We start from the raw sequence: 41,396 nt of genomic DNA on the forward strand, positions 1-41,396 counted from the left end.
CCTGGCGACGGCCAGTGGCGATAACTTTATGCCCTTGTTGAATAAAACGACGTGTAATGCATTCACCAAAACCTGCCGTTGCTCCAGTTACTAAAACGATCATCTCACTGTTCCTCAACGATTTTGTGTGTCAATAACATAGCACGTGATGCTTAAGAGCGGGTAATACTGGTTTGCAAGATTGCACTCCGTTATCAGTAAGCCTACGCTATGGAACACCTCGTTTTCAGGAGTAGAAAATGTCAACGACGAATCCTTTCCTTACGCAGAGCACTCTGCCGTATATGGCTCCTCATTTTGATCAGATTGAAAATCAACACTATCGCCCGGCATTCGATGAGGGGATGCGGCAAAAGCGGATTGAGATAGAGGCGATAGCTTTAAACCCGCAGACGCCCGATTTTACTAACACTATTCTGGCTCTCGAAAAGAGCGGGGAGTTACTCACTCGCGTTACCAGCGTCTTCTTTGCCATGACCTCGGCGCATACTAATGATGAATTACAGCGTCTCGATGAACAGTTCTCGGCGGAACTGGCGGAACTGGCTAATGATATCTACCTGAATGGCGAATTATTCGCGCGGGTAGATGCTGTCTGGCAGCGGCGTGAAACGCTGGGCCTTGATAGTGAATCTGTTCGTTTGGTTGAAGTTATTCATCAGCGTTTTGTTCTTGCCGGTGCCAAACTTGAAGATGCCGATAAAGAAAAATTAAAAGTGCTGAACACAGAAGCCGCTACCCTGACCAGTCAGTTTAACCAGCGGTTATTAGCCGCGAACAAATCCGGAGGGATGGTGGTTGACGATGTTTCGCAACTGGCAGGCATGAGTGAGCAAGAAATTGCGCTGGCGGCAGAGGCGGCTCGCGAGAAAGGTCTGGAAAACAAATGGCTCATCCCATTGCTGAATACCACGCAACAACCGGCGCTTGCGGAACTCAGCGATCGCTCTACACGTGAAAAACTGTTCACTGCGGGCTGGACGCGAGCGGAAAAAAATGATGCCAATGATACTCGTTCCATCATTCAACGGCTGGTGGAGATCCGCGCGCAGCAGGCGAAACTGCTTGGTTTCCCTCATTATGCCGCATGGAAAATCGCCGATCAGATGGCAAAAACGCCAGAAGCAGCACTCAACTTTATGCGGGAAATTGTTCCAGCGGCGCGTCAACGTGCGAGCGATGAATTAGCCTCCATACAGGCGGTTATCGATAAGCAGCAGGGTGAGTTCAGCGCGCAGCCGTGGGACTGGGCATTTTATGCTGAACAGGTGCGGCGGGAGAAATTCTGTCTTGATGAAGCGCAGCTCAAACCTTATTTCGAATTAAACACAGTGTTGAATGAAGGTGTATTCTGGACTGCGAATCAGCTCTTCGGTATTAAGTTTGTCGAACGTTTTGATATTCCTGTTTACCATCCTGATGTCCGCGTATGGGAAATTTTTGATCATAATGGCGTGGGGCTGGCGTTATTTTACGGTGATTTCTTCGCCCGTGACTCAAAAAGCGGCGGCGCATGGATGGGGAGTTTTGTAGAACAATCTACGCTTAATGAAACACGCCCGGTAATCTATAACGTTTGTAACTATCAGAAACCGGCGACAGACGAACCTGCATTGTTGCTGTGGGACGATGTTATTACATTATTCCATGAGTTTGGGCATACGTTGCACGGTTTGTTTGCCTGCCAGCGTTATGCCACGCTTTCTGGCACCAATACACCACGCGATTTTGTCGAATTTCCTTCGCAAATTAACGAGCATTGGGCAATGCATCCGCAGGTATTCGCGCGCTACGCCCGGCATTATCAGAGCGGGAAAGCAATGCCGGAAGAGTTACAACAAAAAATGCGTAATGCCAGCCTGTTCAATAAAGGTTATGAGATGAGCGAATTGCTTAGCGCCGCACTTCTTGATATGCGCTGGCACTGTCTGCAAGAGCATGAAGCGATGCAGGATGTGAATGATTTCGAACTGCGGGCGCTGGTGGCGGAAAATATGGATCTTCCCGCCATACCGCCACGTTATCGCAGCAGTTATTTCGCCCACATTTTTGGTGGCGGATATGCGGCGGGATATTACGCCTATTTGTGGACGCAAATGCTGGCAGACGACGGTTATCAATGGTTTGTCGAGCAGGGCGGCTTAACGCGTGAGAATGGGCAACGTTTTCGCGAGGCGATTCTTTCCAGAGGCAACAGCGAAGATTTAGAACGTTTGTATCGTCAATGGCGCGGTAAGGCACCACAGATTGCGCCGATGTTGCAACATCGTGGACTGAACGTCTAATTTTCTGTAAATATAGCTGGTCTGGCGTAAAGCCAGGCCAGAAAGTCATTCCAGTAATTTCAAAAGCTGCGCCAGTGCAAATCGAACCGCCAATGCTAATACTGTTTCGCAATCACCATCAAAATGCATAACCGCAGTATGCGTATTTCCTTTTATATTCCATGCGAACCAGACTGTGCCTGCGGGCGTACCATCCTGCCCACCTTCAGGCCCACCGTAGCCGGTAATGGCAATACTAATATCGACATCTGCGCGCTCTTTGGCGCCAGTTGCCATTTCTGCCGCTATCTTCTCGCTCACCGCCGTATATTTCTCAAGCGATTGCTGACTGACGCCAAGGATTTTCATTTTGGCTTGATCGGTAAAAGTGACAAAGCCTGCGCCGTAAAACTTTGGTGTGTCTTCAGCAGCACACAGCGCGCAAGCCAACTTACCGCCAGTGCATGATTCGGCAGTAGTTAAGCGTAATTGATCAGCGATAAGTCTTTGGCTCAACGCGGATGTCAGGTTTTCAATAGTATCGCTATCTGCAAGTTGTACAATTTTATTGCTATTAATGTTCATCGTTGTTTGTCCACGTTATTAGCTGCAAAGGTGATTTGCCTTTTTGGTATGTTCTTTCACTATGATAAAAATCAGATTTATAAATCCGATTATTCTGAAAATATATTTAAGACTTAAACACAGCTTTCATTAATCTTTTTATTGTCTTTTTTGAGTTAAATTTGCAGCAAATTTTGTTGCTAGCTGACTGATTTTAATTGTTTTATAACAATCAGTACGATTCTTATTTGTCAATTATAAAAATAGCAACCAGACTTAATAAGTCAAACCAAACGCAATTAAGGAGTTAGTATGAAATTTCAGGCCATTGTATTAGCAGGTTTTCTTGTCATGCCTTATGCGTTGGCAGATGATCAGGGAGGTTTAAAACAGGATGCTGCGCCACCACCGCCACATGCAATAGAAGACGGCTATCGCGGAACTGATGATGCAAAAAAAATGACCGTTGATTTTGCGAAAACTATGCATGATGGTGCCTCAGTTTCATTACGTGGTAATTTGATTTCCCACAAGGGTGAAGACCGTTACGTTTTTCGTGATAAGAGCGATGAGATTAATGTTGTTATTCCTGCTGCCGTCTTTGATGGACGACAAGTTCAGCCTGACCAGATGATCAACATTAGCGGGAGTCTGGATAAGAAAAGCACTCCAGCCGTCGTTCGGGTCACACATCTGCAGAAATAGTCACAAAAATAAATGCGTCTGATGGCCCAATCAATAGGGGCATCAGGCTTTGCTGTTTATGTTATTTGCCTCTGTTTTATGGTGCAAGGAAGAGATAATTTACAGTATTAAACACTTTTTTATCTGCTTATTTTGTTTTAAATCAGAATGTTATCTTTAACGTCGTCTCAGATTAGGATTTCTATTAAAATATTGACGTAATTTTTCTTTTCTCTCGGTAGAATAGCGCGCACAAGGAACTGTGAAAAAGGAGTGGCAATGATCAAGAAGACAACGGAAATCGATGCCATCTTGCTAAATCTCAATAAGGCTATCGACGCCCATTATCAGTGGCTGGTGAGTATGTTTCACAGCGTGGTCGCGAGAGATGCCAGTAAGCCAGAAATTACGGATAACCATTCTTATGGACTGTGCCAGTTTGGTCGCTGGATTGATCATTTGGGGCCACTCGATAACGATGAATTACCTTACGTTCGGCTAATGGATTCTGCCCATCAACATATGCATAACTGTGGTCGGGAATTAATGTTGGCTATTGTCGAAAATCGCTGGCAGGACGCTCATTTTGATGAATTTCAGGAAGGGGTACTTTCTTTTACGGCAGCATTAACAGATTACAAAATTTATTTGCTGACGATTCGTAGCAATATGGATGTTCTGACTGGATTACCTGGTCGTCGGGTTCTTGATGAATCCTTTGATCATCAATGACGTAATGCTGAACCACTGAATCTCTATTTAATGCTGCTGGATATAGACCGATTTAAATTGGTTAATGATACCTACGGGCATTTAATCGGTGATGTGGTATTACGAACCCTGGCAACCTACTTATCTACCTGGACGCGTGATTACGAAACGGTTTATCGCTATGGTGGCGAAGAATTTATCATCATTGTCAAAGCTGCTAATGATGAAGATGCATGTCGTGCCGGAGTACGTATTTGCCAGCGAGTCGATACCCATGCAATCGCATATTCTGAAGGGCATATCAACATAACCGTGACCGCAGGTGTGAGCCGCGCATTTCCTGAAGAACCGCTGGATGTGGTCATCGGAAGAGCAGACCGGGCAATGTATGAGGGTAAGCAAACTGGAAGAAATCGCTGCATGTTTATTGACGAACAAAACGTGATTACCCGAGTTTAAGCACCGTTTAACATTCATTGAGAAAAATAATGCTACTGTGTCAATGATCCGTTACCAGTGCAGAGAAAAGCCTGTTAGCGCAAAAGTAAAAACACAAATCTATCCATGCAAGCATTCACCGCCAGTTTACTGGCGGTTTTTTTTCGCCGTCAGAAAAATCAGGCCCCTTGTACACAACAGTAACAAGGGGCCGGTTAGGTGAGGGATTATCTCCGTTCATTAGTCATCCCATTTGTGGCTGAAATACGCGGCCAGAAAGCCAGAAAATAAAATTATTCCCAGTACAGCTATAAAAACATTCATATTACCCAGCATTATTTGCCTCCGTTTATGGTGTGGTGTGTTTCCTCTCTTACCTTAATTTTCATCTCAATGAGAAAGATATTAGCAGAGGTAACCTAAACGAAGGCTGAATTAGAGGGTTAATGTGATGAGGAACGGCTGTTTTTCCGATATTGTGAAGGGGATAATAAAAAACGCTGGTGAAAATGATGACGCAGTAAGGCTGAATTACCAAACCCTGTCAGCTCGGCAATTTTATCGATGCTAAACGACGAATTTTGCAGATAATCTTCCACTCGTATTAATCGCTCATTGAGAAGCCAGCGGGCGGGTGTCATACCCGTTAAGGCGACAAAGCGTCTTAAAAAAGTACGTTGACTCATATTCACTCGTCCGGCGAGAGAGGCAACGGTATGCGTTTGTGCCAGATTTTGCTGTAAAAAGTCGAATAATGCGCCTAACGTATGGCTTTCACGCGGCGAAGCCATCGGTCGTGTCAGGTTTTGTGGTTGCTCACCGTGGCGATGCGGCTGAATGACTAACCGCCGGGCGACATTATTAGCAATTTCGTGACCATAATCTTTGCGCACGATATGTAAGCACAGATCGATCCCTGCTGCGCTTCCAGCGGAGGTCATCACTTGTCCTTCATCCTGATATAACACATTGTCACTTACGTGAATTGAAGGGTAACGATGCTGGAGTTGTTCCGTGTAGCGCCAGTGGGTGGTCGCTTTTCGCTGGTGAAGAAGGCCAGTGGCGGCAAGGACAAATACGCCCGAGCATATCGAAACCAGGCGAGTACCGCGTTGATGTGCTTCGCACAACGCCTGGCATAGCATTTCTGGTACTGTTGCATCTATACCGCGCCAGCCTGGAATAATAATCATATCGGCTTCAGTCAGTAGCTCCAGCCCGCCATCCGCAACTACGTGGATCCCGCCAGTAGCTTGCAGCGCACCGGGTTCTACCGCAGCAACAGCAAACCGATACCAGTTATCGCCCAGTTCCGGTCGCGGCAGGCCGAAGATTTCAACGGCTACACCAAATTCGAAAGTACAAAGCCCGTCATAGGCCAGTACAGTGACAAGCGGTCGTTGTACTGTTGTCATCATTTTGCTTTTTTCTGGCATATTGGAAGGCGGTCAGTGAAAGGTTGATTGGTTACATTATTGTTAACACAACAACCCAAAAGGAAAAAGCAATATGCGTTATGTCACTGAATTTACCGCAGCGAAACCGGACGTTGCCGAAGCGCATTTTCTCATGCGTTTGAGTGTCGAAACGGATTGCGCAGATGTTCATGACTCGCTGGCCTACATTGGCGATGATTTCGTTTTGCTGCATGTGGTCGGACGTGAAGAGGATTTCGCCCGTCGGCATATCCCAGGCGCAATTCATCTGCCCCATAAGCAAATGACCGAAGAGAGAATGGCTCAATGGCCGGAAGATACTCTGTTTGTGGTGTATTGCGCGGGGCCACATTGTAACGGCGCAGACCGCGCGGCACTCAAACTGGCTCGGTTAGGAAGGCCAGTTAAAATCATGATCGGCGGGGTAACCGGCTGGGAAGATGAAGGCTACGCCTTTGCAACACGAAAATAATGAGTCAAGCCGTGCCGTTAAGGCATGGCAGAGAGTCAACAAAGAACCGGCTGCCCCCAGGGTCTTGCGTGAATGCCTTTTAACATCAGCACCCATGCAGCAATGATCGCCAACGCTAAGATGACAAACAGCGAGGACGGCGGCAGGCGGGTGAGCACGACGCCACTCACTAATGGGTTAATCGCTGCACCAAGCCAGCCTAAAGACTGGGCGGAAAAATAGCTGGCTTTCATCCCTGGCGGTGCAATATGGTCAATCAACATATATTCACCAGGGGCATAAATGATTTCGCCAAGAGTAAACACGGCGGCTGAAATTCCCCAAAGTAGCAGGCTGTTGCCCGAAAAGATAAACCCGACCAGACCGATGACAAAGCAGAGAGTGCCGACCGTCATTAGCACGCGGATGTTGCTCGGATTAATGCGGCGACCCACGGAATATTGCAACGTAACTACCATCGCAGCATTAACCGGAAGAACAACCGCGACCACCTTTTCGGCAAAATCGCCATCAGCAATCACCATCACGTATTGTGAAATGCACGAGGCAAACGCTCCGCTCACGAAAGAGGCCAGAAAGGCTGAGCAGGTGAACCACAGCAGAGCTTTATCCTGTAACAAAACCTTTGGAGACCAGACGCTGCCTGTCTCTGTGGCGATGATTTTCTCGCTGCGTTTCACCCAAATTTGAATGAAAAGCACAGGAAACGCAGAACAGATGGCTGCCAGCCAAAAGGGCAGATTGATACTTTGCATCACCAACAGCGTGCCGAGCGGTGGGCCGATGGTCCAGCCAATGTTGAGCATGGTGTAGTTGATCGAGAAGATCTTCGTTTTACTGGCGGAGGAAAGATTATCGGCAAACCAGGCCTTCAACACGGTAGCAAAAACGGAATACGCGCAGTTGATGAGCGCGAAGAACAGCACCACAAGCGTCACGTTGTCCACCAGGGGAATGGCGATAAAGCCGCTGGCGAAGGCGGTAATTGCCAGTAACATATAACGCTTCTTGTCAAACTTATCCGCCAGAATGCCAAATCCGAGGCTGAAAACGACGCCGATAGTGAGCGCAATTGTCATCGCATAACCAATCAAATCGACACCCAGACCGTACTGGCGACTCAAATAAATAGTCATAAACGGCAGTGTAGCGCCGCGTCCGATGGTTAATAACAACGACGAGGCAAGAAGGGCGCTGGTAGAGCGTCGCAGAGATAAGTTCATTTGGCTGTCCGGCAGTGCGTTTCGTTATGTTTTGTTTTAGAGATGTAAAGAAATAGCATGGCAAAAATCCGAAGTATAGCGACTTATTTGCGCATTAATGCCGTCGTAAACGGTGACTAACGAATCAACTGTTAAAAAAAAGTAAATTCCGCTAAGTTGATTGCTTACAAAAGATGAAAATTCAGGGGCGGTAGAATGTCGCGAAAAGATGGGTTGTTGGCGCTACTGGTAGTGGTTGTGTGGGGGCTTAATTTTGTGGTCATCAAAGTGGGGCTTCATAATATGCCACCGCTGATGTTGGCCGGTTTGCGCTTTATGCTGGTGGCCTTCCCGGCAATCTTTTTTATCGCACGACCGAAAGTACCGCTGAATTTGCTGCTGGGGTATGGTTTAACCATCAGTTTTGCGCAGTTTGCCTTTCTCTTCTGCGCCATTAACTTCGGTATGCCAGCAGGTCTGGCCTCGCTGGTTTTACAGGCACAGGCGTTTTTTACGATTGTCCTCGGCGCGTTTACTTTCGGTGAACGGCTGCATGGCAAGCAACTGGCGGGGATCGCCTTAGCGATATTTGGCGTGCTGGTGTTGATTGAAGATAGCCTGAACGGTCAACATGTGGCGATGCTCGGTTTTATGCTGACCCTGGCGGCAGCATTTAGCTGGGCGTGTGGCAACATCTTCAATAAAAAGATCATGTCGCACTCATCGCGCCCGGCAGTGATGTCGCTGGTAGTGTGGAGCGCATTGATCCCGATTCTCCCGTTCTTTGTCGCCTCGCTCATTCTCGATGGTTCCGCAACAATGATTCACAGCCTGGTCACTATCGACGTGACCACCATTTTGTCTCTGATGTATCTGGCGTTTGTGGCGACGATTGTCGGCTATGGGCTCTGGGGTACGCTGCTTGGGCGTTATGAAACCTGGCGCGTGGCACCGTTATCGTTACTTGTCCCGGTAGTCGGTCTGGCAAGTGCGGCGTTATTGTTAGATGAACGATTAACGGGTCTGCAATTTTTCGGTGCGGTGCTGATAATGGGCGGGCTGTATATCAATGTGTTTGGTTTGCGGTGGCGTAAAGCGGTGAAGGTGAGAAGTTAATAAGCCCCGATATGTCGGGGCCAGAATTAACTACATGGCGTGTTGATTATAATAGGGCACGCCCAGCGCATCCGACTTATCACTGCCTGTACCCATGTGATTTAAATCGAATGGTGGTTGTTCCTGCGATGGGGGAACAATCACTTCATCACCACAGGGAATAACCGTCGGCTGCGTGGTTTGTTCCGCAAAGCCTTGCGCAGAAAAGACAATAAGCGCGGTTATCATTGCGGATAAAAGTGGTTTCATGATTGCCTCAGTGACGTTGTCACGTTTCAACTAGCTATTGTAATGATTTAATGGATGTAAAAAGCGCGATTCGCCCTGAATATTAGCCATCCGGTATTTATGCGGCGGAACATCAAAGTAGTTTTTGAAGGTTCGGGTCAGCGTTTGCTGGGACTCGAAACCATAACGTTCTGCCAGATAGAGTATCGGCTCGTTGCTTTCTTTCAGCTTTTGCGCGATTTCTGTCATCTTACGGCTGCGGATATATTGACCTAATGAATGGCCGGTTTCTTTTTTAAACATCCGTTGCAGGTGCCATTTGGAGTAACCCGAACGCTCTGACACTTTCTCCAGTGACAGTGGCGATTCCAGGTTGTCCTCGATCCAGTCCAAAATGCTATGAATGGTAATAGCGTCAGTGTTGCGTCTGGACATCGTCATACCTCTTTTTTTGTTTACGGCAGGACTTTCTTAAGCAAATGCTCAAGCGTTGCCACTTCGTCCGCCGTCAGGTTTTTTGTTAATTCTTGATGCAGATCCTGGCCAACTAATTGATGGCATTGTTCACATATTGCTGCGCCGCTGGCGGTGAGTTTTACCAGCACGCCGCGCTTGTCATTCGGGTTTGGCAACCGTTCCACCCAGCCTTTACAGACCAGGCGATCCAGCATACGGGTCAGTGCCCCCAGGTCGACCGACAACACTTTTTTCAGTTCAACCGGCGTAATGCACGCTGCGCAGCGGATAGAGCAGAGCACCTTAAACTGTGCCGCAGTGATATCCAGCGGAGACAGATAATCGTTAAGCAGACGGTCTTTCTTCTGATTAACCATATAGATTAAGCGACCCAAGGGGATGATTTCATTGAACAGGTCGCTGGTACTTTTCACATTGGTTGCCCTGGCAAGTAATTAGTTGCAGGGGATAATATTGCCCAGGCAAGTATAAGTCAAATGAATGAATTGTCTGATGCCACGTTTTGCTAAATCGGTTCAAGTTTTGGTCAGTGCTATGCAAGATTAGTTAAAGAGTGAAACTTTCTCTTTGTTTTCCCTTTATACTTTTCGCTGATGACTCAGACACACAGGATAACAACCACCAATGTTAGATTTGTTTAAAGCAATTAGTCTGGGGCTGGTGGTGTTGCTGCCGTTAGCCAACCCATTAACGACAGTCGCGTTATTTCTTGGCCTGGCGGGCAACATGAACAGCGCCGAACGTAACCGCCAGTCGTTGATGGCCTCGGTATACGTATTTGCCATCATGATGGTGGCGTATTACGCCGGGCAACTGGTGATGGATACGTTCGGCATTTCGATTCCCGGTCTACGTATTGCTGGGGGGTTAATTGTTGCATTTATCGGTTTCCGTATGCTCTTTCCCCAGCAAAAGGCAACGGATTCACCGGAAGCAAAAAGCAAATCGGAAGAGCTGGAAGATGAACCCAGCGCCAATATTGCTTTTGTGCCACTGGCAATGCCAAGTACCGCCGGACCGGGAACCATTGCGATGATCATTAGCTCGGCGTCAACGGTGCGTCAGAGTTCAACCTTCGCGGACTGGGTGCTGATGGTTGCGCCGCCGCTGATCTTTTTCCTGGTGGCGGTCATTTTGTGGGGAAGTCTACGTAGCTCTGGTGCCATTATGCGGCTGGTGGGGAAAGGGGGAATTGAAGCGATCTCCCGCTTGATGGGCTTCTTGCTGGTTTGTATGGGCGTGCAATTTATTATTAACGGCATCCTGGAAATTATTAAAACTTACCATTAAAAAAGACCCAAATGGGTCTGAGCAGATGACAAACGCAACATTGCCTATGCGCTACGTTTATCAGGCCTACGTAATCTCTGCAATGTATTGAGTTGTAGGCCGGATAAGGCGTTCCCGCCGCATCCGGCATAAACAAAGCGCACGTTGTCAATAATCTGAAAGGCTCGTTCGTGCATGGAAGCTATTGTGTCTGTTCTTCAAGTGCCACAGGCCAGCGGCGGAATATGACGATTGACCATATCAACGCGGCGAGAGCCGGAACTGCACCCACATAACCAATCATCGACATCGACCAGCGTAGACTTACCTGATTACCCACCAGCGCCCCGGCGCCGATACCAATATTAAATATCCCGGAAAAGAGCGCCATCGCAACGTCGGTGGCATCTGGTGCCAGCGCCAGTACTTTAACCTGCATCCCAAGTCCGATGATCATCATCGCGATCCCCCAGAAAATGCTCAGCACGCCGAGGTGTATCTCGCTACTTGCCGAAGGCAACAGTAGTGCCAGGCACACCAGCAATAGCGCAATCGCCGCACTGACCAGCACCGATGCGTGCTGATTACCCAGCTTACCGAAAATGACGCTACCAATGATGCCCGCACCACCGAGCATCAACAGCAATGCTGTGGCAAAGTTGGCGCTGAACCCCGCAACGTTTTGCACAAAAGGTTCAATATAGCTGTATGCCGTGTAATGGGCGGTGACCACGACTACCGTCAGCAAATAAATGCTCATCAATGCCGGGCGACGAAACAGCAGCGGAAGACTTTTTAACGAACCAGAGTGCTCACTGGGCAGCAATGGAAGTAATTTGATCAGGCACAAAAGGGTGATAAGCGCCCCGATACCAATCGCGAAGAAGGTTGTTCGCCAGCCGAAATACTGCCCCACAATGCGCCCGATAGGTAAACCTAATACCATCGCCAGTGCTGTGCCGGTGGCAATTAAACTCAATGCCTGCGCTCGCTTTCCGGCTGGCGCCATACGGATTGCCAGAGACGCCGTAATCGACCAGAAAATAGCATGGGCGAAAGCCACACCAATGCGACTGATTACCAGAACGGTAAAGCTCCACGATAAAAACGACAGTATGTGGCTGGCGATAAACACCACAAACAGACAGATCAGCAATTTGCGGCGTTCGACCTGACTGGTCATTAGCATAAAAGGCAGTGACAATAGCGCCACTACCCACGCATAAATGGTCAACATGATACCGACTTGTGCGGTTTGCATATGAAAGCTTTGCGCAATATCAGAAAGCAAACCTACAGGCACAAATTCGGTGGTATTGAAGATGAAGGCGGCAACGGCCAGCGTAACGACCCGTAGCCACGCCACTTTGCGGGAAACCATATTTGTTGTCATAACCGATTATCGGATGAGTTGCGAAAAGGTAATGAAATGATCTTAAAACGGTTAATGATCTGAATACAACGGTTTTGTGATCTATGTCGCGTTTCGCCGATTCATGTCATGCTGTATCAACGGCAGCGTGAGTAGCCGGTACAACATTTAGTCTGGTACATCCAGCAGTTCAATAAACGCCTCAAGCGGGCGCGTTTTCGCACCGCGACGCCAGACCAGCCAGGTTGTTAACCAACGCCATTGCTCAGCCAACGGCCATGCTTCAACCTGGTGATGCCCCGGCATACTTTCCAGCATAGAACGAGGGATAAGCGCAATGCCCGCACCCGCGACCACACAGGCCAGCATCCCGTGATACGACTCCATCTCATGAATAGTCCCCGGTGCGGCACCGTCAGCATGATACCAGCTCTCAAAATGACGGCGATACGAACAATTGGCGCGAAAGGCATAGATGTTGTAACCATTAACCTGACTGGCACGGGTAACTGGCACATGTCCTTGCGGCGTGACGATCATCAGCTCCTCACGATACACCGGTATCCCGTCGATGGCGGTATGGTTAATCGGCCCATCAATAAATGCCGCATTCAGCTTTCCTTCCAGTACGCCGTCCAGCATCGTGCCGGAAGGGCCGGTGGAAAGTGAAAACTGAATTTTGGGGTAACGACGGTTAAATTCTGCCAGCGTTGCCGGAATACGCACTGCGGCGGTGCTTTCCAGCGATCCGAGAGAAAACAGACCTTGTGGCTCATCGCCAGCCACGACATTTCTCGCCTCATCCACCAGCGCGAGAATTTGTTGGCTGTAGCGTAAAAAGTTATGCCCGGCGGGAGAGAGACGTAAACGCTGATTTTCGCGGATAAACAGCTCAACACCGAGCTCTGTTTCCAGTTGACGTATACGAGTCGTGAGATTCGACGGCACACGATGTACTTTAGCCGCAGCCTGGGTAATGCTGCCTGCCTCGGCAACTGCGTTGAACATCTCCAGTTGAGTCAGATCCATAGCATTCTCGATTTGTGAATAAGTGGCTTAATATTATTCATTTTCAAACAAGAGTAAATCTACGTATCTTCAAACCATAACTCATAAAGGAGATACCCCAATGACCATCACTCCGGCGACCCATGCCATTTCGATAAATCCAGCCAATGGTGAACAACTGTCTTCACTGCCCTGGACAGGCGCTGACGATATTGAAAACGCTCTTCAGCTTGCAGTGGAAGGTTTTCGCGGCTGGCGCGAGACAAGCGTAGATTACCGGGCGGAAAAACTGCGAGATATCGGTAAAGCTCTGCGTACTCGCAGCGAAGAGATGGCGCAAATGATCACCCGCGAAATGGGTAAACCCATCAAGCAGGCACGTGCCGAAGTGGTGAAATCGGCGAATTTGTGTGACTGGTATGCAGAACATGGCCCGTCAATGCTGAAAGCAGAGCCAACGCTGGTTGAGAATCAGCAGGCGGTTATTGAGTATCGACCAATGGGGACGATTCTGGCAGTAATGCCGTGGAACTTTCCTTTATGGCAGGTGATGCGCGGCGCTGTTCCCATCATTCTTGCAGGTAACGGCTACTTACTTAAGCACGCGCCGAATGTGACGGGCTGTGCTCAGCTCATTGCCCAGGTGTTTAAAGACGCGGGTATCCCTCAGGGCGTATATGGCTGGCTAAATGCTGACAACGATGGTGTCAGTCAGATGATTAGAGATCCACGTATTGCGGCAGTCACCGTGACCGGGAGTGTTCGTGCGGGAGCGGCTATTGGTGCACAGGCTGGTGCGGCACTGAAAAAATGCGTACTGGAGCTGGGCGGTTCAGATCCGTTTATTGTGCTTAACGATGCCGATCTGGAACTGGCGGTTAAAGCGGCGGTTGCCGGGCGTTACCAGAATACCGGACAGGTTTGCGCGGCGGCAAAACGTTTTATCATCGAAGAGGGGATTGCTTCGGCATTTACCGAACGTTTTGTAGCGGCTGCAGCAGCGTTGAAAATGGGCGATCCCCGTGACGAAGAGAACGATCTTGGTCCGATGGCACGTTTTGACTTGCGTGATGAGTTGCATCATCAGGTGGAAAAAACCCTGGCGCAGGGCGCACGTTTGTTACTGGGCGGGGAAAAGATGGCTGGGGCAGGTAACTACTATCCGCCAACGGTTCTGGCAAATGTCACCCCAGAAATGACCGCGTTTCGTGAAGAAATGTTTGGCCCCGTTGCGGCAATCACCGTAGCGAGAGATGCAGAACATGCGCTGGAACTGGCGAATGACAGTGAGTTCGGCCTTTCAGCGACGATCTTTACCGCTGACGAAACACGAGCCAGACAGATGGCGGCACGTCTGGAATGCGGCGGCGTGTTTATCAATGGTTTTTGCGCCAGCGACGCACGGGTCGCTTTTGGCGGTGTGAAGAAGAGCGGTTTTGGGCGTGAACTTTCTCATTTCGGCTTACATGAGTTCTGTAATATCCAGACGGTGTGGAAAGACCGGATCTGACGTCACATATTTAGCTCTGTTATACTCGCAGGTCTTTTCAGACCTGCGAGCAAGGAGCAGAGAGTGGCAGTCGCCATGGATAATGCAATTTTAGAAAATATCTTGCGGCAAGTACGTCCGCTAATTGGTCAGGGTAAAGTCGCTGATTATATTCCGGCACTGGCAACCGTCGATGGTTCCCGTCTGGGGATTGCTATCTGTACCGTTGATGGGCAGCTTTTCCAGGCCGGAGACGCGCAAGAACGATTTTCTATTCAGTCTATTTCCAAAGTACTCAGTCTCGTTGTTGCTATGCGTCATTACTCCGAAGAAGAAATCTGGCAACGCGTCGGCAAAGATCCGTCGGGATCTCCGTTCAATTCCTTAGTGCAACTGGAAATGGAGCAGGGCATTCCGCGTAATCCGTTTATTAATGCCGGTGCGCTGGTGGTCTGCGATATGTTGCAAGGGCGATTAAGCGCACCACGGCAACGTATGCTGGAAGTCGTGCGTGGCTTAAGCGGCGTGTCTGATATTGCCTATGATACGGTGGTTGCCCGCTCCGAGTTTGAACATTCCGCGCGAAATGCGGCTATTGCCTGGCTGATGAAGTCGTTTGGCAATTTCCATCATGATGTGACAACCGTTCTGCAAAACTACTTTCATTACTGTGCACTGAAAATGAGCTGCGTTGAGCTGGCGCGGACGTTTGTTTTTCTGGCAAATCAGGGAAAGGCTATTCATATCGATGAGCCCGTAGTGACGCCGATGCAGGCGCGGCAAATTAACGCGTTGATGGCAACGAGCGGAATGTACCAGAACGCGGGGGAGTTTGCCTGGCGGGTAGGTCTTCCGGCGAAATCTGGTGTTGGCGGCGGTATTGTTGCGATCGTCCCGCATGAAATGGCTATCGCGGTATGGAGCCCGGAACTGGATGATGCAGGTAACTCGCTTGCCGGTATCGCAGTACTTGAACAATTAACGAAACAGTTAGGACGCTCGGTTTATTAATGCAGCCACTTGATCCACTCTTCGCGCGTTTAGCCCGTTCAAAATTTCGCTCTCGCTTTCGTCTGGGCGTCAAGGAGCGTCAGTATTGTCTGGAGAAGGGCGCGCCGGTTATTGAACAACATGCGGCAGATTTTGTCGCTAAGCGTCTTGCGCCGGCATTACCGGCGAACGACGGGAAGCAAACCCCCATGCGCGGGCATCCGGTGTTTATTGCTCAACACGCCACCGCGACCTGCTGCCGTGGCTGTCTGGCTAAGTGGCATAACATTCCGCAGGGTGTTTCATTAAGTGAGGAACAACAACGTTATATCGTGACGGTTATCTATCACTGGCTGGTTATTCAGATGAATCAGCCATAAGAATGGTGGTAAAAGCCAAAAGATCATCTGATTGATATCTTTCTTTGTCGCCGCTGTCAGCGAACATGCTATCCTTTATGAGAATTTACTTATTGCGTTGAGATAATTGCCACTCGCAATTGTATGGACAGATAATTAATGCATGTACACCCCATATCCACTTTCCGTTTGTTCCAGGAAGGTCATCTACTACGTAATAGCATTGCAATTTTTGCGCTAACGACGCTGTTCTATTTTATAGGTGCAGAGCTACGCCTGGTTCACGAACTTTCTCTTTTCTGGCCGCTGAATGGCGTGATGGCAGGGGTATTTGCCCGCTACGTCTGGCTTAATCGTCTGCATTACTATGCCATCTGTTACGTGGCAATGCTGGTTTATGATGCCATGACCACCGAATGGGGGCTGGTTTCACTGGTTATCAATTTGTCCAATATGATGTTTATCGTAACTGTCGCCCTACTGGTTATGCGGGATAAGCGTCTGGGGAAAAATAAGTACGAGCCAGTAAGCGCATTACGGTTATTTAATTATTGTCTGATTGCCGCTTTATTATGTGCCATCGTCGGGGCGATTGGTTCGGTTAGTATTGATAGCCTGGATTTCTGGCCTTTGCTTGCTGACTGGTTTAGTGAACAATTCTCAACAGGCGTGTTGATTGTGCCTTGTATGCTGACGCTGGCAATTCCTGGGGTATTGCCGCGCTTTAAAGCAGAGCAGATGATGCCAGCCATTGCGCTTATTGTGTCGGTTATTGCCTCGGTCGTCATTGGCGGAGCGGGGAGTCTGGCGTTCCCGCTGCCTGCATTAATCTGGTGTGCAGTGCGCTATACGCCACAGGTGACGTGTCTGCTGACTTTTATCACCGGAGCAGTGGAGATCGTACTGGTAGCAAATTCGGTAATTGATATCGCCGTCGGTTCGCCGTTCTTTATTCCGCAGATGTTTTCCGCGCGTCTGGGCATTGCCACGATGGCGATTTGCCCAATTATGGTTTCCTTTAGCGTGGCAGCGATTAATTCGCTAATGAAGCAAGTTGCGCTGCGAGCCGACTTTGATTTTCTGACTCAGGTTTACTCACGATCCGGTCTTTATGAGGCGCTGAAAAGTCCATCTCTGCAACAGACACAACATCTGACCGTCATGTTGCTTGATATCGACTATTTCAAAAGCATTAACGATAACTATGGTCATGAGTGTGGCGATAAAGTGTTAAGCGTGTTTGCCCAGCATATTCAGAAAATTGTCGGCGATAAGGGGCTGGTGGCGAGAATGGGAGGCGAAGAGTTTGCCGTAGCCGTGCCATCAATGAATCCCGTTGATGGTCTGCTGATGGCGGAGAAAATTCGTAAAGGCGTTGAACTACAACCGTTTACCTGGCAACAAAAGACGCTTTATCTGACGGTTAGCATCGGCGTCGGTAGTGGGGATGCTTCATACCGCACACTAACCGATGACTTCAATAAATTGATGGTCGAAGCTGATACGTGTCTCTATCGGTCGAAGAAAGACGGGCGTAACCGCACCAGTACCATGCGTTATGGTGAGGAAGTTGTCTGACAGCTTTGTTATTTTGTCACAGTTTTAGCGTAATGTGTTCTACCACTCTGTCGACTGGAGAAAGAGGAAAATCCTCGATGGAACCATGATCTGTGCCACATTTTTATCTTAAACCTGCTACGAGTTGATCAAAACAAGGGGTTCAATGTATTAAAGTTTGCTAATCTGTCGTACCAATTCAAACAGGTTGTATGACTAATCAAAAGGGAACCCATTGTGAAAACACTAAATCGTCGCGATTTTCCCGGTGCACAGTATCCAGAACGAATCATTCAGTTTGGTGAAGGTAACTTTCTGCGCGCCTTTGTTGACTGGCAAATTGATCTCCTGAATGAACACACCGACCTGAATTCTGGCGTGGTCGTTGTTCGTCCGATTGAAACTTCATTCCCGCCGTCACTGAGCACGCAGGATGGTCTGTATACCACCATTATTCGTGGCCTGAATGAGAAGGGAGAAGCGGTCAGCGATGCGCGTCTGATTCGTTCTGTAAACCGTGAAATCAGCGTCTACGGTGACTACGATGAATTCCTGAAACTTGCACATAATCCGGAAATGCGCTTCGTCTTTTCCAACACCACAGAAGCGGGTATTAGCTATCATGCGGGCGACAAATTTGATGATGCGCCAGCAGTAAGCTATCCGGCAAAACTGACGCGTCTGCTGTTCGAACGTTTCAGCCATTTCAACGGCGCGCTGGATAAAGGTTGGATCATCATTCCGTGTGAGCTGATCGACTACAACGGCGACGCGTTGCGTGAACTTGTGCTGCGCTACGCACAAGAATGGGTACTGCCCGAAGCATTTATTCAATGGCTGGATCAGGCTAACAGTTTCTGTTCTACGCTGGTGGACCGCATCGTTACCGGTTATCCGCGTGATGAAGTGGCTAAACTGGAAGCTGAACTCGGCTATCACGATGGTTTCCTCGACACCGCTGAACACTTTTACCTGTTTGTGATTCAGGGACCGAAATCCTTAGCGACTGAACTGCGTCTGGATAAATATCCGCTTAACGTGCTGATTGTTGACGATATTAAACCGTATAAAGAGCGCAAAGTAGCAATCCTTAATGGCGCACACACCGCGCTGGTGCCGGTGGCGTTCCAGGCAGGGCTGGATACCGTCGGCGAAGCGATGAACGATGCTGAAATTTGCGCATTCGTTGAAAAAGCGATTTACGAAGAGATTATTCCGGTGTTGGATCTGCCACGCGATGAACTGGAATCTTTCGCCAGCGCCGTTACCGGGCGTTTCCGTAACCCGTACATCAAGCATCAGCTTCTGTCTATCGCGCTTAACGGTATGACCAAGTTCCGCACCCGTATCCTGCCGCAGCTGCTGGCAGGGCAGAAGGCAAACGACACACTTCCGGCGCGCCTTACTTTCGCATTAGCGGCATTGATTGCGTTTTATCGCGGTGAGCGTAACGGAGAAACATATCCGGTACAGGACGATGCCCACTGGCTGGAACGTTATCAGCAACTCTGGAGCCAGCATCATGACCGTGTTATCGGCACCCAGGAACTGGTTGCTATTGTGTTGGCAGAAAAAGACCACTGGGAGCAGGACTTGACGCAAGTGCCTGGTCTGGTCGAGCAGGTTGCTAATGACCTGGATGCGATTCTCGAAAAAGGAATGCGCGAAGCTGTACGTCCGTTGTGCTAATACTCTGAACCCGGTTTCGACCGGGTTTCTTATTTGACTATATTAGTTACAACATCCTATGTGCCTTTATCATTAACAGGTGCCACATGCAGCACCTGTTAATGTTGTAAGCTTGTAGGTAATTTGTAAGTAGTGTCTTGAGAATGTGATCGGAATCACGTTTAATAGGGCGACTTTTCCACGCCTGAAGATAATCATGATTGTTCGTCCACAACAACACTGGCTGCGCCGTATTTTTGTCTGGCACGGTTCAGTATTATCCAAGATATCCTCGCGCTTACTACTCAATTTTCTCTTTTCTATCGCTGTTATTTTCATGCTGCCCTGGTACACGCATTTGGGCATCAAATTCACCCTCGCACCGTTCAGCATTCTCGGTGTCGCCATCGCCATTTTTCTTGGTTTTCGTAATAATGCTGGGTACGCCCGTTACGTTGAAGCGCGCAAACTTTGGGGGCAGTTGATGATTGCCTCACGGTCGTTACTGCGCGAGGTAAAAACGACATTGCCGGATTCGGCAAGTGTAAGGGAGTTTGCCCGGCTGCAAATCGCCTTCGCCCACTGTTTACGCATGACATTACGCAAACAGCCACAGGCGGGAGTGCTGGCACATTATCTTAATACTGGAGATCTTCAGCGAGTACTGGCTTCCAACTCTCCAGCTAACCGTATTTTATTGATAATGGGTGAGTGGTTGGCCGTTCAGCGGCGAAACGGGCTACTTTCTGACATTCTGTTTATTAGTCTGAACGATCGTCTTAATGATATTTCTGCGGTACTGGCAGGGTGCGAGCGTATTGCATATACACCAATTCCCTTTGCTTACACCCTGATTTTGCATCGCACCGTTTATCTTTTTTGCATTATGCTACCGTTTGCCCTTGTGGTGGATCTGCATTACATGACGCCTTTTATCTCAGTGCTAATTTCCTACACCTTTATTTCGCTGGATTGTCTGGCGGAAGAGCTGGAAGATCCGTTCGGTACTGAAAACAATGATTTACCGTTGGATGCCATCTGCAACGCTATTGAAATTGACCTGTTACAGATGAACGACGAAACAGAAATTCCGCCGAAGATTCTTCCCGATCGCCATTACCAGCTGACGTAATAATTACTCCGTGCGCCGGGCAACAATAAACAGACGCGGAAATGCCAACAGTATCTGCCCGTTCTCCTGCAGTGGATACTGTTCTTCCAGCATCTGATGGTAGCGCGTAAGAAAATGCTGCTGCTCACTCTCCGTCAGATCCTGCAACCATGGGCGTAATCCGGTGGCTGTCACCCAGTCAATAATCGCCTGGTGCGACGGCATCTGGTGATAGTAGGTGGTGCGCCAGATATCAACCTCACATCCGGCTTCGCTCAGAATATCGTAGTAAGCATGAACGCCTGCCAGCGGTTCGCGTCCACGATCCGGATAATGCTGCTCCCAGGCGACTTCGCGCATTAACACATGCGTCGGCTCCAGCCAGTTGTCCGGCATTTGCACCGCCAGCACGCCATGCGGATTGAGTAACGATACCAGATGCGGAAACAGTTCATAGTGTTCGGGCAGCCATTGCAGCGAGGCATTGGCGAAAATCAGATCGAGTGCATGGTTAGGTTGCCAATTGCGGATGTCTGCTTCCACAAACTGACATTCTGGTAAAATTGCGCGCGCTTCGGCAATCATCGCCGGAGACGAATCAATGCCGGTAATTTTAGCCGTTGGCCAGCGTTGATGTAGCAGGGCGGTGCTATTGCCTGGGCCACAGCCAAGATCGGCTATTTCCCAGGCGTTTTCCAGAGGGACTCTGGCAAGCAGTTCTACTGCCGGTCGTGACCGTTCGGCGTTGAAGTGCAGATATAAAGAGGGATTCCAGTCAGCCATTTTTTTACTCCCGTCAGCGCATTATCCCAAGTGTAGATAAAACTGATGGATTCGCCTCACGTCATCAATCCATTGAACACGCGCTTTGTACGTGGCCTACGTGATTAACTCAAATGTAGCCTGGCGTAAATTTTAATTACAACCACTTTAAAACAAATAAAATCCATATATTAAGCTTTTTGTTGATTTTATATGAATCTATTAACATACAGAATATTCAATATCTAATTTTAATATCTGCCAGCCAAATATCCATGAAGTAAATAATTCCACAGAGGATTTTTTTTGATATCCTTAGGGCAGGAGCCAGATTTGAAGGAGTTTTTTGTGCAATCATGGCATTTTGGACACTAACTCTATCGGATATAGAGATATAAAACATGACGAGAAAATTTGCATTCAACATTTTATACATCATTGATGTTTTAGGTGATGAGGATCTTGATTCCCCGAGTGACATCAAAATCAATAATAAACCAGATGATATAACGCTTAAAAGTAATACCGCCTCAAAACTATTTAAATCCATATCAAGTCTGAAAGTGCCAATTCCTATTGTTTTTGTTAAGATACATAATATCCCCATGCTGAATCCTTTCTTTAAAGAGCTGGAAAAAGGAGTCATAAAAAAAGGGTTAATTCCTATAGTGCATTTTGAGTGTCATGGTTCACCCGAGGAAGGAATGTTTCTCCCTGGAATTAAAAAATATATCTCCTGGGGGGATATGAATGATTTATTTTTAATGATAAACAAGCATACAATGAATAATCTACTGGCCATTGTCGCTGGCTGTGACAGTTTCAAATCAACAGAAAATATAGAGTTTGCAAAAGGAAGCCCTTATGGCTGCTATATTGGCGCAAACAAAGTTACTGACGCAAGTATAATTAGCAGGTTTAAAGATTTTTACCGTTATATCTTTTTATATAATGATTTCGATGGAGCTTGTGATCTTTTAGGTGCCGATTTTTCTATGGTTTTCTCATATGATATCTGTATGCAAAGCTTTTTACTTCCATTGGTCTTGAGTTATTTCGGAAAAGATAAAAAAGAGTTTGTTGAGTATACAATCAACCGACTAATAGACAATGGACAACAGGGCTCTATAGGTGAAATAAGAAAGTTAGCAAAATACAGGTTAAAACATATTGATAAGTATTATGAACGTTCTGGTGTTCAATTCTTACATGGGCAAAAGCCGCTTGCGTTTACGGAATTAAAGCGAATTGCACAGGAACTTAAGGACAAACTTATTGACGAGGCTAAATTCAACCTCGAACTGAGGAATGCAATTAAATTGAAAAGAAATACAATCATGGGGAAGGGGGCTTGACCCTGAAAACACTGGATTTACTACTGTAGAATACCTGGTGTACATCAAGTCAGATGATATACACCAGGTGGCACAACTTACGAAGTGGTTATAATAATCAGCTTGCGCTCGTACTCGAATCCGACATGCAAACCTCGCTGGAGAGTTATTTAACAATGGGCATGTCTGCGAGAAGCTTAACAAAACGCTTCCTCACTTCCTGATAACCGTAGCTTTCATAAAACTTGTGTGCTCTGATTCTACGTTCACTGCTTGAAAGCTCAATTTGAGAACATCCCTTATCCAGTGCGATTTGCTCAGAGGCAATGAGAAGCTTCTTTCCGATACCTGTTCCTCGCGACGATTCATCTATGACCAGAGCTGAAATTAATGCCCACAAACCGTTTTCATGTACAGGGGTGATAAAATTCATCACAATAACCCCGCAGAGTTCCTTTTCTGCTTCAGCAACCAAAATACTAAGACTGGTATGCTTCTGGTTAATATGATTTTCTAAGCGTTCTACATCTGTCTGATAACCCAATTGCAGAAAGAGCTTTTGTAGAGATGGTATATCTTTTAATTCAGGAGTCCTGATTAAGACCATTGCCATAACCTTTGTCAGAAGAGTTAAGTAAAAATATCCCAGTCTCTCTAAAGTTGCCAGGGTTGCTTTTCGCTGTGAATTCAACTGATGGACGCACAATGTTGCTGAATGAGCTCACCAGTACAAGCACGTCGATCCTTGGCTACTGAATTTTGGGGGCGCGAAGCCTGCGTGGAACCAAACACGTCCTGTAAGAGCCTGAGTTGATTAACATCGGTCATTGAGAAAAACTCAGTTCCGAATGCAGTTATGAGTCTCATCCTTTGAAAGCAGTGGTGAGACTGTAGCGCGGGCATGGCTATATTTGCCAGAAATGGACATCTCAATTTAGCCTCTACAATCTATGTCAAAGCTAAGTTCAGATGTCCGGGGCAGGGTAAAGCTGAAATGTCCGCTGTGTGCCAGGAACGGACGTTGTTTTCCAACTATTACCCAGGCCTTCGAATCATCTCATCTTCATCCCTTAAATTCTCAATGTATCGATAACCGCTCGTAGAGCGGGTGACACATTTCTGTGCGGATAATAGATATATGAACCTTCCAGGCGTTGGCTGTAGCATTGCAAAACTCTGATCAGCGCCCCCTGTTCTATATCATCAGACACCAATTCCTCCGGAACATAAGCCAGTCCCAGACCTAGCCTCGCGGCTTTGGCTTCCATATAACTGTCAGCAAAGGCCCATTGTCCCTGAGGCTGATGGGTGATCTTTTTACCGTCCTGATTGAGTTCCCAGGCATACAGGCTGCCGTCGCCGAACTGGTAAGCGATGCAGGGATGACCCACTAAATCGGTGGGGGTTTGCGGAAATCCGTAGCGACGAAAGTGCTCGGGTGTGCCGACAACGGCCATCTCCATATCGGGCGAAATACGCACCGCGACCATACCGCTATCCACTTCCGAGCCCAGACGTATACCGGCATCGAAGCGTTCAGTAATAATATCGACAAACCGGCTTTCACTGATGAGCTCCAGCCGAATATCCGGGTAGCGTTGTTTAAACACCGCCAGCTTCGGCAGCAGTACTTTGTCAATGGCGTGCTGGCTGGCATTAATACGGACCGTACCCGATGGTGTATGGCGATAATGGGCCAGCGTGGCAAGCCCCATATCTAAGGCGTCAAATCCAGATTCGACGTTTTTATAGAGCAACTCGCCAGCATGGGTGAGCGATAGCTTGCGCGTGGTGCGTACCAGAAGCTGCACGCCCAGTCGTTCTTCCAGCTCGCGCACTGCACGGCTAATTCCTGACTGCGCCAGACCAAGCCTCTGTGCGGCGGCGGTAAAACTCCCTTCTCGCACGACCTGCATAAACAGATAGAGATCGTTATAGTTTTCCCTTTTCGCCATCATTCTTCCTCTGCTGCTGCATCACAATTCAGAACAATATGGTATTAATCTTAGCATTATTTACCCTCTAATCAGCACTATTAGTGCTAACTATAATATGCGCGTTGCAACAAAGCACGGCAGCGTTGGCCGTATGAAACCAGTATCTGGCACATTTTATGAAGGGGATTTTGATGACTGCTTTCACCCAAAAATTGACAGCTGCGATACCCGCCATGCTGTTATGCGCATCATTAAGTGGAGTCACAAATATGAGTTACGCTGATACAACCAATCCGAACGCGCCCGTTTCGCTGGTTGAGAAATGGGATAAAACTTTTGCTGAGAGCACGAAAGTTGATCACCGTAAGGTGACCTTTCCGAACCGGTACGGGATCACCTTAGTCGGGGATCTCTACATACCGAAGGATCGTGGAGATCGCAAGCTGGCCGCTATTGCTGTTAGTGGCCCCTTCGGGGCGGTGAAAGAGCAATCCAGCGGCCTGTATGCGCAGACGCTGGCTGAACAGGGATTTGTCACTCTGGCTTTCGACCCTTCATACACGGGTGAAAGCGGCGGCTACCCGCGAAACGTCGCATCTCCGGATATCAACACCGAGGATTTCAGCGCGGCGGTTGATTTCTTAGGCCTGCAAAAAGAGGTGGATCGCAACCGTATCGGGTTGCTCGGTATCTGCGGATGGGGCGGCATGGCTTTAAACGACGCTGCGATGGACACGCGTGTCAAGGCGGTGGCGAGCAGCGTGATGTATGACATGAGCCGTGCAATGGGTCATGGCGTGGGCGATGGCAAAGACCGCTATACCACTGCCGATCGTCGTGCCGTATTGCAGTATCTGAACATGCAGCGCTGGAAGGATGCGGAAAATGGCGCTTTCGCGCCAGGCGGGCATGACATTTACGTTGATGAGAAGGGCAACGTCACCGCTTCCGATCGTATTTTACCGGAAACTCTGCCCACGAATCCTAATCCGGTATTGAAAGAGTTCTTTGATTATTACCGCATGCCGCGTGGTTTCCATGCGCGTTCGGTCAACTCAACCGGTGCCTGGAATGCAACCATGCCGCTGTCATTTATGAATATGCCGCTGCTAAGTTACGCTAATGAAGTTACTATCCCTACACTCATCGTGACCGGCGAAAAAGCCCATTCACGCTATTTTGCTGAAGATGCCTTTAACGCGATCGGCAGCAAAGAGAAAGAGTTAGTGATTGTTCCCGGGGCAAACCATGTTGATCTGTATGACAACGTTGCGGGTAAGATCCCATTTGCCAAATTTGAGCAATTTTTCAAGGCAAACTTAAGATAACCCGAAAGGTTTACCAGGCCACCTGTCGTAAACGGGTGGCTTTTAACTGCCTAGTGTGATGCAGAATATGCCACATCGCCCTCTATTCTCACCCAACTATTATGTCGTTATTCCCTGAATAACTTCTGACCCGACTGCGCCTGAATCTGGCTGGTTCGATATTAAGGGATGCTAATAATGTTCACTATAAGTCTAAAACAATCATACGAAAAAACGCATGCATACTGGAGCGGCGTATTTGCCATGACGCTTTGCGTGTTTGTGCTGATCGCTTCTGAGTTTATGCCAGTCAGCCTGCTTACGCTCATTGCCCATGATTTACACGTTACCGAAGGGCTGGCAGGGCAAGGAATTGCTGTGTCTGGCGCGCTGGCGGTGCTTACCAGTCTGACTATCTCCCGTATTGTCGGAGACCTGAATCGAAAATATCTTCTGCTGGGGCTGACGGTCTTAATGGCCATATCGGGAATAGTTATCACCATAGCGCCTAACTATCCGGTTTATATGCTGGGGAGGGCTCTGATTGGCGTCGTCATCGGAGGATTCTGGTCAATGTCGGCTGCAACCGCCATTCGGCTCGTGCCGCAGCACCAGGTTCCCCGCGCACTGGCAATTTTTAACGGCGGCAACGCGCTGGCCACCGTTGTGGCTGCGCCGCTTGGTAGCTATCTGGGGACAACCATCGGTTGGCGTGGCACCTTTTTATGTCTGGTCCCCCTTGCGATAGCTGCGTTCATCTGGCAATGGATCAGCCTGCCTTCGATGGAAAGCGATAAAACACATAAACCACAGGGGTCTGTGCTTCGTCTGTTCAATGTCGCCATCGTACCAACGGGACTGCTGGCCTGTGGGCTCTTCTTTATGGGACAGTTTGCTTTATTTACCTACGTGCGCCCCTTTCTGGAAAGCGTCACCAGAGTGGGAGCTTCTGATCTTTCTCTGATTTTGCTCGCAATAGGTGTAGCAGGTTTTGTCGGCACAATGCTCGTCTCAACATTCCTGAACACCATATTTTATAAGACATTAATCATGATCCCGTTGCTTATGGCAGCGATTACCGGTGCGTTACTGCTGGTCGGACACCACATCTGGGCTGTTGCCGTTTTACTCAGCCTGTGGGGGCTACTTGCAACGGCTGCGCCAACGGGGTGGTGGACATGGATAGCACGTGCGTTACCCGAAGATGCAGAGACGGGGGGAGGCCTCATGGTTGCGGTGATTCAGCTATCTATTGCACTTGGTTCAACGGCTGGAGGTCTGGTATTCGACAGTCTGGGATGGAGAAGTGCTTTTGGTTTAAGTGGTTTGTTACTTCTGGGAGCGGTGGCGATGACATGGGTCACATCCCGTCAAAGTAGGAATGCGCAGTAGCGCAATCCTTTTATTTCTGGCGTACGTTCTTTAAGGCATACGGCTGAGGGGCTAATGACCGCTCCTCGCTCAAAGCGGACATTAATGTCTCTGGCAATTCAGTTCTGTGAAGGGTGGGATTATGTCTGCCTTCAGAGCTTCGTCATTTCCTTGTACCGAAAATTTCTTCAGAACGGGACTGTAACGTCTTCAACGCATCAAGCATATCGTCACCATTCAGTGAACGTTGCGATTTCTTTTCGCCTGGTTTTCTGGGCCATCACCGGCAGGGAGTGCCTGTGAACGGTTATTATCGCGTTTATCCTGAAACAGTTTGATAAATTCAAGGGTACGTCCGAGTCGTTTGTTTTCCACGATAGCCCCCTGGTCGATTTCCTGGAGCCGATCATAGGTGGAGTAGGGAAGAGCTTCACCGTTAAGGCAGAGTTCTTTACGACCTTCCGGGTAATGCCAGACCTCGATATATTTCCCGATAGCCCTGCGGCTTAACTCATCTCATTATCTTCAATCAGATAAAGTACTGCACCGTTAAAGATTTTGAAACACGTCGCAGTTCCCGCCATGTGAAAGATGCGGCTAGATCATCAGTTTCAAGTGGCCGGTGAACATCAAAGTCATGCCGAGGCGATTTCGCAAAGCGCCGGTTGTAATCATCATTTTCCGCACGGTCTCTTTTGAAATCCGGACACCGTATTCTGTGGTCAGAATCCGCCAGATTGCAGACGGATTCATCCCCCGACCACGTGTGCGAATAAACTGCAGGGTCTGGTCTCTGATGGCAGTGTTTAACTGATGGTTGCCGGGCTTTCCCCTGCGCTGGCTGACCAGACCGGCAGGTTCCAGCTCACGGTAACGTTTATTATCAATGTATTGCTGGGTGGCCATCATGTAGTCGAACGCATTTTCTGAATCACAGAATCGCAGGTGCATCAGACGACCGGTGGCGTCATCCATGAAGAGCTGAAGCAAAGCCCGGTCAAATACTCGCTGAATGATGCCTTAGTTCGCATAATGTATATTATGTTAAATGAGAGATATCAGAATGCCCCTGACCATCGTACCGACCTCATAGCTCTGATGTACATGCTCCCTCCCCATTACCCGACAGGCACTATCAATCGTTTTGCCTCGGGCATTTCTGTTTTGAAATAGCATATCTGGAGGTCTTCAGTATGCACATTTCAATCTCCCTTACCCTTCAGTTATTACGGGAGTTGAAGGAACGACGTTCGCTCCTGCGTTTGTGATGCTTTGAAACTTCAGCATTAAATGACATGACTCCGGCCGAATTAATCCGAAGTCTTCAGAAAGACATTTAACACTGTACTGATTTTAAGATCATAGCCTACATAGGAAAATCAATGGTTGTCCGCCTGCTGGTTACCATATTACCTACTCTATTTTAAGCAGGCTCCAATCAATATGGAGCTAATACAAGATTCTCAACTTTAATCATCCCCTTTTGTTCAATAGAGATAACATCAATTTGTATAACTTCTAGTGAGTATTTTTTACTCAGCAAACTAAGCCATTTCAGCAAATCATCAAAAATGACGGGCTCAATCGCTACCTGAATATTAGCCCCATTTTGTTTTATTTGTCTGATGACAATAGAATGAATCGAAGAAGTAGTGTTGATAATCTGTGAAATCTGCGAAATTGACAAATTGTCAAAGGTTGCTCGTTTTTGTCTGGCGCTGATAATATCAGGCGTTGCTGTTTGAAGGTTTTTGAGCAGAGTGTTTAATTGTTGCAATTCCCTCTCTTGTTGCTCTATACGTATATTCAATGGCTGCCATAATAGCGAATAATATCCTGCGCAAAACATGATTAACAACGCACCGATCAACAGTCCTTTTTCTCTTAGCGAACGACCAACATAGTATTGAGTAACCCAATTTTCTACTGCATTTGACCACCGATCACGGTAGTGATTAAAAAATTGAATGAATTCATGACGTAACACGTTATTTTCTCCGTAACGTTACTGCTCCTGACACATAATTGTCCTCATTTATTAACGCGTCCTGTTGCACAAAAAAATCTACAGCAAGCGCATCTCGCAGTTTGTCGAAGCTGGAGAAGTCTGGAGCACTTAACCTGAAATGCAGTGTCTGATGTTTTTGATCATAAGTGAAACTACGGATTTCTAACTTTGAGAGCGAGGCAGATTTAAGAGCATTAGCAATAACCGACAGATGTTCGAGAAACGTCTTATCAGTTGCTCGAGACCGAGAATTATTGATCGCTGTTATAATCTGTGAGCGCAAATTAACGATTCGCTTTTGCTCCGGAAAAACCGATAAAAATTGTTTCTCAACACGTATACGGCTTTGTATTACCTGCTCATTAATGCTCCATAACGTCACCACACGATCTGCTAATAAACTAACCAGAATCAGGAATACAGGTAAAACTACTGCCCGCCAACGTATCCACTGTTTTTGATAACTGACCCGGGGTTGCCATGGTCCGGTCAGCAAATTCCCTTCAGGTTGACCGTGCTCACAGAGAGAGAGTTCGCTGGTAATTTTCAGTTTTTCACTATCAGTACCAATCCTGGCTGCTACCTCTTGAGCCGATTTCCCGATCACTGTTAGCTGGAGTGGATGGTTTTGAGCACTAATCTGCGCGCGTAATATGTCAGCTATCAGATCTGGGGCACCACTCCATCCCTGGCATATATCGATTCTAGCGATCACTCGGTCAGCATGGAAAATCATATTCCCACAAGGAATGGACATCCAGTCCGGAACGGCAGTTGCATGGTTAATATCATAACATTGCAACCAGTCAACAATATATTTCATATGTTGCTGATGTATTACTGCAACTATTGCCTGTTGTTTTACAGTCCTCAAAATTGCAAAGTGCAATTCATCAATATCTTCACTCAGATTTTCTTCCAGTAATGCCGGGATAATATTCTGCACCTGGTTGTGAGGGACGTCTTGTATTTCAACTTGCCAGACGCTGAGCCATTCACCGGGAATATAGAGTTGAATTATATCTGTTTGGCACCACTGTATAAGCAATTCGTCGGGAGTTGTGGGCCAAATACCTTGTTCCACTTCTTGTGCATGGCGTTGCCAGCGTATTACCCCGGAGGCAGAAAAGGGGAAAAAAAACTTCAGAATAGCTCTCACTCACTGTCCCCTGTATGATGTCGCTGAACCGAGAAATATTGAGGTCCCTGGCGGGTAATCAAAGAATTCATTGTCAGTTCTGTCTCATTCACAGTAATATCTGAGCGCAACCAAAAGTAATTACTCTGTACGACCAGTACGTCTTTTACTTTTCTTTTTGTATACTCATCGACACGAGTTAGTATCGGATTAGAAAGAAACTGATCGACATCTTTCCATCCTTCTGCGGGACGTTGTTGTAGTAATACGCTGGCTTGAACGGATGTTAACCACGGATCGAATAATGCTTCCAAAAGGATACCTTGTGAGATATCTAATGTATTGATATTGATCTGCTGCATGTTCATCGGCAGTACACAGACCAGCGGTTTCATTTTGCGATAAATATCTGCATCCATTCCCTTAACAATTCGCATCTCACTGATGTCCGCCAGTGGCTGATTTGCCGTATAGAAAGGCTCTGTTTGAGCCCCGTATTCTCTGTCCTCTCGCCCCTGCCGAGTATCTGTACCAATAAACTCCCGCAGGTTTTCAGCAATCTTTTCAGCTCGGTTGATTGGAACTTCCAGACGTAAAAGCAGAGCGATGAGTTGTTGAACAGCAAGGAAGTGTGAAGTTGTTGCCGACCTAGAGAAAATATTCAGATTAAAGCAGGCCTGAGCATCTTGCAGGGTAATGACCACTTTCCCCTGCGGTAAATGAAAAAGACGAGAGCCTGAGGCCCATTCCTGCCCCAAATGTACACGCGTTTCTTTTTTCAGACTCCGACTTAATATACTCAGCGCCAGGCTTTCAACACTGGCGCTGTAACTCATTGCCTGCTGATAATCTTGCTGAATATGTGCTCTTTCCTGTTGCTGCCACATCATGGTCGAGAGGCTGGTAACCATCAGCATCATTGTTGCCAGTAACACCAGCACTACGACAAGTGCAATACCTCGTTTTGGCGGTGTTCGTATCATTATATCGTTATTTAATTTGTGGCCCATGAAGTAACCAAACGCGTTCTATCATGCCCCATTTTTGCGTATGCAGTATTATTCGCATAGCAAAGGGTAACTCCTGTGATGACTGCCAACTCGTCTGCCAGACTGAGCCATCATAAAAAAACAGGCTGAATGTATCGGCCTTAATCAATTTTTGTACGACAGGGTTTACATTAATCAATGGCCAGGATAAGCGTTCGAGATAACCGCTGCGGATACGATACCCGACAGTGAGTAAATTACTACGTGGTAGCTGCATTCCCGGATTGATTATCCCACTGCGGACAAAGCGTATTCCCCAGCTTTCTGAGGCCAGTACACCTTCGCCAGCCAGAAATGACGATTCCCACTGACCGTTTTCCCTTCTCATCTGGCGTGGCACAATTTGTGTCAAATCATGACTCATAAAACTCATCGTTTGTTGAAGTGCTTTTAGTTTATGATCATGTTCGGTGACAACGACGTTGACATTTGAGAGGCCGTTAGCTACCTGCTGCGCCATTAAGACCAGTGAGGCAAAAATAGCAATAGCAATCAGCACTTCAGCTAACGTAAAACCAGAGCGAACAATCTTCAAGGTAGTGCTCCTTCATCTGCGCTAAACCATGCGCGTCCAGAATTAACTACACTGGAAAAGTCTTTCTGGCGACTAACGTCAATATCCACTGCTTTTATCAAGGTGTTGTCTGCTTTTAAGGGCACGGTTCGCCAGCACGACCAGACTGGCCAAAATACCCAGAATAACAATGACTACCATCACCTCTAACAAGGTAAATCCAGCCCGGTGTTTATGATGGCGAGGAAATGAATACATTTGATAGCTCCGTAAATTATATTCCAATCATATTGTTAAGCTGCAGCATAGGCTCAAGGACTGCGACAACGATAAATAGCACTACACCGGCCATCAACATCACCAGGGCCGGTTCAAACAGCCCTAACGCTATCCCCACCAGGGAGTCAAATTCTCGTTCCTGGTTTATTGCAGCCTGATCAAGCATTTTTTCCAGTTGGCCGCTTTGTTCTCCTGATGCAATCATATATAGCATCATTGGTGGGAACAGACCTTGTTCCGCAAGCGCGGCACGTAGACTGCTGCCTTCACGTATGCGGCTTGCGGCTTTCAGCAATTGTTGTTCGACATAGCAATTAACCGACACAGCAGCTGCAGTTTGTACCCCTTCCAGCAGTGGGACATTACTGGCCGTGAGAATACTCAACGTACGAGAGAAACGAGCAGTGTAAAGCCCCTTTGCGACCCGCCCTGCCACCGGCAGGCGTAAAAGTGTCTTATCCCAGCACAGGCGAAAGTTGGCTTTTTTTAATAACCGCTGGATGAAAAAAGACAGAAGCAGAAATCCGGCCAGCCAGTAAAGGCCACCTGACAGTAACGCATTGCTCAGAGAGATAAGCATTCGGGTAGAAGCAGGTAAATCGTGTCCCAGATAATCAAACTGCTCAATAATTTTGGGGACCACTGCCGTCAGCAAAATAGAAACCACACTAATAGCGACAACCAGCAGTACTATCGGGTAGAGCATTGCCTGTTGTAAGCGGGATTTCAGGCGCTGGCGCTGTTCCGTGTAATCCGCCAGTCGATTGAGCACCACGCCGAGATGCCCGGATTTTTCTCCGGCAGCCACCATCGAACAAAACAGAGAATCAAAGACGCGGGGATGTTCGCGCAGGCTGTCCGACAGGGTATAACCTTCCTGAATCCGGCTGCGCAATGCCATTCCCAGGCTTTTCACGTGCAGTTTTTCACTTTGCTCACTGACCGCCTATAAGCAGGTTTCCAGCGGCATTGCGGACTGAACTAATGTTGCAAGCTGGCGTGTGAAAAGGGCAAGTTCGGCAGATGCAACACGTCGGCGTGAATGCCACTGGTGCTGTAACATCCCACGTAAGTTCTTGCCAGTAAAATCATGCAATCGTACTTCAACACGTACAGGAATCAGACCTTTTCCTCGTAACAACTGGCGTGCTTGACGTGCAGAGTCCGCTTCAATCAGACCTTTCGCTTTGTGACCATTATGCTGTAGTGCCTGATAGTAGAATAGTGCCATTACTGCTCCTCCTGAGTAACGCGTAGAACTTCCCTGAGCGTCGTTTCACCAGAAAGGACTTTTTCGATACCATTTGTCCGGATCCCGGCGGAGTACTGCCGAATATAACGCTCCATCTCCCTTTCACCTGCCTTACGATGAATCAAATTACGTAGCGTTGCGTCAACAAGAATTAATTCATGAATAGCTGTTCGCCCTCTGTATCCTTTGTGATTACATGCAGAACACCCCACCGGGTGGTACAGGATGACATCACGTGCCTCGGTAAGCCCCATAAGACGTTTTTCTTCATCGTTAGCCTGAACAGCCTGACGGCAATCTGGACATAGGGTGCGAACCAGACGTTGCGCCATCATTCCTATCAAACTGGATGAAAGTAAAAATGGTTCAATCCCCATATCTTGCAGACGGGTTATGGCTCCAATGGCAGTGTTGGTATGTAGGGTGGAAAGGACCAGGTGCCCTGTTAGAGAAGCCTGAACAGCAATTTCCGCCGTTTCGGTGTCTCGAATTTCGCCAACCATCACGACATCAGGGTCCTGGCGTAAAATCGCCCGCAGGCCACGGGCGAAGGTCATCCCAACGCGGTTATTAACTTGCGTCTGGCCTATTCCTTCAATCATATACTCAACAGGATCTTCAACTGTAAGGATGTTGCGCGTGTGGTTGTTCAACTCCTGTAAACCTGCATAGAGCGTAGTGCTTTTGCCGGAACCTGTTGGCCCAGTGACCAGAAATATGCCATGGGGGCGGTGTAAAAGTTGCCGCAGTTGCGCGGTTAGAGTGTGGTTCAGTCCGAGATACTCAAGAGAGAGGCAGGCCTGGCTTTTATCCAGCAGACGAAGCACCGCCCGTTCTCCCCAGGCTGATGGCATTGTGGAGACACGTACATCAATCGCCCGACCGCCCAGTAGCAACGCGATTCGCCCATCCTGTGGAATACGTTTTTCGGCAATATCCAGGCGAGCCATCACTTTAATACGCGATACCAGCAATGAGGCCAATTTTCGTTCGGGACGCAACATTTCATGTAGCGTTCCATCAACACGAAAACGGATTACCAGACTCTTTTCAAACGTCTCAATATGTATATCGGAGGCTCCCACTTTAATTGCCTCTGCCAACATTGCGTTGATTAATTTGATGATGGGGGCATCGTCGTTACTTTCCAGAAGATCTTCGGTTTCAGGTAGTTCCTCTGCGAGGGTAAAGAAATTCCCGGCAGAACTGATATCTTCCATAAGTTGGCGAGCCTCAGAAGAGTCCCGCTGCCATAATGCATTAAGACGCTGTTCAAATTCTGCCTCACCAATTGTCCTTAGTGTGAATGGGACGCTCAATCGACGCTGTAGTTCCTGCAAGACGGAAACTGACAGTGGATAGACATGCAAGATCTCCAGCGATGATTCACACCAGGCTATCAGGTTAAACCGACGACTAAAACTATAGGGTAATCGGACGGTACCTGCGGCCGTTTCCTCTGGCACTGCCACTTTTAACCCGACCTCCCGGCATTTTGAAACGCGCGTACTTCTGCTGGTAATGACATATTCTGGGCAGGGAGTATCGGCTGAGTGGTTTCCGGCATCAGACTTATTCCTTCCTCATCCCGATAGATCTGTTCAGCGCGCATATAATTATATTTACGCTGTGAAACACCGTCTGCTGCCATACCGTCACGTAGAATTGTCGGGCGAATAAACACCATCAGATTGCGTTTTTCTTTTTTATCTGCGGTGGACTTAAACAGATGACCAATCAATGGGATATCGCCCAGAAGAGGAATTTTTGCCACGCTCTCCCCCGCTTGTTCGTCAATTAATCCACCAAGAACTATTAATTCACCATCATTGGCGAGAACGGTGGTTTTTAGTTTACGCTCACCAAACACAACATCCAGACTGGTCTGTCCTTCCACTTTCGAAACTTCCTGCTCAATGAGCATCTGGACTGCATTACCTTCGTTGATCTGTGGTGTCACCTTCAGCATGATCCCCACTTTTTTCCTTTCTACTGTATTGAAAGGATTGCTGTTATCTGACCCCACAGTGGACCCTGTTAATACAGGAACATCCTGTCCCACCATGAAGAAGGCTTCTTGGTTATCCAGGGTAGTAATGCTTGGCGTGGAGAGTACATTTGTGCTGGAATCATTTTTTATTGCCTGCATGAGTGCCATCCAGTCACCCTTTACCACGCCAACCGCAGTGCCGCTAAAACCAGAAAGCAATTGGGAAAGTGTGGAAAGATCTCCTTCAACATCAGGATTAATGGTTGTCGCACCATTTTCACTAATGACGGTTGATCCTTTCTGGGGCTTCGCTTGGGCAATTGCTGCCCCTAACGTACCAATAGAAATTTGTGTCCCATTGGCAAATTGCATTAATCCCGCATCCTTCGACGCCCACTGGACGCCAAAATTGATATTGCTTCCCTCAGCAACTTCAACAATTAACGCCTCAACATGTACCTGAGCACGACGAACATCAAGTTGTTCAATAACCTTCTGTAAAGACTGCATAATATCTTGCGGCGCAGTGACTATCAGTGCATTGCTGTGTTTACTGGCTGCAATAGAGACAATCTCGCGTTCACTGGTAGTTGTCCCTTCGGCTTCTTCTTTAGCGGCAGTCAACGTGCCGCTGACCTGTTTCAGGACATCAACTAAATCTTCCGCTTTGCTATATTTGAGATAGAACACCTGACTATTGCCGCTGCGCTCCATTTCTGAATCCAGTCGGCGTATCAGTCTGCGCATTTTGTCACGTGCGCCAACATCGCCACTAATCACTACGCTGTTAGTGCGTTCATCAGCGACAATCTGCGTTTTAGATGCTGCAGACTGGTGCTCTCCACTATTTCTGTACAGACTTTCAAGCACTCTGGCAATTTCAGACGCTGATGCATTTGTAAGGGGGATAACCTCTTCGGTTCGATTTCCCGCGTGATCTACTCTTTGAATCACCGCAGTCAAACGTTTCACAACCGATGCACGTCCGGTCAGCATAATGACATTAGATGGTTCGTAATTGACGATGTTGCCAGAACCTGCACTATCAAGCATTTGTTGCAAAACAGGGGCTAATTCACGAACAGAAACATTATGTACAGGTACTACTCTGGTAACCATTTCATCACCGCTGTAATCTCTACCGCCTTCATCAATGAGTGGCAGTGGTTCACCTTTTGCGACAACGGATTTGACGACTTTCAGCACATTGTTTTCCATAGGAACGACGGCATATCCTTGAGCTTCAAGCAGGTTAAGAAAGAGTTGGTAGTACTGGTGTTCATTCAGTGGAGTCATGGTTCGTATACTCACTCGCCCTTCAACACCAGGCCCCATCACGATGGTTTTATTAAGATTGGCTCCAATGGTTTCAACGAACGATTTGAGATCCGTATCTTTGAAATTAGCAGTGAAGGTTGTTTCATTTGCACAGACCACTGAACTGAACAATATCATTACCAGCATCAGCAGATGTATTCTTGAATTGCAAACAACTTTCTTTTTTTTACGCCAGGCAAGTGATGTAATATCACATAGAAACACGATGAATAAATCTCCGGGATTAAATAAAAATATTATTAGTGTAGGCTAATCGAAATATCTTCATACGCCCCATTTCTTAAAATCGTAATTTGCATGGATGTCATGGAATAGACTTGCTGTCTCAGTTTATTTAAGGCATCTGGTGTTTTTAAATCCTGCTGATTTAAAGCAACCGCTATATCTCCCTCTTTGAAACCGCTGGCATCAAAAAGAGCACGGTCAACGCCCGGCTTAACTGTATAACCAACAACGCCCGCTTTACGCACGGGAGTAAACTGAATAAAGTTAAAAACTTCCTGCGGATCTTTTGCCAACATTTCACGCACGGTCATTGGGAGCACATTAGTCTTACGGGGAAAAGTTGACTCTGTAACAGGCAGAGTTTGTACTTTATGGACGTCGTCGTTTTCAGTTTTACTTTGATCGGTGGAGTAACTCTCATCGACCAGACGTAGACACTCAATTTTTCCCTGATGGCTTATCATCACATGATCTGGATAGATACCTGTAATAACAGCTTTATTGTTTGTCAGCGACTCACCCAGTAAAAGAACCTGCTGTTTATCCCCATCTTCAATAACAGCACCAGGTCTGGCACCCAAAGCGATACCGCGTAACTTCACATTGAGAGAGGTTTTTGTTACAGAAGCAGATTGAGGTTGATGTACGAATGCTGTTGTCGGTTGATATTTACCAAACCAATTTTGCTGTTGGATAAGCTTTAAAGATTCGGTGTTAACCATTACCGAATCCATCCTTTTTTTTTCGGTAACCGAATTGGAAACCTTCGTGTATTCTGTAGGTAAAGTGATATAACGCCAAAGTGATAGCGACATCTTTAAATAAAGGCTAAAAAGAAGTATCCAAAGCATATAGCGAACAATATTCAGAAAAAAAATTCTGTTCATATAGGAATGTTATACATAGTCTGCGCTTTGATTATTTTATTAATATATTCAATAAAGTTGCGTATAATATTACAATATTTCATTCGTGCAGGCTCAAACTCTTTGATATGATAATTATCATATTCTGCAGGTTGTACGATTCAACTTACTCTGATAGGAAGAACCTGAGGATATATCATTGATCATAATCTCATAAAGAATACCCCTGGAAATCATATTTACCACTGAAGGATCAGCACACATTTGTTGTTGAAAATTCCACAAAAACTTTTCAGGCGTTAAAATAGGTTGTGTCCCTGCTTCGCTGATAACGGTCATTGTTACTGTCGACCCACTACTACGGGCAAACGCTAATGTATAACCAGCGGATTGAACTGGCAGACTCTGACTAATATTCCGCGCCAATTCTTTAGCCAATGAACTGGCATTTTGATTATGACCTGAACATCCTGTTAACAAAATGCAAACGACACTAAAAAGTAAGTATGTTAATCTTTTATGTAATACTTCTTTTACTGACATGTTTTCAGACTCACTGATTCATTATGAAACGAGACTGCCGTCAAGAGATGAACGTTGTCACTGACACATTCTCTGGACATAGAGAGTCGCTAAACCGCCTAAACTGAGACAGGGTCCAAAGGGCAACAGGCCTGATTGGTTTCTCATAATGACGGCATACACTAAGCCACTGAGTGAAGCAATCAGTGCCACATAGGGCAATGATGATGCCCCTACCCAACCACCTAACCCGGCAAACAATAATACATCCCCCATACCCAGCGACTCTTTCCGTAGAACGATTCCAGCCCCCCATCTTAGGGAATAAAAGGAGGCGAATCCCGCAAGCACGCCAGTAACTGCTTCATGTAATGACAACGGACTTTGCTGTGTCCATGCGACAATCAGGCCTGTCCACAATATGCCCTGAGTAAATACGTCGGGTAACCATTGATGCTCAATGTCGATGAAACTCGCAGCGATCAGCAAAGCAGATAAAATCATTACCGCTACACTCCAGATATTGGCTGGCCAGACAAACCACGCAAGTAAAAAGGAGAAAGCGGTTAATAATTCGGTCAACGGATAGCGCAAACCAATTTTCTCATGGCAGTTACGGCAATATCCCTTTAGTATCAACCATGAGAATAAAGGAATAATATCGTAAACCCGCAGAGTCTGACGACAATATGGGCAGTGTGAGCGAGGTCGGGCAAGGCTAATTTTGGGTTGTAAGCTATCAATATCTCCCTGAAATTCTGCCAGTTGCTGTTTGCACATGATTGGATAACGCCAAATTACGACATTCAGAAAACTACCTGTGATAAGTCCAATAAAGAATAAAATAAAGTAAAGTGCCAAAAAAAGTCCTTATGTTAAATTATAAGCCATTAAAGACTGGGGGCTATATTTATAGACCCCACAACCATAATTATAAATTGTGATGACAAGAGAAAACATTGAATGATGAAGTTATTCAACGACAGCTAACTTGTTGCCATGCCGCATTCAATGTAGTCCCCCATGTGGCAAAACAAGTATCTTTCCTTATATTGTTTACTTTGAATATTCTTCGCTGCGGCTCCCAGACTAATCCTGTATTATTTTTAACTTCCAGAGATTCGATTGTAGAGCCTGCAGGCACAAAGTACTCCCAGGAATTACCTGCAAGTAGTTTATCGGAATTGATCGTCTCCTGTTTACCATCCTGTGTATTGTAAATTAAAGAAACAAAAGCCTCATATCCGCCGGATGTCTTTACACGTACATAAATTGGGGATGGCGCAGGTGCCTGCGGCGGTGTAATACTTTGAGAATCCTCAAGATTAACAGTGCTTATTAGTTCAGGTTCATTTGTATTATCTACTCCCTTATATATTTTTGCAGTTTGTTTAACTGTGTCGATTTCCGCTTTGAGGTAGGTACCTAATGCGCTTGAACCAGAAAGGATAAAACCGTTGCGAGTCTCGCCAACTGAATTGTGATAATGACCAGAAAATCGTAGTTTTACCTTATATTTATCAAGGAGGTTTTGTAGATTGCCGGCATCTGCATCATCACGATGCTGGTTAAAGATCACAATCTGTTTTTTCTTGTAAGCTGAATATAATTGACTTTCAAGCCATGAGTACCCCGGATCCTGATATCTCTCAATTATATAACGCATTGCCCCATTACCCCAACCACCAGATGAGTATTGGTTTAAAGATAATGGATTTTTTCGCGATTCAAAATCATTGAGCTGAATAACAAGAATATCCCCAAAATCAATAGAATATGACAAAGAACCTTTAATTGACTCAACAATATCAGGAAATAAATACCCGTAATAGTAGTGTGCGTCAAAGCTCGCTATATTTTCTCTACCATTAATATGGTGAAATAGTTTTGTTATACTCCGTATAAAACAATTGTTTTCATGACAATCATTATAGTTATTATACATGTCGTGGTTGCCTAATCCGAAATAATAAGGAATTTCCAATGTTTTGATAATATTCTCAAAGTCGTTCCATTCACTTCCATGACCATATTCAGTAAGATCACCATTAATCAACACCGCGTCGACATCAGAATGATGTCTATTAAACATCTCATATTGTTTTTTGATATTACCTTTAGAGGTCTCAGCAGAAATATTATTGCAATTGCCCTGACATACTAATTGTGGATCAGATGTTATTAAAAATGAACGTAAAGGGGATATTTTTAAACTAGACACCTTGTCATTTAAACTTGATAATGACCCAATGTTGCCATGAAAACTTATTTTATTCCCCTCAAAGTTAAAATGTTCGAAAAGAGTCCCTGTGGAATTGACTACGCTTATAGAAGATAAAGTGTCATTTTCTTTGACATTGGATATGTCATTATCTGAACACTCGCTAATATTTCTGTAATTTACATCTTTATAGAGGCAAACCTTCGGAATATAAAACGTTTGATTAGATGAAGACTCACAAACTTCAGACGTTACAGCGTTATCTTGTCTCACCGTCAGGCATTCATCTGGCTTATCATAAGGTCTGATGGTGTTTTGACTTATTGTAAACTTTTGGTTATCCTCACCATTACATTCCCAGAGTATAGCTTTGCTATCGTCATTATCTCTATTGATACTGAGACAATAATTTGTCTGAGTGGCAACTTTTATATTTCCATTTGAGTATATAAAATTCTGATTATCTCCATTATGAGGGGGAGAAAAGATGATAGCAGAACCATTAGAGAATTGGCTATCAAATACACTCATCACCAAACCTTCATGTTTAAATGGATGCGCCATCAAAATTTTTGGAAAAATCGCAAGAAACACGATAAAAGAATGTCTAATCATCATCTTTGCACTTTAATAACTATTTTAATGAGGTAAGGGATTACTAACGTTTAAAGATTTATATCTACAATATCACCATTTAACATTATCTGCTTTATTGTATTAGCTGTTAACAATTAACCTTGCCTTTTTGTTCTTGGCCTGTTCGCTTTGATATAGAAAATAAGCATACTACCGTCCATACCGTGATCTGCATACGGCCATAACAGATATGAAACAAAGTAAATTATAATTTACACGAGAGTATCAAAGT

General features: G+C 46.7%; 40 protein-coding genes and 3 pseudogenes (1 of these 43 cut by a window edge). 15 read left to right on the forward strand and 28 right to left on the reverse strand.

Annotation, left to right across the window (positions count from 1 at the left end; translation table 11 throughout):
• Positions 1-103: the 5' end (the start) of a bifunctional NADP-dependent 3-hydroxy acid dehydrogenase/3-hydroxypropionate dehydrogenase YdfG gene (gene ydfG / locus A7098_RS05375; protein WP_105280453.1), read on the reverse strand. Its footprint begins 644 nt before the window's first position; only the first 103 of its 747 coding nucleotides appear in the window; the start codon lies at positions 101-103; the stop codon falls past the left edge of the window.
• A 136-nt stretch (positions 104-239) separates the two neighbouring features.
• On the opposite strand from ydfG, the gene dcp reads away from it, so the two are divergent.
• Entirely contained in the window at positions 240-2,285 is a 2,046-nt protein-coding gene (gene dcp / locus A7098_RS05380; RefSeq protein WP_105280454.1) for a peptidyl-dipeptidase Dcp, read from the forward strand.
• Positions 2,286-2,330: 45 nt separating this feature from the next.
• Here dcp and A7098_RS05385 read toward each other — a convergent pair whose 3' ends face one another.
• Entirely contained in the window at positions 2,331-2,849 is a 519-nt protein-coding gene (locus tag A7098_RS05385) for a 2-oxo-tetronate isomerase (protein WP_001024824.1), read from the reverse strand.
• A 291-nt stretch (positions 2,850-3,140) separates the two neighbouring features.
• Here A7098_RS05385 and ydeI point away from each other — a divergent pair, with 291 nt between their 5' ends.
• Complete coding sequence (gene ydeI, locus A7098_RS05390; protein WP_105280455.1) at positions 3,141-3,533, forward strand: YdeI family stress tolerance OB fold protein; 393 nt, start codon at positions 3,141-3,143, stop codon at positions 3,531-3,533.
• 258 nt (positions 3,534-3,791) lie between these two features.
• Positions 3,792-4,682, forward strand: a pseudogene (gene dgcZ / locus A7098_RS05395) (diguanylate cyclase DgcZ).
• 115 nt (positions 4,683-4,797) lie between these two features.
• Here the strand turns inward: dgcZ and mgtT are convergent.
• The 3 genes from mgtT to ftrA all read right to left on the reverse strand — a co-directional run bounded on the left by mgtT (position 4,798) and on the right by ftrA (position 6,076).
• Positions 4,798-4,902 carry a protein MgtT gene (gene mgtT, locus A7098_RS24145; protein ID WP_301005536.1) on the reverse strand — a complete coding sequence of 35 codons (105 nt, stop codon included), beginning with the start codon at positions 4,900-4,902 and terminating at the stop codon, positions 4,798-4,800.
• Entirely contained in the window at positions 4,902-4,997 is a 96-nt protein-coding gene (mgtS, locus tag A7098_RS05400) for a protein MgtS (protein WP_000901364.1), read from the reverse strand. Before mgtS ends, mgtT begins: the two co-directional genes overlap by 1 nt.
• Before the next feature lie 107 nt (positions 4,998-5,104).
• Positions 5,105-6,076 carry a transcriptional regulator FtrA gene (gene ftrA / locus A7098_RS05405; protein ID WP_123056746.1) on the reverse strand — a complete coding sequence of 324 codons (972 nt, stop codon included), beginning with the start codon at positions 6,074-6,076 and terminating at the stop codon, positions 5,105-5,107.
• 94 nt (positions 6,077-6,170) lie between these two features.
• On the opposite strand from ftrA, the gene A7098_RS05410 reads away from it, so the two are divergent.
• On the forward strand, positions 6,171-6,569 hold the full coding sequence (locus A7098_RS05410) for a rhodanese-like domain-containing protein (RefSeq protein WP_105280457.1): 399 nt from the start codon (positions 6,171-6,173) through the stop codon (positions 6,567-6,569).
• A gap of 35 nt (positions 6,570-6,604) precedes the next feature.
• Here A7098_RS05410 and ydeE read toward each other — a convergent pair whose 3' ends face one another.
• A complete protein-coding gene (gene ydeE / locus A7098_RS05415; protein WP_105280458.1) occupies positions 6,605-7,792 on the reverse strand; it encodes an efflux MFS transporter YdeE in 1,188 nt (395 codons plus the stop codon).
• A gap of 195 nt (positions 7,793-7,987) precedes the next feature.
• Between ydeE and eamA the strand changes: the two genes are divergently transcribed.
• The gene (eamA, locus tag A7098_RS05420) at positions 7,988-8,887 is read left to right on the forward strand and encodes an O-acetylserine/cysteine exporter (RefSeq protein WP_105280459.1); all 900 of its coding nucleotides are present in this window, start codon (positions 7,988-7,990) and stop codon (positions 8,885-8,887) included.
• A gap of 30 nt (positions 8,888-8,917) precedes the next feature.
• Here eamA and marB read toward each other — a convergent pair whose 3' ends face one another.
• The 3 genes from marB to marR are packed head-to-tail and all read right to left on the reverse strand — an operon-like array spanning position 8,918 to position 10,005.
• A complete protein-coding gene (gene marB, locus A7098_RS05425) occupies positions 8,918-9,136 on the reverse strand; it encodes a multiple antibiotic resistance protein MarB (protein ID WP_000803538.1) in 219 nt (72 codons plus the stop codon).
• A 30-nt stretch (positions 9,137-9,166) separates the two neighbouring features.
• On the reverse strand, positions 9,167-9,550 hold the full coding sequence (gene marA, locus A7098_RS05430) for an MDR efflux pump AcrAB transcriptional activator MarA (RefSeq protein WP_000091195.1): 384 nt from the start codon (positions 9,548-9,550) through the stop codon (positions 9,167-9,169).
• 20 nt (positions 9,551-9,570) lie between these two features.
• Positions 9,571-10,005 carry a multiple antibiotic resistance transcriptional regulator MarR gene (marR, locus tag A7098_RS05435; RefSeq protein WP_000843428.1) on the reverse strand — a complete coding sequence of 145 codons (435 nt, stop codon included), beginning with the start codon at positions 10,003-10,005 and terminating at the stop codon, positions 9,571-9,573.
• A 211-nt stretch (positions 10,006-10,216) separates the two neighbouring features.
• Here marR and marC point away from each other — a divergent pair, with 211 nt between their 5' ends.
• Positions 10,217-10,882, forward strand: a complete 666-nt coding sequence (marC, locus tag A7098_RS05440; RefSeq protein ID WP_000885044.1) for an NAAT family transporter MarC — start codon at positions 10,217-10,219, stop codon at positions 10,880-10,882.
• A 181-nt stretch (positions 10,883-11,063) separates the two neighbouring features.
• On the opposite strand, the gene ydeA is transcribed toward marC, so the two are convergent.
• Positions 11,064-12,254, reverse strand: a complete 1,191-nt coding sequence (ydeA, locus tag A7098_RS05445) for an L-arabinose MFS transporter (protein ID WP_105280460.1) — start codon at positions 12,252-12,254, stop codon at positions 11,064-11,066.
• Between the two features lie 147 nt (positions 12,255-12,401).
• A complete protein-coding gene (locus A7098_RS05450) occupies positions 12,402-13,262 on the reverse strand; it encodes a LysR family transcriptional regulator (RefSeq protein ID WP_105280461.1) in 861 nt (286 codons plus the stop codon).
• A gap of 100 nt (positions 13,263-13,362) precedes the next feature.
• Here A7098_RS05450 and sad point away from each other — a divergent pair, with 100 nt between their 5' ends.
• The 6 genes from sad to A7098_RS05490 all read left to right on the forward strand — a co-directional run bounded on the left by sad (position 13,363) and on the right by A7098_RS05490 (position 20,436).
• Complete coding sequence (sad, locus tag A7098_RS05455; RefSeq protein WP_105280462.1) at positions 13,363-14,751, forward strand: succinate-semialdehyde dehydrogenase; 1,389 nt, start codon at positions 13,363-13,365, stop codon at positions 14,749-14,751.
• Positions 14,752-14,814: 63 nt separating this feature from the next.
• Complete coding sequence (gene glsB / locus A7098_RS05460; protein WP_000257398.1) at positions 14,815-15,741, forward strand: glutaminase B; 927 nt, start codon at positions 14,815-14,817, stop codon at positions 15,739-15,741.
• The gene (locus A7098_RS05465; protein ID WP_105280463.1) at positions 15,741-16,100 is read left to right on the forward strand and encodes a DUF4186 domain-containing protein; all 360 of its coding nucleotides are present in this window, start codon (positions 15,741-15,743) and stop codon (positions 16,098-16,100) included. Before glsB ends, A7098_RS05465 begins: the two co-directional genes overlap by 1 nt.
• A gap of 138 nt (positions 16,101-16,238) precedes the next feature.
• Positions 16,239-17,657, forward strand: coding sequence for a diguanylate cyclase (locus tag A7098_RS05475; protein ID WP_000558026.1), 1,419 nt, complete (start codon positions 16,239-16,241; stop codon positions 17,655-17,657).
• A 216-nt stretch (positions 17,658-17,873) separates the two neighbouring features.
• Positions 17,874-19,325: a tagaturonate reductase gene (uxaB, locus tag A7098_RS05480; RefSeq protein WP_105280464.1), complete on the forward strand. Its 1,452-nt coding sequence runs from the start codon at positions 17,874-17,876 to the stop codon at positions 19,323-19,325.
• Between the two features lie 196 nt (positions 19,326-19,521).
• A complete protein-coding gene (locus A7098_RS05490) occupies positions 19,522-20,436 on the forward strand; it encodes a bestrophin family protein (protein WP_105280466.1) in 915 nt (304 codons plus the stop codon).
• Positions 20,437-20,439: 3 nt separating this feature from the next.
• On the opposite strand, the gene tam is transcribed toward A7098_RS05490, so the two are convergent.
• Positions 20,440-21,198 carry a trans-aconitate 2-methyltransferase gene (gene tam, locus A7098_RS05495; protein ID WP_105280467.1) on the reverse strand — a complete coding sequence of 253 codons (759 nt, stop codon included), beginning with the start codon at positions 21,196-21,198 and terminating at the stop codon, positions 20,440-20,442.
• A 380-nt stretch (positions 21,199-21,578) separates the two neighbouring features.
• On the opposite strand from tam, the gene A7098_RS05500 reads away from it, so the two are divergent.
• Complete coding sequence (locus tag A7098_RS05500) at positions 21,579-22,532, forward strand: hypothetical protein (RefSeq protein ID WP_105280468.1); 954 nt, start codon at positions 21,579-21,581, stop codon at positions 22,530-22,532.
• A gap of 145 nt (positions 22,533-22,677) precedes the next feature.
• Here the strand turns inward: A7098_RS05500 and A7098_RS05505 are convergent, their stop codons facing one another.
• On the reverse strand, positions 22,678-23,118 hold the full coding sequence (locus tag A7098_RS05505; protein ID WP_105280469.1) for a GNAT family N-acetyltransferase: 441 nt from the start codon (positions 23,116-23,118) through the stop codon (positions 22,678-22,680).
• A 463-nt stretch (positions 23,119-23,581) separates the two neighbouring features.
• Complete coding sequence (locus tag A7098_RS05510; RefSeq protein ID WP_001119030.1) at positions 23,582-24,466, reverse strand: LysR family transcriptional regulator; 885 nt, start codon at positions 24,464-24,466, stop codon at positions 23,582-23,584.
• A 173-nt stretch (positions 24,467-24,639) separates the two neighbouring features.
• Between A7098_RS05510 and A7098_RS05515 the strand changes: the two genes are divergently transcribed.
• Together A7098_RS05515 and A7098_RS05520 are read left to right on the forward strand one after the other, a co-directional pair.
• On the forward strand, positions 24,640-25,776 hold the full coding sequence (locus A7098_RS05515; protein WP_010350796.1) for an alpha/beta hydrolase: 1,137 nt from the start codon (positions 24,640-24,642) through the stop codon (positions 25,774-25,776).
• A gap of 177 nt (positions 25,777-25,953) precedes the next feature.
• Positions 25,954-27,147, forward strand: a complete 1,194-nt coding sequence (locus A7098_RS05520) for an MFS transporter (RefSeq protein WP_105280470.1) — start codon at positions 25,954-25,956, stop codon at positions 27,145-27,147.
• 216 nt (positions 27,148-27,363) lie between these two features.
• On the opposite strand, the gene A7098_RS23845 is transcribed toward A7098_RS05520, so the two are convergent.
• From A7098_RS23845 to A7098_RS05590, 14 genes and pseudogenes are all read right to left on the reverse strand, one after another.
• Positions 27,364-27,501: a hypothetical protein gene (locus A7098_RS23845; RefSeq protein WP_157943559.1), complete on the reverse strand. Its 138-nt coding sequence runs from the start codon at positions 27,499-27,501 to the stop codon at positions 27,364-27,366.
• Between the two features lie 222 nt (positions 27,502-27,723).
• Positions 27,724-28,101: a helix-turn-helix domain-containing protein gene (locus A7098_RS05530; protein WP_176251453.1), complete on the reverse strand. Its 378-nt coding sequence runs from the start codon at positions 28,099-28,101 to the stop codon at positions 27,724-27,726.
• Positions 28,102-28,564: 463 nt separating this feature from the next.
• A complete protein-coding gene (gene gspM, locus A7098_RS05535) occupies positions 28,565-29,113 on the reverse strand; it encodes a type II secretion system protein GspM (protein ID WP_000943885.1) in 549 nt (182 codons plus the stop codon).
• A 1-nt stretch (position 29,114) separates the two neighbouring features.
• Complete coding sequence (gene gspL, locus A7098_RS05540) at positions 29,115-30,293, reverse strand: type II secretion system protein GspL (RefSeq protein WP_105280472.1); 1,179 nt, start codon at positions 30,291-30,293, stop codon at positions 29,115-29,117.
• Entirely contained in the window at positions 30,290-31,255 is a 966-nt protein-coding gene (gene gspK, locus A7098_RS05545; protein ID WP_105280479.1) for a type II secretion system minor pseudopilin GspK, read from the reverse strand. Before gspK ends, gspL begins: the two co-directional genes overlap by 4 nt.
• Positions 31,256-31,262: 7 nt before the next feature.
• Positions 31,263-31,856 (reverse strand): type II secretion system minor pseudopilin GspJ, encoded by a 594-nt coding sequence (gspJ, locus tag A7098_RS05550; protein ID WP_000706930.1) that lies wholly within the window; start codon positions 31,854-31,856, stop codon positions 31,263-31,265.
• A gap of 135 nt (positions 31,857-31,991) precedes the next feature.
• A pseudogene (locus tag A7098_RS24150) lies at positions 31,992-32,093 on the reverse strand (type II secretion system protein); the annotation flags it as partial.
• 16 nt (positions 32,094-32,109) lie between these two features.
• A pseudogene (gene gspF / locus A7098_RS05560) lies at positions 32,110-33,345 on the reverse strand (type II secretion system inner membrane protein GspF).
• Positions 33,345-34,838, reverse strand: a complete 1,494-nt coding sequence (gspE, locus tag A7098_RS05565) for a type II secretion system ATPase GspE (protein ID WP_024212691.1) — start codon at positions 34,836-34,838, stop codon at positions 33,345-33,347. The pseudogene gspF and the gene gspE overlap by 1 nt, the downstream one beginning before the upstream one ends.
• A 2-nt stretch (positions 34,839-34,840) precedes the next feature.
• Entirely contained in the window at positions 34,841-36,898 is a 2,058-nt protein-coding gene (gene gspD, locus A7098_RS05570) for a type II secretion system secretin GspD (RefSeq protein ID WP_105280473.1), read from the reverse strand.
• Between the two features lie 35 nt (positions 36,899-36,933).
• Complete coding sequence (gene gspC / locus A7098_RS05575; RefSeq protein WP_286140439.1) at positions 36,934-37,806, reverse strand: type II secretion system protein GspC; 873 nt, start codon at positions 37,804-37,806, stop codon at positions 36,934-36,936.
• A 117-nt stretch (positions 37,807-37,923) separates the two neighbouring features.
• Positions 37,924-38,328: a type II secretion system pilot lipoprotein GspS-beta gene (gene gspS2, locus A7098_RS05580; protein ID WP_085460725.1), complete on the reverse strand. Its 405-nt coding sequence runs from the start codon at positions 38,326-38,328 to the stop codon at positions 37,924-37,926.
• A gap of 57 nt (positions 38,329-38,385) precedes the next feature.
• Positions 38,386-39,168, reverse strand: coding sequence for an A24 family peptidase (locus tag A7098_RS05585; RefSeq protein ID WP_301005537.1), 783 nt, complete (start codon positions 39,166-39,168; stop codon positions 38,386-38,388).
• 115 nt (positions 39,169-39,283) lie between these two features.
• Positions 39,284-41,146, reverse strand: coding sequence for a metallophosphoesterase (locus A7098_RS05590; protein WP_301005538.1), 1,863 nt, complete (start codon positions 41,144-41,146; stop codon positions 39,284-39,286).
• Positions 41,147-41,396 lie beyond the last annotated feature (250 nt).

It is taken from the genome of Escherichia sp. MOD1-EC7011 (assembly GCF_002965005.1).
GTDB classification, from domain to species: domain Bacteria; phylum Pseudomonadota; class Gammaproteobacteria; order Enterobacterales; family Enterobacteriaceae; genus Escherichia; species Escherichia ruysiae.

Bases quoted from the DNA above. Each gene is read 5' to 3' on its own strand.
- A7098_RS05490 (WP_105280466.1), top strand. From the start codon at position 19,522: ATGATTGTTCGTCCACAACAACACTGGCTGCGCCGTATTTTTGTCTGG.
- dcp (WP_105280454.1), top strand. From the start codon at position 240: ATGTCAACGACGAATCCTTTCCTTACGCAGAGCACTCTGCCGTATATG.
- A7098_RS05510 (WP_001119030.1), bottom strand. From the start codon at position 24,466: ATGGCGAAAAGGGAAAACTATAACGATCTCTATCTGTTTATGCAGGTC.
- ydeI (WP_105280455.1), top strand. From the start codon at position 3,141: ATGAAATTTCAGGCCATTGTATTAGCAGGTTTTCTTGTCATGCCTTAT.
- mgtT (WP_301005536.1), bottom strand. From the start codon at position 4,902: ATGAACGGAGATAATCCCTCACCTAACCGGCCCCTTGTTACTGTTGTG.
- gspC (WP_286140439.1), bottom strand. From the start codon at position 37,806: ATGAACAGAATTTTTTTTCTGAATATTGTTCGCTATATGCTTTGGATA.
- mgtS (WP_000901364.1), bottom strand. From the start codon at position 4,997: ATGCTGGGTAATATGAATGTTTTTATAGCTGTACTGGGAATAATTTTA.
- gspK (WP_105280479.1), bottom strand. From the start codon at position 31,255: ATGATACGAACACCGCCAAAACGAGGTATTGCACTTGTCGTAGTGCTG.
- A7098_RS05385 (WP_001024824.1), bottom strand. From the start codon at position 2,849: ATGAACATTAATAGCAATAAAATTGTACAACTTGCAGATAGCGATACT.
- sad (WP_105280462.1), top strand. From the start codon at position 13,363: ATGACCATCACTCCGGCGACCCATGCCATTTCGATAAATCCAGCCAAT.
- A7098_RS05520 (WP_105280470.1), top strand. From the start codon at position 25,954: ATGTTCACTATAAGTCTAAAACAATCATACGAAAAAACGCATGCATAC.
- marA (WP_000091195.1), bottom strand. From the start codon at position 9,550: ATGTCCAGACGCAACACTGACGCTATTACCATTCATAGCATTTTGGAC.
- gspS2 (WP_085460725.1), bottom strand. From the start codon at position 38,328: ATGTCAGTAAAAGAAGTATTACATAAAAGATTAACATACTTACTTTTT.
- ftrA (WP_123056746.1), bottom strand. From the start codon at position 6,076: ATGACAACAGTACAACGACCGCTTGTCACTGTACTGGCCTATGACGGG.
- A7098_RS05450 (WP_105280461.1), bottom strand. From the start codon at position 13,262: ATGGATCTGACTCAACTGGAGATGTTCAACGCAGTTGCCGAGGCAGGC.
- marC (WP_000885044.1), top strand. From the start codon at position 10,217: ATGTTAGATTTGTTTAAAGCAATTAGTCTGGGGCTGGTGGTGTTGCTG.
- A7098_RS05475 (WP_000558026.1), top strand. From the start codon at position 16,239: ATGCATGTACACCCCATATCCACTTTCCGTTTGTTCCAGGAAGGTCAT.
- marB (WP_000803538.1), bottom strand. From the start codon at position 9,136: ATGAAACCACTTTTATCCGCAATGATAACCGCGCTTATTGTCTTTTCT.
- A7098_RS05500 (WP_105280468.1), top strand. From the start codon at position 21,579: ATGACGAGAAAATTTGCATTCAACATTTTATACATCATTGATGTTTTA.
- A7098_RS05465 (WP_105280463.1), top strand. From the start codon at position 15,741: ATGCAGCCACTTGATCCACTCTTCGCGCGTTTAGCCCGTTCAAAATTT.
- ydeA (WP_105280460.1), bottom strand. From the start codon at position 12,254: ATGACAACAAATATGGTTTCCCGCAAAGTGGCGTGGCTACGGGTCGTT.
- tam (WP_105280467.1), bottom strand. From the start codon at position 21,198: ATGGCTGACTGGAATCCCTCTTTATATCTGCACTTCAACGCCGAACGG.
- eamA (WP_105280459.1), top strand. From the start codon at position 7,988: ATGTCGCGAAAAGATGGGTTGTTGGCGCTACTGGTAGTGGTTGTGTGG.
- A7098_RS05505 (WP_105280469.1), bottom strand. From the start codon at position 23,118: ATGGTCTTAATCAGGACTCCTGAATTAAAAGATATACCATCTCTACAA.
- A7098_RS05530 (WP_176251453.1), bottom strand. From the start codon at position 28,101: ATGGATGACGCCACCGGTCGTCTGATGCACCTGCGATTCTGTGATTCA.
- A7098_RS05515 (WP_010350796.1), top strand. From the start codon at position 24,640: ATGACTGCTTTCACCCAAAAATTGACAGCTGCGATACCCGCCATGCTG.
- A7098_RS05410 (WP_105280457.1), top strand. From the start codon at position 6,171: ATGCGTTATGTCACTGAATTTACCGCAGCGAAACCGGACGTTGCCGAA.
- ydeE (WP_105280458.1), bottom strand. From the start codon at position 7,792: ATGAACTTATCTCTGCGACGCTCTACCAGCGCCCTTCTTGCCTCGTCG.
- A7098_RS05590 (WP_301005538.1), bottom strand. From the start codon at position 41,146: ATGATGATTAGACATTCTTTTATCGTGTTTCTTGCGATTTTTCCAAAA.